52 protein-coding genes and 1 tRNA gene (2 of these 53 cut by a window edge) are annotated in these 57671 nt (G+C 61.3%); 19 read left to right on the forward strand and 34 right to left on the reverse strand.

Annotated elements, in window-relative coordinates:
- A protein-coding gene (locus ACR30Z_RS08200; protein ID WP_434372030.1) for an isocitrate lyase/PEP mutase family protein crosses the window boundary here: on the forward strand, positions 1-518 show its 3' portion. It extends 358 nt beyond the left edge of the window; 518 of the gene's 876 nt are visible here — the last part of the coding sequence; its start codon lies beyond the left edge, outside the window; it ends in the stop codon at positions 516-518.
- A 53-nt stretch (positions 519-571) separates the two neighbouring features.
- Here ACR30Z_RS08200 and ACR30Z_RS08205 read toward each other — a convergent pair whose 3' ends face one another.
- From ACR30Z_RS08205 to ACR30Z_RS08260, 12 genes are all read right to left on the reverse strand, one after another.
- Entirely contained in the window at positions 572-1387 is an 816-nt protein-coding gene (locus tag ACR30Z_RS08205) for an enoyl-CoA hydratase/isomerase family protein (protein ID WP_434372032.1), read from the reverse strand.
- A gap of 296 nt (positions 1388-1683) precedes the next feature.
- A complete protein-coding gene (locus ACR30Z_RS08210; protein WP_434372033.1) occupies positions 1684-3306 on the reverse strand; it encodes an FAD-dependent monooxygenase in 1623 nt (540 codons plus the stop codon).
- The gene (locus ACR30Z_RS08215; protein WP_434372034.1) at positions 3303-4223 is read right to left on the reverse strand and encodes an SDR family NAD(P)-dependent oxidoreductase; all 921 of its coding nucleotides are present in this window, start codon (positions 4221-4223) and stop codon (positions 3303-3305) included. The genes ACR30Z_RS08210 and ACR30Z_RS08215 overlap by 4 nt, the downstream gene beginning before the upstream one ends.
- Positions 4216-4836: a nuclear transport factor 2 family protein gene (locus ACR30Z_RS08220; protein ID WP_434372035.1), complete on the reverse strand. Its 621-nt coding sequence runs from the start codon at positions 4834-4836 to the stop codon at positions 4216-4218. Before ACR30Z_RS08220 ends, ACR30Z_RS08215 begins: the two co-directional genes overlap by 8 nt.
- Positions 4837-4848: 12 nt before the next feature.
- The gene (locus ACR30Z_RS08225; RefSeq protein ID WP_434372036.1) at positions 4849-6039 is read right to left on the reverse strand and encodes an acetyl-CoA C-acetyltransferase; all 1191 of its coding nucleotides are present in this window, start codon (positions 6037-6039) and stop codon (positions 4849-4851) included.
- 41 nt (positions 6040-6080) lie between these two features.
- Positions 6081-6824 (reverse strand): NADPH-dependent F420 reductase, encoded by a 744-nt coding sequence (locus tag ACR30Z_RS08230; protein ID WP_434372037.1) that lies wholly within the window; start codon positions 6822-6824, stop codon positions 6081-6083.
- Between the two features lie 68 nt (positions 6825-6892).
- Entirely contained in the window at positions 6893-7816 is a 924-nt protein-coding gene (locus ACR30Z_RS08235; protein ID WP_434372039.1) for an SDR family NAD(P)-dependent oxidoreductase, read from the reverse strand.
- 66 nt (positions 7817-7882) lie between these two features.
- Positions 7883-8659, reverse strand: a complete 777-nt coding sequence (locus tag ACR30Z_RS08240; RefSeq protein WP_434372041.1) for an SDR family NAD(P)-dependent oxidoreductase — start codon at positions 8657-8659, stop codon at positions 7883-7885.
- A complete protein-coding gene (locus ACR30Z_RS08245; RefSeq protein WP_364304690.1) occupies positions 8659-9609 on the reverse strand; it encodes an isocitrate lyase/PEP mutase family protein in 951 nt (316 codons plus the stop codon). The genes ACR30Z_RS08240 and ACR30Z_RS08245 overlap by 1 nt, the downstream gene beginning before the upstream one ends.
- The gene (locus tag ACR30Z_RS08250; protein WP_364304688.1) at positions 9606-10130 is read right to left on the reverse strand and encodes a cupin domain-containing protein; all 525 of its coding nucleotides are present in this window, start codon (positions 10128-10130) and stop codon (positions 9606-9608) included. The genes ACR30Z_RS08245 and ACR30Z_RS08250 overlap by 4 nt, the downstream gene beginning before the upstream one ends.
- Before the next feature lie 32 nt (positions 10131-10162).
- Complete coding sequence (locus ACR30Z_RS08255; protein WP_434372042.1) at positions 10163-11365, reverse strand: LLM class flavin-dependent oxidoreductase; 1203 nt, start codon at positions 11363-11365, stop codon at positions 10163-10165.
- 61 nt (positions 11366-11426) lie between these two features.
- Positions 11427-11957, reverse strand: a complete 531-nt coding sequence (locus tag ACR30Z_RS08260) for a flavin reductase family protein (RefSeq protein ID WP_434372044.1) — start codon at positions 11955-11957, stop codon at positions 11427-11429.
- 266 nt (positions 11958-12223) lie between these two features.
- On the opposite strand from ACR30Z_RS08260, the gene ACR30Z_RS08265 reads away from it, so the two are divergent.
- On the forward strand, positions 12224-13270 hold the full coding sequence (locus ACR30Z_RS08265) for a helix-turn-helix domain-containing protein (RefSeq protein WP_434372045.1): 1047 nt from the start codon (positions 12224-12226) through the stop codon (positions 13268-13270).
- On the opposite strand, the gene ACR30Z_RS08270 is transcribed toward ACR30Z_RS08265, so the two are convergent.
- Positions 13267-15060, reverse strand: coding sequence for a glycoside hydrolase family 15 protein (locus ACR30Z_RS08270; RefSeq protein WP_434372046.1), 1794 nt, complete (start codon positions 15058-15060; stop codon positions 13267-13269). The two genes, ACR30Z_RS08265 and ACR30Z_RS08270, sit on opposite strands and share 4 nt — an antisense overlap.
- Positions 15061-15602: 542 nt before the next feature.
- On the opposite strand from ACR30Z_RS08270, the gene ACR30Z_RS08275 reads away from it, so the two are divergent.
- From ACR30Z_RS08275 to ACR30Z_RS08310, 8 genes are all read left to right on the forward strand, one after another.
- Complete coding sequence (locus ACR30Z_RS08275; RefSeq protein ID WP_434372047.1) at positions 15603-16649, forward strand: helix-turn-helix domain-containing protein; 1047 nt, start codon at positions 15603-15605, stop codon at positions 16647-16649.
- Positions 16650-16931: 282 nt separating this feature from the next.
- Positions 16932-18383 (forward strand): MFS transporter, encoded by a 1452-nt coding sequence (locus tag ACR30Z_RS08280; protein ID WP_434372048.1) that lies wholly within the window; start codon positions 16932-16934, stop codon positions 18381-18383.
- 252 nt (positions 18384-18635) lie between these two features.
- Positions 18636-18782, forward strand: a complete 147-nt coding sequence (locus ACR30Z_RS08285) for a hypothetical protein (protein ID WP_434372049.1) — start codon at positions 18636-18638, stop codon at positions 18780-18782.
- A 350-nt stretch (positions 18783-19132) separates the two neighbouring features.
- On the forward strand, positions 19133-20218 hold the full coding sequence (locus tag ACR30Z_RS08290; protein WP_434372050.1) for a sugar ABC transporter substrate-binding protein: 1086 nt from the start codon (positions 19133-19135) through the stop codon (positions 20216-20218).
- A gap of 121 nt (positions 20219-20339) precedes the next feature.
- Positions 20340-21437 (forward strand): sugar ABC transporter substrate-binding protein, encoded by a 1098-nt coding sequence (locus ACR30Z_RS08295; protein ID WP_434372052.1) that lies wholly within the window; start codon positions 20340-20342, stop codon positions 21435-21437.
- Between the two features lie 78 nt (positions 21438-21515).
- Positions 21516-23084: a sugar ABC transporter ATP-binding protein gene (locus ACR30Z_RS08300; RefSeq protein ID WP_434372054.1), complete on the forward strand. Its 1569-nt coding sequence runs from the start codon at positions 21516-21518 to the stop codon at positions 23082-23084.
- Positions 23081-24085, forward strand: a complete 1005-nt coding sequence (locus ACR30Z_RS08305) for an ABC transporter permease (RefSeq protein WP_434372056.1) — start codon at positions 23081-23083, stop codon at positions 24083-24085. Before ACR30Z_RS08300 ends, ACR30Z_RS08305 begins: the two co-directional genes overlap by 4 nt.
- Before the next feature lie 57 nt (positions 24086-24142).
- Positions 24143-24904: an SDR family NAD(P)-dependent oxidoreductase gene (locus ACR30Z_RS08310; protein ID WP_434372058.1), complete on the forward strand. Its 762-nt coding sequence runs from the start codon at positions 24143-24145 to the stop codon at positions 24902-24904.
- A 150-nt stretch (positions 24905-25054) separates the two neighbouring features.
- On the opposite strand, the gene ACR30Z_RS08315 is transcribed toward ACR30Z_RS08310, so the two are convergent.
- Together ACR30Z_RS08315 and ACR30Z_RS08320 are read right to left on the reverse strand one after the other, a co-directional pair.
- Positions 25055-25384 carry a Dabb family protein gene (locus tag ACR30Z_RS08315; RefSeq protein ID WP_434372059.1) on the reverse strand — a complete coding sequence of 110 codons (330 nt, stop codon included), beginning with the start codon at positions 25382-25384 and terminating at the stop codon, positions 25055-25057.
- A gap of 134 nt (positions 25385-25518) precedes the next feature.
- On the reverse strand, positions 25519-26253 hold the full coding sequence (locus ACR30Z_RS08320; protein WP_434372060.1) for an NADPH-dependent F420 reductase: 735 nt from the start codon (positions 26251-26253) through the stop codon (positions 25519-25521).
- Between the two features lie 140 nt (positions 26254-26393).
- Here ACR30Z_RS08320 and ACR30Z_RS08325 point away from each other — a divergent pair, with 140 nt between their 5' ends.
- Positions 26394-26762 (forward strand): ArsR/SmtB family transcription factor, encoded by a 369-nt coding sequence (locus ACR30Z_RS08325; protein WP_434372062.1) that lies wholly within the window; start codon positions 26394-26396, stop codon positions 26760-26762.
- Positions 26763-26814: 52 nt separating this feature from the next.
- Here ACR30Z_RS08325 and ACR30Z_RS08330 read toward each other — a convergent pair whose 3' ends face one another.
- Positions 26815-27477, reverse strand: coding sequence for a TetR/AcrR family transcriptional regulator (locus ACR30Z_RS08330; protein WP_434372064.1), 663 nt, complete (start codon positions 27475-27477; stop codon positions 26815-26817).
- 323 nt (positions 27478-27800) lie between these two features.
- Between ACR30Z_RS08330 and ACR30Z_RS08335 the strand changes: the two genes are divergently transcribed.
- Both ACR30Z_RS08335 and ACR30Z_RS08340 read left to right on the forward strand, forming a co-directional pair.
- Positions 27801-29198 carry a DHA2 family efflux MFS transporter permease subunit gene (locus ACR30Z_RS08335; protein ID WP_434372066.1) on the forward strand — a complete coding sequence of 466 codons (1398 nt, stop codon included), beginning with the start codon at positions 27801-27803 and terminating at the stop codon, positions 29196-29198.
- 114 nt (positions 29199-29312) lie between these two features.
- A complete protein-coding gene (locus tag ACR30Z_RS08340) occupies positions 29313-30635 on the forward strand; it encodes an NtaA/DmoA family FMN-dependent monooxygenase (RefSeq protein WP_434372068.1) in 1323 nt (440 codons plus the stop codon).
- A gap of 107 nt (positions 30636-30742) precedes the next feature.
- On the opposite strand, the gene ACR30Z_RS08345 is transcribed toward ACR30Z_RS08340, so the two are convergent.
- Positions 30743-31444: a GntR family transcriptional regulator gene (locus ACR30Z_RS08345; RefSeq protein WP_434372070.1), complete on the reverse strand. Its 702-nt coding sequence runs from the start codon at positions 31442-31444 to the stop codon at positions 30743-30745.
- Between the two features lie 222 nt (positions 31445-31666).
- Here ACR30Z_RS08345 and ACR30Z_RS08350 point away from each other — a divergent pair, with 222 nt between their 5' ends.
- The 4 genes from ACR30Z_RS08350 to ACR30Z_RS08365 all read left to right on the forward strand — a co-directional run bounded on the left by ACR30Z_RS08350 (position 31667) and on the right by ACR30Z_RS08365 (position 36472).
- On the forward strand, positions 31667-32833 hold the full coding sequence (locus tag ACR30Z_RS08350; RefSeq protein ID WP_434372072.1) for a mandelate racemase/muconate lactonizing enzyme family protein: 1167 nt from the start codon (positions 31667-31669) through the stop codon (positions 32831-32833).
- An 89-nt stretch (positions 32834-32922) separates the two neighbouring features.
- Positions 32923-34296 (forward strand): cation:dicarboxylate symporter family transporter, encoded by a 1374-nt coding sequence (locus ACR30Z_RS08355; RefSeq protein ID WP_434372073.1) that lies wholly within the window; start codon positions 32923-32925, stop codon positions 34294-34296.
- A gap of 113 nt (positions 34297-34409) precedes the next feature.
- Positions 34410-35393, forward strand: coding sequence for a phosphoglycerate dehydrogenase (locus tag ACR30Z_RS08360; RefSeq protein ID WP_434372075.1), 984 nt, complete (start codon positions 34410-34412; stop codon positions 35391-35393).
- The gene (locus tag ACR30Z_RS08365; protein WP_434372077.1) at positions 35393-36472 is read left to right on the forward strand and encodes a tartrate dehydrogenase; all 1080 of its coding nucleotides are present in this window, start codon (positions 35393-35395) and stop codon (positions 36470-36472) included. Before ACR30Z_RS08360 ends, ACR30Z_RS08365 begins: the two co-directional genes overlap by 1 nt.
- A 1107-nt stretch (positions 36473-37579) precedes the next feature.
- Here the strand turns inward: ACR30Z_RS08365 and ACR30Z_RS08370 are convergent.
- Positions 37580-37661, reverse strand: a tRNA-Leu gene (locus ACR30Z_RS08370).
- 196 nt (positions 37662-37857) lie between these two features.
- On the opposite strand from ACR30Z_RS08370, the gene ACR30Z_RS08375 reads away from it, so the two are divergent.
- Entirely contained in the window at positions 37858-38463 is a 606-nt protein-coding gene (locus ACR30Z_RS08375) for an ANTAR domain-containing response regulator (RefSeq protein WP_011774540.1), read from the forward strand.
- Positions 38464-38586: 123 nt separating this feature from the next.
- On the opposite strand, the gene pyk is transcribed toward ACR30Z_RS08375, so the two are convergent.
- From pyk to hisI, 11 genes are all read right to left on the reverse strand, one after another.
- Complete coding sequence (gene pyk / locus ACR30Z_RS08380; protein WP_144652384.1) at positions 38587-40077, reverse strand: pyruvate kinase; 1491 nt, start codon at positions 40075-40077, stop codon at positions 38587-38589.
- 55 nt (positions 40078-40132) lie between these two features.
- Entirely contained in the window at positions 40133-41590 is a 1458-nt protein-coding gene (locus ACR30Z_RS08385) for a glutamate synthase subunit beta (protein ID WP_144652385.1), read from the reverse strand.
- A complete protein-coding gene (gene gltB, locus ACR30Z_RS08390) occupies positions 41583-46196 on the reverse strand; it encodes a glutamate synthase large subunit (protein WP_144652386.1) in 4614 nt (1537 codons plus the stop codon). Before gltB ends, ACR30Z_RS08385 begins: the two co-directional genes overlap by 8 nt.
- A gap of 259 nt (positions 46197-46455) precedes the next feature.
- On the reverse strand, positions 46456-47610 hold the full coding sequence (gene lgt / locus ACR30Z_RS08395; protein WP_434372081.1) for a prolipoprotein diacylglyceryl transferase: 1155 nt from the start codon (positions 47608-47610) through the stop codon (positions 46456-46458).
- 21 nt (positions 47611-47631) lie between these two features.
- Positions 47632-48444: a tryptophan synthase subunit alpha gene (trpA, locus tag ACR30Z_RS08400; RefSeq protein ID WP_144652388.1), complete on the reverse strand. Its 813-nt coding sequence runs from the start codon at positions 48442-48444 to the stop codon at positions 47632-47634.
- On the reverse strand, positions 48444-49820 hold the full coding sequence (gene trpB / locus ACR30Z_RS08405; protein ID WP_434372083.1) for a tryptophan synthase subunit beta: 1377 nt from the start codon (positions 49818-49820) through the stop codon (positions 48444-48446). Before trpB ends, trpA begins: the two co-directional genes overlap by 1 nt.
- 114 nt (positions 49821-49934) lie before the next feature.
- Positions 49935-50753, reverse strand: a complete 819-nt coding sequence (gene trpC, locus ACR30Z_RS08410; protein ID WP_144652390.1) for an indole-3-glycerol phosphate synthase TrpC — start codon at positions 50751-50753, stop codon at positions 49935-49937.
- 2 nt (positions 50754-50755) lie between these two features.
- Positions 50756-51028 (reverse strand): HGxxPAAW family protein, encoded by a 273-nt coding sequence (locus ACR30Z_RS08415; RefSeq protein WP_090825336.1) that lies wholly within the window; start codon positions 51026-51028, stop codon positions 50756-50758.
- Positions 51029-51160: 132 nt separating this feature from the next.
- Complete coding sequence (locus tag ACR30Z_RS08420) at positions 51161-51760, reverse strand: Trp biosynthesis-associated membrane protein (protein WP_434372086.1); 600 nt, start codon at positions 51758-51760, stop codon at positions 51161-51163.
- Positions 51757-53340, reverse strand: coding sequence for an anthranilate synthase component I (locus tag ACR30Z_RS08425; RefSeq protein WP_434372088.1), 1584 nt, complete (start codon positions 53338-53340; stop codon positions 51757-51759). Before ACR30Z_RS08425 ends, ACR30Z_RS08420 begins: the two co-directional genes overlap by 4 nt.
- Before the next feature lie 58 nt (positions 53341-53398).
- Positions 53399-53815 (reverse strand): phosphoribosyl-AMP cyclohydrolase, encoded by a 417-nt coding sequence (gene hisI / locus ACR30Z_RS08430; protein ID WP_434372090.1) that lies wholly within the window; start codon positions 53813-53815, stop codon positions 53399-53401.
- 89 nt (positions 53816-53904) lie between these two features.
- Here hisI and ACR30Z_RS08435 point away from each other — a divergent pair, with 89 nt between their 5' ends.
- Positions 53905-54549 (forward strand): TIGR03085 family metal-binding protein, encoded by a 645-nt coding sequence (locus tag ACR30Z_RS08435; RefSeq protein WP_144652464.1) that lies wholly within the window; start codon positions 53905-53907, stop codon positions 54547-54549.
- A 71-nt stretch (positions 54550-54620) separates the two neighbouring features.
- Here ACR30Z_RS08435 and hisF read toward each other — a convergent pair whose 3' ends face one another.
- The 5 genes from hisF to ribA all read right to left on the reverse strand — a co-directional run.
- Positions 54621-55397, reverse strand: coding sequence for an imidazole glycerol phosphate synthase subunit HisF (gene hisF / locus ACR30Z_RS08440; RefSeq protein ID WP_434372091.1), 777 nt, complete (start codon positions 55395-55397; stop codon positions 54621-54623).
- A gap of 47 nt (positions 55398-55444) precedes the next feature.
- Positions 55445-56305: an ATP phosphoribosyltransferase gene (gene hisG, locus ACR30Z_RS08445; protein WP_144652395.1), complete on the reverse strand. Its 861-nt coding sequence runs from the start codon at positions 56303-56305 to the stop codon at positions 55445-55447.
- A gap of 84 nt (positions 56306-56389) precedes the next feature.
- Positions 56390-56653 carry a phosphoribosyl-ATP diphosphatase gene (locus tag ACR30Z_RS08450; protein WP_144652396.1) on the reverse strand — a complete coding sequence of 88 codons (264 nt, stop codon included), beginning with the start codon at positions 56651-56653 and terminating at the stop codon, positions 56390-56392.
- Positions 56654-56769: 116 nt separating this feature from the next.
- Positions 56770-57255: a 6,7-dimethyl-8-ribityllumazine synthase gene (gene ribH / locus ACR30Z_RS08455; RefSeq protein WP_144652397.1), complete on the reverse strand. Its 486-nt coding sequence runs from the start codon at positions 57253-57255 to the stop codon at positions 56770-56772.
- 18 nt (positions 57256-57273) lie between these two features.
- On the reverse strand, positions 57274-57671 hold the 3' portion of the coding sequence (ribA, locus tag ACR30Z_RS08460) for a GTP cyclohydrolase II (protein ID WP_144652398.1). Its footprint extends 307 nt past the window's final position; only the last 398 of its 705 coding nucleotides appear in the window; its start codon lies off the right edge, out of view; it ends in the stop codon at positions 57274-57276.

The following is a 57671-nucleotide window of genomic DNA, read 5'->3' on the forward strand; positions in this document are numbered from 1 at the left end:
TTTGGACGCCCAAAGACGGCGGGGAGCGCTGGAAGCCACAACTCAAACTCCGCAGCGTGGAGGAAATGAGCGACATCATCCGCGCTTGCGTCGAAGCCCGCACCAACCCGGACACCGTGATCGTTGCCCGCTCCGACTCCAGCCGCTTCGGCTTCGACAATCTCGCCGAACGCATGGCTGCCTATTCCGCTGCCGGCGCAGACATGCTCTACCCCTGCGGCTACCCCCTCCTCGACCTGCCCAAGCTCTCCGCAGTGGTCCCGGGCAAATACGTTATGGTGACCGTGAAGAACCCCACCCTGGAGGAGCGCAAGGAACTCGAAGAAGCCGGCGTGAAGATGCTGCTGGTGATCAATACTGTGAATGGGGCAGTGGCAGGCTTCCGTGAAAACCTCTCGCTCCTGACGCGAGGAGAACTCCTTGAGGGCGAGGCACAAGGTGGCGCCTACGTCCCCATCATGGAAGCGATCGATGCCGCTGAATGGGCCCGCCGCGCCCGTCACTTCGGCTATTCCTAACAGGAACAGAAAGCGCCGACGACCCCTCAGGTCGTCGGCGCTTTCCCGTTGCATCAGACAGGCGTCTTGACACCAGCGGCCAATTCCGGGCCGGTAAGCGGACTCGGATTCCAGCCTTCACCCATGGCCACGAGACCCTCGGTCATCATGCCGTGACTGACTGCATCATTCATGGTCTTCTTGAGTTCGTTAACCATCAGCATCCGCGTTGAGCGAAGCGTCAGCGTGGGCTTCGCGGCAAGCATCCGCGCGAGCTCGTACGCCCGAGTGACAACCTGGTCCTTAGGCACCACTTCATTCACGGCGCCCCACTCGTACGCCTGCTGCGCGGTGATTTCCTGGCCCGTGAGGTGGAAGTACCGGCCACGGTTCAACCCGATGACCAGCGGCCAGATGATCTGCATCCCGTCACCGGGAATGTTCCCCTGGGAGAAGTGCGCGTGATCGGCGAATACGGCGTCCTCGGAAGCGATGACGATGTCGCACAGCAGCGCCTGCTCATTGTGGTATCTTGCCGGCCCGTTAACTGCAGCAATCATCGGAACCTCGATATCGAGATGGCCGAGCACCAGGCGCTTGGCATCATGATGGAGACCAAGCCAGATCTCGGGGGTTACCCAGTTCTTGTTTTCAATCGGGGCTTCCTTATCAATGAAGGTGTCGCCTGCGCCGGTGATGATAACAACACGGTTTCCGCGGTCCCTGCTGATGTCATCCCAAAGGGAGGAAACGTTGTCATGTACGCCTACCCCCCAGACGACGTCGCTGCCATCCGTATGGAACGTGACCAGCAGGATGCCATCTTCATCACGCTCCAGCTTGATGTGCTGGTACTTGTCCTTGTAATCCTCAAACGTTATCCACGCCATCGTGAATCTCCTTATTTCTGTGATTGATCTCTGAGTTGGGCTACAGAATGCTCAGGCGCTGCCGCAGTAGCAACTCTCGTAATATGAATCTTATACGCGCATTGTGCTAGTTCCAATAGATTCTCGCGGAAATCCGCATCGGTGGCAATACCCCGGCGGGGCGATGCTTTATCGGTCGCTTGGAGGCGGCAGATCGAGGTCTTGATGGGACAATACGCATCCCCCCTTTCAGTTGCCGGATTGCACCGTGTAGGCAGTCATGTTCAGGACAGTTGCTGTGCTTGGAGGCCTGCGCTTCAGAGAGACAAAGAGCGTCCAATGTAGGCCAGCAGCGCCCGGTCGAGGGCACCCGAGTCGCTGCCGTCCAACCGTGTAAGCACGTGGCCGTCAGGGCGCACGAGGATGGCCTCATCACCATGAACGTTGTACGCAGCCGCCCATTCCGCCTCTGACTCGACAAAGTCGCCCGAAGGCCCGAACGTTACTGCCCTGTGTGGAATGCCATGGATTTCAGCGCGCTGTACCGCCTCCTTTGCTGGCTCCGAACCGGAGCGCGAAAGGATGACCAGTTCATGCCCGAACAGGTCCAGCGTCGAGACTGCGCCCTCGCCATCGAGCCATAAGTGAGGGGCTCGCTCGCCCACAGCTGCAGTCGGAGTGAAGGCTCCTACCGGCCAGCCGGCGTCGGGAGTTGTGGTCCCGGCAACGGCACCCCGGTCGTAGCGGAATCCGATGTCCAGTCCGGGGTGCACAAAATTCTCCGGCCGGAAGGATCGTGGGCCTTCATCAACGTTTCCGACGATCGATCGGAAGTTGCGGACGGCTTCAGCCATGTTGAACACAGCGACAGGTCGCCGCTCAACTTCGTAGGTCTCTAGCAGGCCGGGATCCGCCCATCCGTTGATGACGGCTGCCAACTTCCACGCAATGTTATGAACATCCTGGATACCGGTGTTCTGATTGAACCCTCCGTAAGGCGGCATCACATGGACAGCATCGCCTGCCAGGAAGATACGCCCGGACTGGTACCTATCAGCTACCCAGGCACCCACCGTCCACGTTCTGGCGTCCATCAGTTCCACTGACTCATGGGGATCGCCGATAGCGTCCAGGATCTGCGTCGTCCAGTCAATGTCCTCAAAAGGAACCCGATCCATGACAAGCGGGCGGCCAAGCATCGCCACCCGATCAGTTGCGTCCACTGGAGCGATCACCACGGCTCCAATGGTGTCCGGGTTATCAAGGTAAATGAAGCTCGACGGATCGCCCGTGCGCCGCTGGATTACGGGTGAACGGAACAACACGCTCACCGCCGTCTGCAGGTCCTGTTCACCAGTCGTCCCGATCCCAAGCGCAGTGCGCACCTGGCTGGCAGCACCGTCGGCCGCGATCACGTACTTCGCCGCTATCTCCTCCAGGCCTGTGTCACTGAGTATGGACACCAGGACTTCTTTCCCGGTGTCGTTGACAGTCGATACCGTCTTGCCGAACTCCACCGCAACGGATTCCTGAGCCTGGGCCGCGTCAACGAGGATCGGCTCGAGCACGTCTTGGGAACACAGCACAACATCCAGAGTCTCAGGACCCAAACTGGTGTCCGCCGAATCGTTCGTATATGCATTGCTGGTGACAACGGAGCGCCACGGCGAAACGACGTCACTTCCCAGAAGGCGCCGTGGTCCGCCGGGAAGCGCGGCTGCCCGGACTTCTTCAGCGAGCCCAAGTTCGCGAAACACCTCCATGGTGCGGCAACTGACCGCCCTTGACCTGGGGTGCCGTGATCGCTCTGTTCGTCGTTCAACTACGAGGGTATCGACGCCGAACCGTCCCAAGAGGATCGCCGCCGAAAGCCCCACCGGGCCGGCTCCGATAATCACGACGTCGACACTTTGCTTCGCGGTCTCGTTCCGCTCGTTCACTGGCTGGCTCCTGCAAACTCCGTCAGTTCCGGATCAATGCTGCGGGAGTCAACGTACGTCAACTGGCCGCACGGCTGCATCCTGTCGCGCAACACATCATCGAACGCAGCACTGACATCAAGGGGCGTCCATGTCTCACGGGTAAGTGCGGAGTCCACGATGGCGGGATGTGAAAGCACCATCAGGTCATGCCCGTTCGCAAAACGGACTACCTGACCGTTTACTCCCTTACTGAGGTCAGACAGGAGGTAGAGCACCACAGGAGCATTAGTGGAGGGTGGGGGTGCTACGGGGTTGCCGCCGAAGAACTTTGTGTACGCCTCCGTCCCTGTAGTCATCATCGGGGTGTCAGCGTGGGGCGCCATGGCATTAACCCGAATGTTCCCGCCAGCGGCGCCGAACTCAGTGGCCCAAGCGAACGTCAACGAAGCGATCGCCGCCTTTGCCGCCGCGTAAGCACTCATCATCCGGAGACCAGCCACAGCCCCCGAGGTCACATTGACGATTGATCCGCTGCCCTCCATTGCCGCGAGACCATGAACTGACATGAAGTAAGTACCGCAGACGTTGATGTCGACATGGCGGCGAATGTGCTCCGCCGTTTCCTGGCCCGCAGTCACCGTCTCCAGATAGCCAGCGTTGTTGACAAGTCCGTCCAGCTTCCCGAAGCGTTCTACCGCGAGCGCGACAAGTCTTTGGCAGCTGTCCCAGTCAGTCACATCTGCCGCGATGGCCAGGGCTTCCCCGCCGTCCCGATTGATTGACTCGGCGACTGCTTCGGCGCTTTCGGCGTTAATGTCGGAAACGACCACCCGGGCGCCTTCTGCGGCTGCTGCGCGGGCGTATGCTTCGCCGAGGCCGCGTCCGGCGCCGGTGATGAGAATGTGCTTTCCAGCGAGAATTTGATCGCTAGTCATGATGATGCTCCTTTGCATTCATGGTTTTGACTGGGGGTGCTGTTCCCCAGTCAGGGGTGTAGATCGGGTCATGGGGATATCGGTCGCCGAAGTTGGAGGTGGGTGGTATGCCGAACAGTTCAGCTACGTCTGCTTCCGCAGCGAGTCTTTGCGCTCCGTCCCAGACGCATGTCCTCGCGAGCACCTTCCATTCCCCTTGGCGTCGCTCGCATAGATCCCGATACCGACCAAATAGCAGGTCTGTTGGGCCGTTGTCGGTTGGAACGGTCCGGTAGATAAACGCCGTTTCGCGCTTGGCTTGGTTGCCATTGAAGTCAATGAGGATATTGGTCACGTAGTGGCTTGCCTTGTGCGAAGACCCCCGGCGCAGGGAATAGGCCCAGTCGCAGAAGTCGTGGGACAGACCGACATACATGCCATGATCTTCAGTCGCGTCCGGCCAGTAGGTGGACTTCATGAGTTCAAGGTCCTTGCGGTCCATGCCCCGGCAGTAGCGGATCATGTTCTCGTTTAGTTCCTGCTTGGCGATGAGGACTCGCAGGTGCTCGTGTTCGGCCGGGCAGTCCGCCACGGTGCCGTCCTTCTGCGTAGCCTCCTTGTTGTGTTCAAACACTCCAGTCCTCCATTAACCGAGGGACAGGAGCAGTGCTTCTCCCTGCCCGCCACCACCACAGAGGGCCACAGCGGCCCGGCCGCTTCCGCGGCGCTGAAGTTCGTATGCAGCCGAGACGACGACGCGTGCCCCGGAGGCACCGATGGGATGTCCAAGGGCGATGGCACCGCCGTTGACATTGACCTTGTCCATTCCTATTCCCAGCTGCGCCGCGGAATGAAGTGCCACTGAAGCGAACGCCTCATTGATTTCGACAAAGTCCAACTGGTCCACCCGCCATCCTGCGATGCTGAGCGCCTTGCTGATGGCCCGGGCAGGTTTGTCCGGCAGCGAGGTGTCGGGGCCTGCCGTCTGTCCATGAGCCGCAAGTGCGGCGAGGATCTTCAGGCCGCGCTCCTCCGCGTAGCTGCGGGTGGTGAGGACGACGGCGGCAGCGCCGTCAGTGAGCGGGGAGGCGTTGCCGGCGGTGACGGTTCCCGTCGGTGAGAAGGCTGGCCGAAGCTTACCCAACGATTCTTGGCTGGCATCTGGGCGGATGCCCTCGTCCCTTTTTACCAATTCGGCCGGTCCCCTACGATGTGGCACCTTGACCGGAGCGATTTCGGTTTCAAAATTTCCTGCATCCTGGGCAGCTGCCGCCCGGCGATGAGATTCTGCAGCGGCTGCATCCTGCTGCACCCGCGCCACGCCCAAGACAGCATTGGCACGATCAGTGTTGATGCCCATTGACTCGTGGTCGAAGGCATCGGTGAGCCCGTCGTGGGCCAGCGAGTCTGTCAGTACGGTGTCCCCATACAGGTGCCCTGCGCGTGAACCAGCAAGCAGATGTGGTGCGTTGCTCATTGATTCTTGTCCGCCCGCGATGACCACTTCCGCTTCTCCGAGTTGGAGCAGCCGGCTGGCTTCGATGATCGCGCTCAGCCCGGACAGGCAGACCTTATTGACGGTGACAGCGTGCGCCCCGAGCGGTATCCCCCCGGCTACAGCGGCCTGTCGTGCAGGGTTCTGGCCGGCCCCGGCTTGGATTACCTGACCCATGACAACAGCGTCGACAGATTCAGGGTATACGCCCGCCCTATCCAAGGCAGCTTCGATTGCGGCGCCGCCCAGCTCGACGGCAGATACCGTGGCGAGCTGGCCCATTAACCTGCCTTGGGGAGTCCTGGCAGCCCCCACGATGACGATATCTTCCTTGCGGTTCACTTCTGCTCCTTGACCTGCGGCAACTGCGGGTTGTCGCAGCCTTAGCTGTAGATGGCTCTGTTGAGCCGGACAAGGTAGTGGAGATTGACGTCCGTGTAGCTCGGGAAGCGCTCGGTAAGGGCCGTAACCACGATGTCGCGTCGCTGCGGGAGTCGATCCTTCTCAGCCTCAGCAAGGGCCTCGCGTAGTTTCCGGCCTGAGAGATCGGTGCAATAGCTGGGTGCTCCGGGTTGCTGGCGCCAAGAGTCCGCCAAGGAGCCGGCATCGAGGGCGTCGAAACCGGTCTCTTCCACAAGAGCCATTGCTACTGATTTGTCGTGGTCACGATCCGCGGCCACAGGGATGGCGATCCTGTCCGGATGGCCACCTTCTCTTCCATAGGCTTCGAAGGACCCGGCCGTGATGGCATTCCAGGCTTTGGCAACGGGGCGCCCAAGCTGTTCGGTGATCCAGACGCTTTCCACCTTCCCGCTTTCCAAGGCTTCCACCCGCCCGTCACGCAGGGGATAGTAGTTGGACGTATCGACGATGACGGCGTTCGCTGGGAGGTCGGCGATGAGATCTCTGACCTCGGGCATCCTGCTCAGCGGTATGGACGTGATCAGGACGTCGACGTCGGTGGCCACGTTCTTTGCTTCTACCGGCCGGGCTCCCGCTGCCACAATATGTGGACCGATGGTTTCAGGGCCGCGTGAGTTAGCTACCCTTACATCGTGGCCGGTCCCGCTCAGTTTGCGGGCGAGTGTGGCCCCTATTGATCCTGCTCCTAGAATGCCGATCTTCATGAGAATCCTTAGTAGGTTGTGAGGTTGGCGTGGTTGATCTTGTTGCTGTATGGACTTTGATGCGATGGTTACCTCGACACGTCCGCTGCGTCGGCGGGAAGCACGGCGTCCAGTTCGGGTGCCAAATAGACCATTTGGTCTCGGAACGACTCGCTAGCGTTGCGGAATGCCCGCAGCTCGCCGTCCTTCATGAGCGTCTCACCACTGTCGGCCCAGCTCTCGGGCGTTGGCACCTCGACTTTCATGCGCGGCATGCCGGCGATCGCCACCCGCCCGGCCGCCACACCGGCGATCTCAAAGGTTTCGCCGAAAACTGTCGTGTCCTGGTGTGCGAGCCACGTGACGAAAGCTGACACCGAGCTCGCCGGAACAGCAGTGCGCATGGCGTCCTTGATAACGGGATTGGGGAACGCGTCCTCGGTCATGGGAGTCAAGGCAACGGGCATCAGGGTGGTGACCTGAACTCCCACCTCGCGAGCCTCGGCCGCGAGGGTGATACCGAGACCCCAGATCGCGGCCTTGGCCGCGTTGTAGGCAGAGTCAGTCGGAACACCCATGACCCCATTTGAGGAGATATTGATCAGACGGCCGCTGCCGGAGTCGATGAGGTGCGGCATGGCTGCACGCGAGACACCAACGACGCCCTTGACGGCCACGTCGAAGATGCGCCACCATGTGTCGGCTTCCATCTCCCAGAAACGACCGAAGGCGTTGATTCCGGCGTTGTTCACAACGATGTCCAGCTGCCCATAGGAATCCAGGGCTGTTTGGACGATGTCCGATGAAGCAGAGACGACGTTGTGGCTGTCAGCCACGGCGGTGCCGCCTGCCTCGGTTATCTCAGCTACGGCCTGGGCCGCGTTCTCCGCATTGACGTCGTTGACCACCACGCGTGCCCCTCGGGAAGCGAGCATTTTCGCGTGTTCGCGGCCCATTCCCTGCCCTGCGCCGGTGATTATTGCCACGCGGCCAATGAAATCAAGATTGTTCATTTCGATCACTCCATGTCTCCGACAATCAGGAAGGTCCTGCCTATAACTTTCCGGTTTCGTAGCGGCTTACTTTCCCGCCAGCCAGCCGCCATCCACGGCCAGAGATATTCCGCTGACCATGCGGGCTTGATCGGAGCAGAGCCACACCACCGCATCTGCCTGATCCTCGGGTTCGGCCAACGCGCGCAATGGAATCGCCGCCAGAATGCTCTCCCGGAATTCCGGAGGGTTCTGTTCGAAGGCGTTCTTCATCATTGGACTTGTCGTTGACCCTGGCGTGAGGGCGTTAATGCGGATGCCCAAGGGACCGTAGTCCATGGCCGCGTTCCTCGTCATGCCGACCACGCCGAATTTCGAGGCGGTGTAGGGTGCGTTGTTCGCGATTCCGATCAGGCCGGCGGCCGAGGCTGTATTGACGATCGCACCGCCTCCGGTCTTCAGCATCGAGTTTATTTCGTGCTTCAGGCAGTAGAAGGTGCTATACAAGTTCACCTTCATGACCCGATCCCAGACCGCGCTGTCAGTCTCGCCTATGGGTGCGAAGACGCCGTTCATTCCGGCGTTGTTGAAAGCAAAGTCCAGCTTGCCAAAGCTTGATACGGTCGCGTCGACGAGGCCTTTGACGTGTTCCTCTTCGCTGACGTCGCATTTGAAGAAGGCAGCTTCACCACCGGATTCCGTGATGAGCTCGACCGTTTCACGTCCCGCGTTCTCATCAATATCGGACACCATGACGCGCGCGCCATTCTTTGCGAACGCCAGAGCACTCGCCCGGCCAATGCCGGAGCCCGCTCCTGTGAGGAGTCCAGCTTTGTCCTCCAACATCAGTCTCTCCTTGTTCATCAGTAGCTCTCCCCTACGTGGACGTTGTTGTCGTAGTCCCTCCGCGATTCCTGAGGAATAAATCTGTCCTCGGTTTCACGGACGTAGTCGGTCGAGGGACGTCCGAGCATGGCTCCCCAACCGATGCTGTCCGGGTCTTCATTCAAGCGGTCGATGTAGTCGCCAATTGCGGTGGCCTCACCTGATTCCTTGACCTGCATAAGCAGGCGCCACACTTCTTTGACACCGGGAAGCACGAAGGCCACCGGCTGGATGGCCTGGCCGATCACAGTCATCTCGGCCACCGTCTTGCGTCCAATCAGTGGTACCCCGACGGCGTAGGCTGGTCCGGGTGTCTCCTTCAGCGCGAGTTCGGCTTGCTCCCAGGTGTGGAATCCCTCGTAGAAGATGACGTCCGCACCGGTCTCGGCCTTGTAGAGCTGTGCACGACGAATCGCCTCCTCCACGCCGCCACCCGCGGCACCGTAGCCGTCGGTGCGCGCAACGATAACGAAGTCTTTGTCAAACTTGTCGCGGGCATCGACGGCGGCGTTGAGCCGCCCAATGGCCTCAGCGTCGGACACCAATTCGATTCCGGCTACACCGCCCGATTTCTTGGGCTCCCGCTGATCCTCGATGTGGATCCCGGCAACTCCCGCATCAATGAACTCTGACACAGTTCGCTGCACGTTGATCGGTGCGCCGAAGCCGGTATCTGCGTCGCAATAGATGGGAATGTCGGCGGCGCGGGCAGTCCGCTTAGCATGTTCTACCACTTCTGTCAGGGTGAGCCATCCCGTGTCCGAGACACCCTGCCACCAGGCAGACATGCCGCCGGAGAGCTGGAATGCGTCGAAACCTGCGTGTTGAGCCATCTGCGCGTGGAGCGGCAGTGCGCCGAAAGGCACCAGCGCCGTTTCGGGACTGTCGAAGACTGCCCGTAGCGCCTTGCCCGGTGAGGTTAGGCTCATGATGAGACCTCATGAGTGTTGAAACCGACAGTGACGACGACGTAAACGCAGTCCTCGTCGTACGGATTTTTCCAAGCGTGGGGTACGCCTGCCATGACCAGAAGGTCTCCAGGAGCGAGCGTGCGCTTCTTCCCGCCGGGCAGCACGAGGTCCACCTTGCCCGAGATGACCACTTCGTAGTCGATGGTGTCGCTCGCGTGCATCCCGGCGTCGCCGTCGTTATCGGTGGCGCTCATGCTCTCATCGAGCGTCTCCGCGTCCACTTCTCCTGACGAGTGCGCCGGGAAGCTGCTGATGCCGAACGTGGATCCGTTGGGCCCTGCAAGGGCGACCTTGCTGGGCGGGGCACCAATGTTGGTTTTGCTGTGGCCCCCGTCCACTGCCCAGTAAAAGGCACCGGCTGCCACGCCGGGGAACTCGAACTCGGCGGCCGGGCCGACGTCGAGGAAGTCGGCTTCGCCGGACTCGTTCGGCCCTGCGACGATAAGCTGGAATTTCTTGGGATCAGGAAAAGTCGTCACTGTTCACTCCTTGATGGATGAATGCTTCGTGGTCAGGCGCGCATGCCGGCTTCGCGCATCAGCGGGAAGATCTGCTCGTTGAGCCGATCGAGTCCCTCGTCATAGTCAACGAGGCCGGTGCAGATGCCCGTGATGCCCGAGGCCTGCAACTTCTGCAATTCCTCAACCACCATTTCCGGCGTTCCGGTGATCGGCATGAGGGCCGCGCGGCCGAATGCCCGCACCGACTCGTCCCGCTTGTAATCCTCGGACTGCTTGTACTCATCCCAGTTGAAGCTCTGAGTGCCGTTGCGGATGATCTCGCGATAGCGAAGCGCGCTCTCCCAGTCAGTGCTCTCCGTCACATAGTCCGCGTAAGCACGCGCTTCCTTCTCGGTGTCCTTGACGATGATGTGTGCGCCGGCCCACAGGCCCAGGTCCTCACGACCGGCCGCATCGGCCTTCTGCCGCAGCTTCGGCGTGAGCTCGCCGCTGTGCTCGACGGTCGCAACCGACGCAAACAGGACGTTTGCGTGCTTGAATGCGAACTCTTGTCCTGCGGGACTCGAACCGGCACTCATCACCATCGGACGCGGCGACTGCACCGGCTTAGGATGCGCCTGCGCGCCCTTGAGGTTGAAGAACTGGCCGTCGAAGTCGAACTCCTGCTCCTCGTTCGCCCACAGCCGCTCCGCGATCTCGACCCATTCGTCGGCGAGTTCGTAACGAACGTCGTGCTCGGGAAGCTCAACACCGAAGATGTCGTACTCGGGCTTGAAGTAGCCTGCTGTGACATTTAGTCCCATGCGGCCACCGCTGATGTGGTCAATGGTGGTCACCATCTTGGCGCCAAGTACCGGGTTGATGAACTGCACGTTGCACGTGGCGATGATCTGAATGTTCTGCGTTACAGCGGCGATTCCCGCCGCCCAGGTAAACGTCTCGAACTGACGCCCCCAGGGACGGTCGGGACCAGCGAGCCCCTGCCAGCGTGCGATGGGGATGAAGCCGTCTACGCCGTACCGGTCGGCCTTTTGCGCGAGATGCTGCACTTCGCCCCAGTTGCCAAGCTTGATGGAGTTCTCGGCGAAGTTCAGGCCGCCTTGCCCGGTGGACACGTTCGCCCCAAAAATGGCCACCTTGAAGGCGTTGTCACCCCCGACCATGGGGCCCTTGTCGCGCTCTACCGTGTAGTCCGCAACGAAGTCGCGATCGAAGGTGTTTTCGGTGGCAGATTCATTCGTAACGATGCTCATGATTGCCGTCCTTTCAGGAAGTTATAAGGATGTGGAAAGAAGTGGTCTCGATAGGGGCTGTTTAGATCAGCGAGGCTTCGCCGAGTGCATGCCAGGCGCGATTGTGATAAACGAGAGGCGTTCCCGGCTCGGCATCGCCAGAGAGCGCCGGCGACGCCTCGAGGGCCTCAATCGCCACGATGGTTGATCCGCCGGCGTTCATTGAGTTGATGATCCTGCCCCGGATCCAGGACCCCGCCTGGACGAAGTATGGTTCCCCGGTCTCGAGACGGGACCAGAGTGAGGTATCCGCAAAACGGTCGATTCCACTGGTCGCACAGAGTTTCGCAATGCCCACCTGCTCAGCGCTGAGAAAATGCACCACGACACTATCCGCGCTGAGGATGGTCGGGGTGCTGGACGAAAATTCCGAGACTGAGAACGCCAGAATCGCTGGTTCGGCACTGGCCGAAATTACGGACGTTGCTGTCAAGCCAACCGGCCCGTTGCCGGCGTCTGCAGTGATGACGGCGACGCCGCCAGGATGGTTGCGGAATGCCGCCTTGAATTCGTCTGCAGTGATTGCAGCTTCCAAGCTTTCAGTGATGGACATACTCACCGGATCTCCTTTGATATCAGTGAACCGGCTTCACTGCCGGCCCTTGCTCAGAGCTTCAACGTTAGGTGTCTCCATGAGGCATGCGACATGGAAAGAGATGCCAAACAGATGGGAAACCGCGTCAGGCGCGGGCCCTTGTGAAGACATGGCGTGGGATGCAAAGCTGGTGACGTGCTTCACATGCTGGGCCGCTTCAACCCGTTGCCCTGGACCCTGATACCCGGAAGCGCCTCTTCGTCAACGGTGAAAGGGGGGCAGCAGTGAAACTTAGCTCTTACCAGAATCTGCGACTACCCAACTTCAGCGTTCACGGACTCTGTGCCGTGTTGAAGGACGCGGATCTAGATTGGCAGACTGCGCTGACAAACGCGGAAATAGATCCTGACGCCATCGACCGTCCTGGAGGTACTATTCCCGCAAAGAAGGAACTGGCCTTCCAGCTCCAGTTTGTGGCTCTCACGAAGGATCGTGTCGAACTCTGGGTCAAGGCAGCGCAGGCTTACACGCTGGGGTCCTTCGGGATTCGCGGATTGGCCCTCGCGACCGCGCCGACCATTGCTGCGTGGGTGGAGGCCGGCAGTTCAACAGACAATGCACCCGGCCTTATGGAAATCTCGCCTCTCCGGACCTCGGACGGCTCCATAACCGGCATGGAGTTCACCTATCCCGACACCCCCGAGGAGCTGGTCCCGTTCAGCGTCTACCGGGATTTCTGCGTAATTGCCCGAACTTTCACGTGGATGTATGGCAGCCCCTTTCCGTTTACCCACGTCGAGTTCCCGCTCGCGGAAGCTTCCCCCGAAGCTGGCGCCTTGGTCCCGTGCGTCATCGACTGCGGATCTGATGCACTACGGCTTTGGTGGACCCCAGCAACCTCGGCACACGAGCTCCCCTTCGGTAACGCCTTCCAACACGAAGCATGGCTCAAAGCGGATCACCAGATTCTTGACGATCTCAGGGCAACCGGCGACTGGCCCGACACCGTCATGAAGATCATCAGGACCGCGCCCGGACTCAACCGCAAACTCGCAAATGTGGCCGCAACACTGCGGGTCTCCCCCCGCACCTTGCAACGCAAGCTTGAACTGACCGGCGATGACTTTGCTCAGCTCCGGGACAAAGCGCTCCGCGACCTCGCCGCCGATCTTCTCTCCAAAACAGATCACTCGGTAGCGCGGATATCCCGCACTCTTGGATACACGGACCCAACGAGCTTCACCATCGCGTTCAAGCGGTGGAATGGGATACCACCAACGGCCTACAGGGAAGCGTCCCGCTATGCGAACAAGGAAAAAACCGAGGCCTAGATGCCCTGACTGTGCATCGCCTCAGCGGCACGTATCAGGGCAAGGTGGGAGAAGGCTTGTGGAAAGTTTCCTGCCATACGTTTCTCGTCCATGGAATATTCCTCGCTCAGCAGGCCGAGGTCATTGCAAAGACCTACCAGGGCATTCATAAGATTCTCGGCGTCGGCCCGCCGGCGGGAACGCGCGTACTGTTCCACCAGCCAAAAGGAGCAGGCGAGGAATGGATGTTCACCAGGAGCCAACCCGTCGACGCCGGTCTCAGTGCGGTATCGCATCAGCAGCCCCTCAGAGGTGAGCAGCTCCTTTTCCAACCGAGCGACCGTCCCCAGCATCCGTCTATCGTCATAGGCGAGAAAGCCGACCTGCGGCAAGACCAGCAAGGCAGCGTCCGTCTGCTCCCCGCCGTACGTTTGAGTGAAGCAATTCAAATCCGGGTTGAATCCCCGTTCCATGATTTCTGCGGCCAGTCGGTCCCGGCGCCGTTCCCAATGCCCGAGCGGCCCAGTCAGTCCGTGGTCTCGGACGGCTCGTACCCCGCTGTCATAGGCTGCCCACATCATCACCCGGGAGTGCGTGAAGTACTGGGGAGCGCCTCGCATTTCCCACAATCCCAAGTCTTTCTCCTCGAAGTGTTTGTCCACTGATCCAAGGAGTGCACGCTGCAGAGCCCAAGAGAAATGATCTTCCTTGCCTCCGGCGAGGCGAAGCCTCTCCAGTACCACCATCACCTCCCCCACAACATCGGCCTGATGCTGGAAGACTGCTGCGTTGCCGATTCGAACGGGTCGGGCGTCCTGATAACCGGGGAGGTGCAGGAGTTCCCTTTCCGTCAGGTCGCGTTCGCCCCCTACGCCGTACATTATTTGCAAATCTTCCGGATCACCCGCCAGCGCACGCAGCAGCCAGTTGCGCCATTTTAGGGCTTCGGATTCGTAGCCGTGCGTCAACATCGCTTCGAGTGTCAAGGATGCATCGCGCAGCCAACAGTAGCGGTAGTCCCAGTTTCGTGGTCCGCCAAACTCTTCTGGCAGGGAAGTGGTAGGGGCGGCGACAATGCCTCCGGTCTCATAGTGGGTCAAAGCACGTAAGACTAGGAGTGAACGCTTGACTGCTCTCTGATAGGGGCCGTCATAGCGGCAATTGGCGGCCCACGTGGTCCAGTAGAGAATGGTGTCGTCCAGGGATCCATCTATGTCGATGGCTGGCGGCACGTCCTGGTAGGAGTGGAACCATGTTAGGTGGAAGTCGACATTCTGCCCCTGTTGAACGGTGAACTCCCCCGCATGGCGGTGGTCTTCGGCTTGCGGAAGGCAGGTGCCCCGCAAAGATAGAGCATCCGGACCGGACATCGCGAGAAGTACTTGTGCGGAGGCGTCAGTGCTGTCGCGGATCCTGCTTAGCCAAGGGAGAACGGTGGCATACTGGGGCCGGATTCGTATCTCTTGATGCATAGAGACTGTTCCGCTGAGCCCGGTTACTCGCCTGACGAGTGATGGATGGACGCCACCTACCGGCATAAAGTCCGTCACCAGGACCTTTCCGGAATTGGTCTGCCACTTTGTCTCGAGTACGAACGTCGAGTCCACATAGTGACGATCCACGACGACGGCCTCCGCCGGGCTAGGTGCTAACAGCCACCGGCCATGGTCTTCTTGGCCGAGCAGGGATGCAAAGACCGAGGGCGAGTCGAAACGCGGGAAACAGAGCCAGTCGACACTGCCGTGGCGGGAAATAAGGGGTCCGGTGTGGAGATCCGAAAGCAGAGCATAATCCTCAATCGGGGCAGCCATGCTTCACTCAATCACAAGATGAACGATTCCCATAGACCTTGCAGCTCTAGCTCCCAAGCGCCGTCAGTTACCGCGCTTGGGAGCTTCGCTGGCCTGGTTTGCAAACAAAGAATTGAGGCTGTGCGACGGGTGCAAATGGAACGATCAGCCACTGGTTGCCGTAGAGCTCCACGTAACTGTCAGCAGGGCAGAGTTTGAAGGCTTCTTCGCGTGTCATCGCGTTCCTCTCCATTGTTGGATTGTTCGGCTCCACTGCGGAGCTCGGTTGGTTTCAACGTTAAGAGCCTGCGGCGTTGGGCCGGCATGACAGGCGACGCCAAGTAGATGGGAAACTGCGCCAAACGTGGCAGCTTGTCTATTGACTGCCGCTGGAGGTGCAAAGCTACTGACGTGACTTCACGAGGCTTCTGGTACTCGGATTATCCGAAACGCATTCAAGCAGGAGCCCGTCCCTCCACAAAGACGAGGAGAACGATGCATCTCGGAACCGCTCCTGAACGCACGGTAACGCCCCAGCCTGCCCGCGGCAGGAGGTGGGAACGGTGAAAGGAGGAACATATCAAACCCTGCGGGTACCCAACTTCAGCGTTCACATACTGCGTGGACTGCTTGAGGACGAAAACCTGGATTGGCAATCCGCCTTGGCGAATGCAGAAATAGACCCTGACGCTGTGAACCGCCCGGGAGGCACCATTCCAGCGAGGAAGGAGTTGGCTTTTCAGCTTCAGTTTGTTGGTCTCACACGAGATCGTACTGATCTCTGGGTGCGGGCGGCGAACGCCTACTCGCTAGGCTCCTTTGGGGTTAGGGGCTTGGCCCTCGCCACTGCACCAACCATAGAAGCCTGGGTGGAAGTTGCAAGTACCACTGACTACGGCCCTGCCCTGTTCGAGCTCGCGTCGCTGAGGACAGCGGAAGGGACCGTTACGGGAATGGAGTTTACCTACCCCGACGCCCCGGAAGAGTTGATCCCTTTCAGCGTTTACCGCGACCTCTGTTTCATCGCGCGCAATTTCAGCTGGCTATACGGCAGCCCTTTTCCCTTCACCCGGATTGACTTCCCCCTGGCCGAGGCTTCACCGGAACTAACGGCAAATGTCCCCTGCAATATCGACTGCGACGCTGAAACCCTGCGGCTGTGGTGGAACCCCATAACCTCAACACAGGAACTCCCCTTCGGCAACGCGTTTCAGCATGCGTCATGGATTAAAGCGGATACCCAGATTGTCGACACTCTCAGGGCAACCGGGGACTGGCCCGACACCGTCGCGAAGGCAATAAGGACCGCTCCGGACCTCAACCGCAAGCTGGCAAATGTCGCCGCAACGCTGCGGGTCTCCCCCCGGACCTTGCAGCGCAAGCTCGAGCTGACCGGGGACGACTTCGCCCAACTCCGGGACAACACCCTGAGTGACCTTGCTGCCGATTGGCTCTCGAATACAGATCTTTCGGTGGCGCTGATTTCGCGCAGGCTTGGCTACACGGAACCTGCCAGCTTCACCATCGCCTTTAAGCGGTGGAAGGGGATGCCACCGACGGCTTACCGGGAAGCTTCCCACTATAAGAACAACGTCAGCTCCAAGGCGTAGCCAGGCCTGCACCACCATCAGAAAGCGCGACGCACCTTGGCGCACATTCCCAGGGATACGGCGTTGATTGCCGTGTCGGCCTGAAGCCGCCCCCACTTAACGTTGAAGCCTGCGCAAGCCCGGCAAAGAAGCCGGAGTCTTTCCGCGGGACGTACCGTATGGCGTGGGCGCCGGCGCCCCATCGAAGCAAAGATGGGCCCCGGATCCTCCGGTCCATGCGCTACTCCCCACGGTCAGGAACGCCCCAGCCGCTGCTGGGTATTAGACAAAGGGTGGTCAAAGATGACACAAACAACATTGGTGCAGTCTCGCACCGGCCAAAGCACACCGATCATTGCTTTACTCCTGCTGAGCGGGATAACGCTCGATATCCAGTACGGGATCCTCGCTCCTCTCATCGGGGTGATTGCTACCGAATCAGGACTGACGGGCTCGGAAATCGGCTGGGTCCTCAACGCGCTGATGATGGGCAGTGTAATCTCCGTCAGCCTGACCGCCCGCATGGGCGACATCTTCGGGCATCGCAAAGTTCTCATCACGCTGATAGCCCTGGCACTGGTCGGATGCGCACTGGGGGCAACTGCCAACGGTTTCTGGCCCTTGGTCACGGGCCGATTCCTCATGGGCCTCGCGGTCACGATTCCACTCAGCTGGGGGCTCCTGCGTCCGCGGGCTACCGCCCGGCAAATCCGGCTGGTCTCGCTGGTGCTCTCGACAGTTATGGCCATCTTCACACCGCTAGCACTTATTGCCGGCGGCCTCATCGTTGGAATGGGCCTGCCGTGGGAAACCGTCTTCTGGGTGACTTTCGCTCTATACGGGGTGATGCTGTTCCTCGCCCTGAAGTCACCCGAGACGCCCGTCACCGCCCGCGCCATAGTCCAGTTGGACTGGTTCGGTGCGCTCGGGCTGGGCCTGTGGGTCACAGCACTCCTGATCGGTATTGCTGAAGGACCGGCCCAAGGCTGGACTTCACCTCTAGTACTCGGCGCATTCATGGTGAGCGCAGTGACACTGGCTGCTTGGATCATTCAGCAGCGCCGCACGCAGGAACCCTTGGTGTCATTTCGGAACATGGATGTCCGTCAGACCCTCATCGGCTATTCGGGAATTCTCCTGATCAGCCTGGTTGGACAGGGCATATTTCTCGTGCTGCCGGCATGGCTCCAGACCCCGGTCTCGTCCGGGTATGGGCAGGGCCTGTCCGCACTGGACTCCTCGTACGTACTGCTTGCGATGATTCCAGGAGCGGGCCTGGGATACCTCTGGACCCGGTGGGGCCTCCGGCAGTTGGGGCCGAGGACCGTCCTAGTCATTTCCGGATCCGCTGCGGTCCTGGTCTTCCTCGGACTTGCCTTGGCTCACGGCCACGTGTGGCTGTCATGGTTGTGGGTGTTCCTGTACGCGCTCACAATCCTTAGCTGCCTGACCACCGGATACACCCTCGTTGCGGCCGCAGGTCGCCCCGACAATATGGCTGTAACTGTTGGCATGCAAAACATCATCCAGTTCGTCGGAGCGATGATTGCCGTCGCGATTATCTTGAACGTCTTGGTTCCCGGCGCGGACGGGTTCATTCCGGAGGCCACGTTTGCCGGCATCTACATCGCATCGGCCGTCATCATCGCTGTCTTCGTGATCGTCTGGGCACTGCTGGCACCCAGGCGCATCACTGATCTGCATGCAGTCGATACGGAGACCGATGCAACCAAGGTCCATGTTCCAAGCCACTAACCGGATCGGCAGCTGATCCGGCTGGCTTTGCCTTCAGGAGGCGAACCACGTCGTCGGGCCGGTGAGCAGTTCCGCGCTCAAACCGCGGGCTCCTCACCGGCCGCATACACGTGGACCTCGGGCAAATCCCCAATCAAGGGCCGAACAGGCATCACTGAACGGACACGACAAATGACTTACCACAAGCAAGATGATTGGCTCCCCCTCGTCGGGGAAACAGTACAAATACGGCTCAATGGACGGTTAGTCCGGATGGGAATCGTTGACGCCGTGACGATCGACGACGAGATCCTGTGGCTTGCGTCCGATGGCGTAAACCAGCGACGGCTCATCAGCAAAGCCGATGGTTTTGAGGTCTGGATGACTTACAAATGGGAAACCGCCGGAGCGTGGGGCTGACTTCAAGGATTAAAGGGCGCTCACCCAATCCCACGCCCTAATCAGGATTTGCACCCGCTAACCGCATCAGGGCGCGTTGCTTCGTCCTGCCGTCCCTCAATTGACGGCACGTTCAGCCTGCTGTCGTCGAGAACCGTAAACACTCGCAGCGTGATAGTAACAACCAGATTATGCAAGTTTTCTCTTGACGTGTGACCTCAAACACAAGTAGCGTCGGCATAGCACCCACCGAGATCGCCAAGCAAAGAAGCTGGCGGTGAGTCACCCATCCGGCCGACAACGGCGTCGGCCGGATGCATGGGAGACCGGGTACGCACGCTACCCACGTGCCAACGAACGCAAGGAGAAAAATGCGCACAATGAAGTCGCGAATGATGTTCACCGCCGTATCGACGGCGGCGCTCCTGGCCCTTGCTGCTTGCGCCGAAAGCGCAAGCGGCCAAGGCCCCGCCGACACTGCCGCGATCGACGTCGGCCATGACATGAAGATCAACCTGAAGACCAGCCCCAACCTCAAGGTCGCGGTTTTCCTCCCTGGTGTTGCCAACGCCTACGGGCAGGCCCAGGAGCTCGCCGCGAAAGAGACGGCCAAGGAGCTCGGCATGGACATGACATTATTCGACGGAGGCTACAACCCAAGTCAACAGCTTAACCAAATGCAGACAGCCCTGGCGTCCGGGGGCTACGACGCAGCGGTGGTGCAAGCGCTGGACGGAACTGTTGTTTGCAAAACGATCACCGAGGACTACCCGAAGGCCAACATTCTGGTGGTGAACAATGTCACGCCCTTGTGTGAGTACGGCATAAATCAGACCGGCAAGGCAATCGACGAAGTCTGGGCACCGGGCACCATGAACTTTGTCGGTAGCAACAACACCCGCGCATACATCGATGGCTGGTTCTCCGCAGCAGCAAAAGCCAACCCGGGCAAGCAGAATGTGGTCGCCGTTCTCGGACCTGCAGTCGCCGCCCAAACACGGGTGATAGAAGTTGCCCTGGCGAAGTTCGCGAAGGACAACCCCGATTACACCATCAACACCATCAACACCGACTACACGACCACTGGCACGTACAACCAGTTACAGACCTACCTACAGGGCCACGCGGACACCACCCTGATCCTGTCCATGTACACGCCAGACATCTCACAAGGCGTCGTCAAGGCCGTAGAAGACGCAGGCCTTCTCGGAAAGGTCAACATTGTGGATCAGGGCTTCGGCGAGTTCTCAATCGAGCAGATAGAGGCGGGAAATATCCAGTTCTCGACGCTCTTCTTCCCATACAACGGGATAAAGGTCTCCCTGGAGACCATTGCCGCAGCCCAACGCGGGGAAGCCGGCCCTCGTTTCGTAGATGACTCGGTGATTGGCGATGCAAAAAGTCCTTTCACCATCACCAAGGAAACGATTTCCGAACTTCCGGACGAACTTCGGTAACCCGTAAGACAGGGCAACACTACTCAACACACCAATTCGCAAAGCAATGAAGCTCCGCGACGCATCACATACATGCCGGCCGCCCACGGCGCCGGGACGAGGCAACCCAAAGGAAATTACTATGCGTACAACCAAGTCGCGGGCCATGCTGGCCGCGGGATCCACGGCAGTTCTGATCGCTTTGACCGGCTGCGCTGGTACCAGCAGCGATAACCCGGACAATCAAGGTCCGGCAGGCACGGTCGCAGTGGATGTCGGCAACGACATGACAGTGAACCTGAAGACCGGCCCAGGCCTCAAGGTCGCAGTTTTTATTCCAGGTGTGGCCAATGAGTTCGGTATTGAGCAAGAACGGGCAGCCAAGGAGACTGCCACCGAACTCGGTATGGACATGACCTTGTTTGACGCGGGCTATGACCCTAACAAGCAACTAAACCAGATGCAGACAGCCATGACATCCGGGAACTTCGACGCGGCAGTGGTAATGGCCCTGGACGGCGTGATGTCCTGCAAACTCCTGACCAATGATTTCGCTAAGGCCAACATCCTGACGTCGATTTCAGGCTCGCCCCTGTGCGACGACGGCGCAAATAAAAACGGGAAGACCGTTGATGAAGTCTGGGCCCCAGGTACCTTGAACTTCGTGGGCAGCAACACCACCCGCGACTACGTCGACGGCTGGCTGGCGGCCACGGCAAAGGCGAACCCGGGTAAGCAGAAGGTAGTTGCGGTTCTAGGGCCTGCGGTCAATACCCAGACGCGTGTCACAGAAGCCGCAATGGCGAAGCTCGCGGCGGACAACACCGGGTATTCAATTGACACGATCTACACCGATTGGACCACCACCGACGCATACAACAAAACGCAGACCTACCTGCAGGGTCACCCGGACACCACCCTCATCTTGTCCGCCTCGGCGCCCGACCTCACCCAAGGCGTCATCCAGGCTGAAAAAGACGCCGGTCTTTCGGAGAAGATCCACATCGCGGACGTCGGCTTCGGCAAATTCCAGACCCAACAATTGGAAGCCGGCACCGTCCAGCTCTCCACAATGCTCTTTCCCTATAACCAAATGAAGGCAAACCTCAACTCGATTGCCGCTGCGCAACGAGGGGACACCGGCACGCGGTTCGTGGACGATTCCGTCATTGGGACCGCAAAGAACCCCTTCGTGGTCACCAAGGAAACCATCCCGGAACTGCCAGCCGAACTGCGCTAGCGCATCAGTCCCCCAGCGTTGGCTGGGGTGATGTTCTCCCGAACGCCACCCCAGCCCGAAGTAGAAAGAAGACCGGCAATGGAGTCCACAAAATCGGACCCGGTGATCGCCGTCGCGCTCAAAGCGGTATCGAAGACCTACGGGGCCACCCGCGCATTGATGGATGTGGACGTAGCAATCCACGAAGGAACAGTCCACGCACTGATCGGCGAAAACGGAGCAGGCAAGTCCACAGCACTGGGCACGATCGCCGGACGAGTCGACTTTGACGGTGGTGTGGTCGAAGTCTTCGGTGAACAGCTTGAACCAGGAAACCTGCGCGCTGCCCGCCGAAGCGGCATCTCGGCCATCTACCAGGAACTCACCATAATCCCGCATCTGGATGCTGCAGCAAACGTATTTCTCGGATCTGTCCTGTCCCGATTCGGCGTCCTCTCCGCCAGTGAAATGCGCCGAAGATACGTACAACTGTGCGCTCAGCTGGAGGTCGGGGTGGTTCCGGCAGGCGTGCCTGCGGGCACCCTTTCGGTAGCCGAGCAGCAGTTGCTTGAGATCATGCGCTCGCTCGTGGTCGATCCCCGTGTCATCCTTTTCGATGAGCCAAGCGCGTCGCTGGCCGTCGAAGAACGCGAGGCGCTCTACAAGGCAATCGAAGGACTACGCAAGCGCGGCGTCACCATCGTGATCGTGAGCCACAACTTTGATGAAATCGAACGGCTCGCCGACCGGGTCACAGTTTTCCGAAATGGCAGGGCCATCGTCACAAGCGCGCGGGGGGAACACTCCCGGGCCGAGCTCGTGCGCGCGATGCTCGGTGAGCAGCGAGGCGACCAGACACTCGGCCGCGTGCTCATGGATAAGCCCGTGGAAATTCACTCGAGACCCGTCGACTCGGATGCCTCGCCGATTCTTGAAGTGGTTGGGCTCAGCGTTCCAGGTGTCATAGAGAACATCGATCTGGAAGTGAAACCCGGGGAAATCCTCGGCATTGCCGGTCTTGTAGGTTCGGGCCGATCAACATTATTGCGTGCAATCGCTGGCGCCGAACCCACAGCCCGCGGAACCATCCGCCTCTCGGGCGTCGAGCAGGCGTGGCCGCGAACAGTGCGGGCGGCACGCAAGCTGGGAATCGGGTTGATCCCCGAGGACCGCAAGGGAGAAGGGCTCGTCCTGCTCCGCAGCGCGGCGGACAACATCGCACTCTCCAATCTACGCGCAGCCTCATCCGGCGGCGTGATTCGGCGAAGCAAACTCCGGGGGATGGTCGCCGAAGCTTCTTCAAAGCTGAACTTTCCCACCGCCCGGCTCGGAGAACGCAGCGACAGGTTCTCAGGTGGCAACCAACAAAAGCTGCTGATGGCACGCTGGCTCTACGACCGTCCACGGGTACTCCTCGCCGATGAACCGACGCGCGGCATCGATATCGGTGCGAAAGGCGAGCTTCTCGAAAGTCTTCGCAAAATGGCGGACGACGGGGTCGGCGTCGTCGTCGTCTCTTCGGAACTCGAGGAAGTACTGGCGGTTTCCGATCGCGTACTGGTCGTCGCCAAAGGCCAAAGCATGGGCCTCATTGAGCGAACCGGAGATCAACAGCTCGCTATGGAAGACGTATTGAACGCTGCATTTGGATTGAAGGAGATCGCATGAGCGCCACCATGGACAGGGACATCACCGTTGCTCCAAACGTAACGGTAAAGAAGGGAATCAATCTCAGGGAGAGAGCAGCGAGCCTGGGAATGGTCTGGGTGCTCATCATCCTTGTCATCACTGCGGTCATTCTTAATCCCCGATTCCTCAACCCTGGAAACCTGATCAACATCCTGACCCAGAACGCTCCGGTTGGCATCATCGCCGTAGGGATGACGTTCATTATCATTGCTGGAGGCTTCGATCTTTCAGTGGCCGCCGTACTGGCGATTGGTGGAGTCTCCTATGCAACCCTGTCCCACACGATGCCCGCGGGGCTGGCGATGCTCGTCACTTTGGCGATCGGTTTCCTGCTAGGCCTGATCAACGCCCTCCTCATCACAAAAGCGAAGGTCAATGCGTTCATCGCAACCTTGGCGACCGCCTCGTTGTTCAGCGGCCTGACCTTGCTGTTCACCAATTCCAAACCAGTCCCCATGGCCGCAGGCGGCTACGATTTCCTCTCGGACCAGGACTTCCTCGGGGCCCCGCTATCCGTCTGGCTGCTCGCAATCCTCGTCGCGGCAGGATGGTTCGCACTTTCCAAGACCGTGTATGGCCGCGGAATCTACGCGATCGGCGGCAACAACGAAGCCGCACGACTGGCCGGGTTGCCCGTGATCTCACTTCGGGCAAGTACCTACGTACTGACGGCTATGCTGGCAGCCCTTGCGGGAATCGTCCTGGGCTCGGTCATCGGCGTCGGCCAGCCAGGCGTGGCTGTCGGAGTCACACTCAACTCGATCGCGATCGTCATCATCGGCGGGACTTCATTGCTCGGCGGAGAAGGTGCCATGTGGCGGACGCTCGTCGGCATCCTGATCTTTGGAACCATCAACAACGTCTTCGACATCCTTGCCTTTCCACAGGCGACTCAAGAGGTGGCCCTTGGCGTGATCGTGCTCGCCGCCGTATCACTGGATGCCTACACACGGTCACGGAAGCGTTCAGGAGAAGCCTGACCCGGCTCCACGACGGCAGCTGCTGAAGAATACAAACACAAAAGAAGGAAGATCAATATGTCTCGATTGGCCGGCAAGGTCGCCATCATCACGGGGGCAGCCAGCGGAATGGGGCTATCCGCCCTCAAGCTCTTCGTGGCCGAAGGGGCACGGGTAGTGGCCACGGACATATCCGCTGAGGCCCTGCGACAGGTGGTCGAAGAAGTCACCGGGAACGGCGGCGCGGCCATTGCCCGCACGCACGATGTTTCCTCTGCCGAAGACTGGAAACGTGTTGTTGACGACGTCCTCGCCGAATGGGGCACGATTGACATCCTCATCAACAATGCGGGCATTGCCATGGCAAAGGGCGTCCTGGAAGCCGAGCTTGAGGATTGGAACAAGGTGATGGCCATCAATGTCACCGGGCCTTGGCTCGGAATGAAGAGTGTCATTCCGGTGATGCAGGCGGCCGGCCGCGGTTCCATCGTAAATGTGTCATCCATCGCCGGGATCGTCGGCGGCGCATCGGACGGCGGTAGCGCTGCCTACTCCGCGTCGAAGGGCGCCGTTCGCTCCCTGACAAAACACGCTGCTCAGTGGTTTGCCAAAGACAACATCCGGGTTAACTCAGTGCATCCCGGTCCCATCGACACCGGGATGACCCGTGGCTACGGGCTCACGAGGGAATCACTGGCCAACCCTGATACTGTCCCATTGCCACCCCACGCCGGGGAGGCCTCCGACATCGCGTATGGCCTGCTGTACTTTGCGTCGGACGAGGCAAAGTTCATCACCGGAACCGAGCTCGTCATCGACGGCGGATTCATTTCGCACTGATGATGTGCATCAGCATCGTCGAATGAGACGTGCTGGGCAAAGTGCTCATTCATGGGCTGCCGGTGGGCAGTGTCCGTATGAGGCCTGTCTACCCTCGCATCGATTGACGGGGCTCCCGAACCCTTGGTTCAGGAGCCCCGCCCGTTTGCCTCAAAATTCGAGATCGAGGATTGCGATGTCGGTACTCTTGCGAAATTCGAGGATAAACATAGCCACGTCCATGTGAGTGGCTTCTGTCGAGAACGCCTCGAGGGCGGCGCGGTCTTCGAGTTCGGCGACGAGGCCGAAATCAAAGTTGCCCTGGATGCCAATGTCGACGCCTGCTTTGAGCGAACGCAGGCCTGGGATGACGCCGACGAGTGCTTCAAGGCGATCAACCGCTTCCTGCAGGCGCTCCGTCGGCGTGCCTTCAATAACGCGGAATAATACGATGTGTCGGATCAAAGTGTCTCCTTTGTAGGCGGCGGGAAATCCGATCATGGTGTTGGTGTGGGTGCACGTAACGAGCGAGGACCTTGGCCTCATTCGCGTTCATCCCCCTGGCCCCCATATGACGCCGGCTATGGGCCAGCTGGACAGTAGGCCCAAGTTGTTCGCCCCCCTTTTGCTGGAGGCTAGTGGTGTGCTGCGCGGTTGATAGCGACAGTTTCGTCCAGCGACGGCATCTTCTCAAAGGAACCGAAGTGCTCAATGAGGCGGTCACGGGTGACCGGCGCCTTGTCTTTCTCGGCTTCGGAAAGAGCCTTGCCGAGGTCCTCCAGGCCGAGCTCGGTGCAGTATGCCGGGGTGCCAGGCTGCTGGCGCCACGAGTCCGCAATCACGCCGGCGTCGAACGGGTCAAAGCCCGTGTCGTCAACGAGCTGCATCACTGTTGCGCGAGCCTCGGCGGAGTCCGCAGCAACAGGAATCGCGATTCGACTCGGAGATCCTGCAGGAAGCCCCTTGTTCTGTTGGGTACCGGCGAGGGCCGCATTCCATGCCTTCACAACGGGACGGCCGAGCTGCTCCTGGCTCCACTCACTTTCGACCTGCCCCTGATCTACCGCTTCAACCGGGCCCATCATGTAGGGGTAATAGTTCGACGTGTCGACAACTATCGTGTCTTCAGAGGCGCCAGCCAAGAGATCGGCCAGACCCGGCTGTACCGAGAACGGGATCGCCAGCACTATCACGTCGCGGTCCGCAACCGCCCCGTTCACCTCAGCGGCACGCGCGCCAGCGGCCAGGACTTCTTCAGACACGATTTCGGGCCCGCGGGCGTCGGCGACAAGAACGTCGTGACCTTTTTCGCTGAGACGACGCGCGAGGTTGCCGCCGATGGCTCCAGCGCCGATAACGGTGATCTTCATAGGTATTTCCTTTGTTCGTTGGTCCCACCCGACAAGTGCAGACGGGATGTACACTTATTCGTGTACAAGAAGCCTACATGATGTACACCCAAATGCGTACATCATGTTTCGAGTGGAACAACGATGGAAAGAGCAATCTAATGGCCAGCCGCTTGTCGAATCCGCTGACAATTCCCGCCGAGGAGGACTTCAACCTGTTCGCCGTCATGTTCGCCCTGAACGATCCCACTCGGCGCGCAATTGTCGAGTTCATAGCGGCAGAGCCGGGGACGGGGTGCAGCAACTCCGACTTCGGCGTCACGAAGTCGGCCCTGACCCGGCATTGGCGCGTCCTCCGCGAGTCCGGAATCATTAGACAGGAAGCGCAGGGCAACCGGCACAGGAACTGGCTCCGCCGGGACGAGCTCGACCGGCGCTTCCCCGGCCTGCTGGACCTTGTTCTGGAAGCGCAAGCCGAGGCATCCTCCAGCCCTTCGGACCTGGTGAAGAGCACCGACAAAGAGGCCTAAAGCGCGACCAGGCGGCAGGCAGGATTTCGCGTTCAACTGCCGTTGAGGCCGCCTATCCCGCTGATTCCTGATTTCTGGATTCTGCCTCGGCACTACCATTGTCGGCGGCGCCCGACGGGCCATCTACGCCAGCGGGCAACTCCCACCCGCTCCTGGTGAGGGCAGCCAAGGCCGCGGCAGATTCGTCGTCAGCCAAAGCCGCTCCCCTCACCCAACTGGTAGCCAACGTAGCTAGAAAAAGGTCCCGCCCCCTCACTTCGCCGCGAGCACTTCCTTCACCCTGGGCCGCCCGGAGGAACTCCTCGGTCGTCGTAATAAATCCTTGGCATGTCACAGTCAGAGGAGACGGGCTGTCCGTCGTTGCGGCTCGCAGCGGCTCGGGCAAACCATCGAATGCTCCAGCCCATTCAGTGAGCGCATTGAGCCAGCCATGGAGAGCGTCGGCGGCGTTCGCCGATCGAATCCGAAGTTCATCACGGCGGGACACCAGGGCTTCGTCGCGCGCAGTGAGCAACTCGGCTAGCAAGGCTTCCCGGTTAGGGAAGTGTCTATAGAGGGTGCCCGCGCCTATGCCGGCTTGTTTTGCGATTGCATCGAGCGAACCGCCAACGCCGTGCTTCGAGAAATACTGCTCGGCAGTATCGAGGATGTGACCACGATTTCGTCGGGCATCGGCCCGAGGCGCACGAGCCTTGTTCGTCTCGGTCTTTCGCACTGCAGTTACCTCACTTTGCTAAACGGGGAGTGTCTCCGTATAGTCTTTCCATAAGAGGAGACCATCTCCACTTCAGTCTACGTGCGTCTCCGGCAGATCGATGAATTTGCCGGTGAGATCGTCCCGGTACATAACGAGTGCGGGCTCCCCCGCCACGATTACGCCGGAACCGCCCTACGCGACCATTACTTTTTCCAACGGTTCTCTTGGAGGACACTGCTATGACACACTCGGACGTACTGGATCCGACCGACCTTTCTTCGCGGAAGGGGAGCCGAATCGAGCGGCTAGCCCCGGGGAGCACGTTGGTCATTGGCCTACTAATGGGCTCGACCTTCCTCGTTCTTCTGAACGAGATGCTGCTGGGAGTCGCGCTGCCTACCCTGATCTCCGACTTGGACATCACCCCTTCCTCCGGCCAGTGGCTGACCACCGGCTATCTGCTGACCTTGGCAGTTCTAATACCGGCGACGGGATTCGTGATGCGCCGATTCAATCTACGCACAATCTTTCTCAGTGCGCTGTCGCTGTTCATCATCGGGACCGTGGTCGCGGCTGCAGCACCGGGATTCGAGGTACTGCTCACCGGCCGCATCATCCAGGCCACCGGAACTGCCGTGTTCGTCCCGCTGTTGATCACCACTGCCATGCGCCTTGTGCCTGAAGCCCGTCGCGGCAACATCATGGCGCTGGTAACAGCTGTGCCAGCGATTGCACCGGCATTCGGCCCCGCACTATCCGGGCTCGTGCTGACGTTCCTACCGTGGCGGTGGCTGTTCATCCTCGTCCTCCCCATCTCGGTAGCAGCGCTCTTGCTGGGTGCCTTCAAGCTGAAGAACATCACCACCCCGGAACACGCGACTCTGGACCTGTTGTCGCTCGCCCTCTCCACGATCGGTTTCGGCGCCTTAGTATTCGGGCTGTCCTCGATTGGCGAGTCGGCCTCTGGACATGCCCTCCTGTCGCCGATCATCCCAATCATCGTAGGAGTTACCGGAATTGTCGCGTTCGTCTTCCGACAGTTGGCCCTCCGTCGCAACGGTGGCGACCCATTCATCGATATGCGCATTTTTCGTGCGAAATCGTTCGTTGTACCGCTGGCTATCATGACACTGGTGGCTTTGAACGCATTCGGGACCACCCTCGTGCTTCCCTTCATCCTGTCCGGCGCCCTAGGCCTGAGCACGTTGGCAATCGGGTTGTTTCTCGTCCCGTCTGGTGCCGTCATCGCGCTCGTCTCGGCCCTCGGGGGTCGTATTTACGACCGCTTCGGACCTCGACCGCTGATCATTCCGGGCGCTTTCATTTGGACCGCGAGCATCTGGTTCCTCAGCACGCTCGACGATACCCGCGGCGTTTGGGTCTACCTCGCAGGCTTCCTCATCATGTCCGCTGCGCAAGCAATGATGTGGGCCCCGCTGACGACCTTGGCCCTGTCGTCCCTTCGAGCAGACCTTTATCCGTACGGCAGCGCAACGTTCACGACGGCGCAGCAGCTCGCCGGTGCCGCCGGCGGCGCCGTCCTCATCTCCGCTTACACAATCGGCGCGAACGCAGCACAGGCTGGCACACTGACCGTCGATCAAGCAGTCTCCGCAGGGCAAGCAGCCTTCATCACCGCAGGGATCATCGCCATTGGCGCCGTCATCGGCACCCTCTTCATTGGAAAGCGCCGTCAGCCGACCCCACTACGCGACCAAGCAACGACGGCATCGGCGTAGCGGCACCACTCATCAACTCCCCAACCGTCCCACTAGTCGCGACGGAGAAAATCTCCGCACGACGCGAAGTCAAAAGTACGAACAGCTCCTATCAGAGAACGGACAGAGGACACTATGCCCAAACAAATGCTCATCGGCATGCATCTAGGCAACGGGTACGGCAACCTGCCGGGTGCCTGGCGTGCCCCAGCGGTCGACCCCACGAGCTATTCGAGTTTCGATGCGAAGGTTCGGCATGCCCAAGCGGCCGAGCGTGGAAAGCTCCAGTTCCTGTTCCTCCCGGATGGCCCTAGCCACGTGGGGGACATTGAGAATGAGCCGCCCAACTTCAATCTCGACGTCATGGTTACCTTGGCCGCTCTTGCCCGCGAAACGAACCGGATTGGCCTCGTCGCCACTGGCTCAACCACCTTCAATGAGCCGTTCAACCTCGCGCGGCAGTTCAAGGCGCTCGACGTCTTGAGTCATGGACGGACGGGCTGGAACGCCGTCACATCAAGCGGCGAGGACGTCGCTGCGAACTATGGCCAACGACTACCGTCCAGCAGCGAACGCTACGGCAGGGCACATGAGACGGTCCAGCTGGTGCAGTCTCTATGGGGCAGCTGGGGGGAGGCTGCATGGGTGCACGATAAGACCACAGGCCGCTTCGCGAACGCCGGGCAGATCGCTCCCATCAATATGGGCGGCAACTTCGTCGCCTCGCGCGGGCCGCTGTACATTCCTCCTTCCGAGCAGGGGCAACCCGTCATCTTCCACGCCGGAGGCAGTCCGAACGCCCTCGCTCTCGCCGGCCGCTTCGCCAATGGCGTCATCGGCGCGGCCTTCACGATCGACGATGCCCGCGCGCAACGTGCCGCGTTTCGTGAGGCCGCCGAACGAGCCGGCCGAGACCCGGCCGAGCTCAAATTTTTTGCTGGACTCATGACGACGATTACTAGCAATAAGCGAGAAGGCCTCGATCGCCGGACCACGCTGAGCGGACGGATATTTCCTCAGCGCGCGTCCTATCTCGGACAGATGCTCGGGCTGCATCTCGATCCAGCACGGCTCGACGAACCACTATCGTCGGAGCAACTTTCCAGGGCGCGAGCATCAACTGGAGACCCACGCTCGGTCCGTGCACTCGAGATCGCGCGTGAAGGCTGGACGGTCCGCGACATACTCGCTCACGGAGTGATTGATTACCATCCCGTCATCGTGGGACCAGCCATCGAAGCCGCGGACCACATGCAGGAATGGTTTGAGGCAGACGCTGTGGACGGTTTCTGGGTGTCGCCGGACATCTATGAAGATGGAATCGACGCCTTCGTCGATGGTGTGGTGCCAATCCTCCAGGATCGAGGGCTGTTCCACCGGGAATACGACGGAGATACCCTGCGCGATCATCTTGGCGCTCCGGCTCAGTACGGAGTCGATCCACGCGTCACGGGCTGACTTTGACCAGAGATGACCGAATGCCCTCTGGGGACGACGGTGAGTGACACCCCTCGCATGGACCCGCGTTTCTGCAGCACTTCAGAATCGCAGGCGGCCAGCAGATGTTAGGCAGTGTGTTCCAGGTCTGCGGGCTGGACGTTCTCGCGCTCTTCCAAGGCCCCGGTTACTGAGGCTGTAAGGCTGTTGGCGATGTGGGTCCGTGCCAGTTTGGCCGCCGCTGGACCATCACCGGAGGCTACGAGTTCCAGAATCTGGTGGTGCTGGTTCAAGTCAATGGTCCGGGGCTCATCACCGGAAGGTAGTTCCAGGCCGAGGCGACGGTAGCGGTCGGACTTGTCCCATAGGTCATCCAGGAGCTTGATCATGCTGGGATTGTGGGATGCGGCGTAGACGGCCCGGTGGAAATCGCGGTGTGCCGTGATGGCCTCCTCACCCCAGACCCGGGTCACCGGCAGCAGCTTCTCCGCCGCAGTCCGCATGGCGACGATGTCAGCTTCGGTCCGGCGATAGGAAGCCAACTCCGTCGCTGACGGTTCAAGTGCGAGGCGGACTTCGAGCAATTCGCGTGCTTCTGAAGCGCTCACGTCTGCCACACGTGAGTCCCGGTGGGTGTCCATGATGATCAGCCCCTCGCTTGAGAGTCGACGGATCGCTTCCCGCAAGGGAGTGATGCTCATCTGCATGTTGTCTGCCAGTTCGTACTGGGACACGCGTGAGCCCGGGGCGAGGTTGCCAGAGAGGATCAGTTGGCGGAGTTCGCTGTACGCCAGACTGCCCTTGCTGGAAAAAACGTTCGTGGTGCTCATCTGACGCTCCGAATCTCTCTTCGACGTGGGGCCACACTTGCTCCCGTGAACATCTTATAAGAAATCCCACGGGAACACTTGTGCCCCCCGTCACGCCCAGCTAACCTTGACCTCAGGTCTTATAAGATATTCGCACGAAGGACTTTCTTGCCCCTCGTAGTTCGGGTTGACTTCAAGACCAAGTCTTATAAGAAATAAGTTCTACTCAGGAGAGTTTCAAAGATGAAAATCGTTTCCGCCCACGTTGGCACCATCCCCATCAGTTCCTCGATCCGGAACGCCTTCATTGACTTCACCAAGATGGACTGCACGATCATCGCGCTCGTCAGTGACGTCTTTGTCGACGGCAAGCCGCTGGTGGGCTACGGGTTCAACTCCAACGGCCGCTACAACGCGACCGGTATCCTGGAAGACCGCATCCTTCCGCGCCTGCTGGATGCCCCGTCCGAGGACCTGCTTGACGAGGACGGCCAGCTCTCGCCGGAGAAGGCCTGGGACATCATGATGTCCAACGAAAAGCCCGGCGGTCACGGCGAACGGTCCGTCGCTGTCGGTGTCGCCGACATGGCCCTTCACGACCTCGCCGCGAAAATCGCAGGTGTCCCGCTCTACCGCTGGATCTCGGACCACTACGGCGACGGCGACCCCGACAAGGACGTCTTCGTTTACGCCGCAGGTGGCTACTACGCCCCCGGCAAGACCCTCGAAGACCTGCAGAACGAAATGCGTGGATTCCTGGCGCAGGGCTACGACATCGTCAAGATGAAGATCGGCGGCGCCGACCTGGCCGAAGACCTCCGCCGCATCGAAGCTGTGATCGAGGTCCTCGACGGCGACGCTTCCCGCCTCATGGTCGACGTGAACGGCAAGTTCGACCTCCAGACCGCACTGGAATACGGCAAGGCCATCGATAAGTACGGACTGTTCTGGTACGAGGAAGTCGGCGACCCGCTGGACTACGCCCTCAACGCCGCACTCTCCGAGCACTACAAGAACCCGATCGCCACCGGCGAGAACCTGTTCTCCCTCCAGGATGCCCGCAACCTCATCCGCTATGGTGGCATGCGCCCTGACCGCGACTTCATTCAGGTCGACCCGGCCCTAAGCTATGGCCTGACCGAATACCGGCGCATCCAAGACATGTTGGCCCAGCACGGCTGGTCCTCACGCCGCTGCATCCCCCACGGCGGACACCAGTTCTCCCTGCACATCGCTGCCGCTCTGAAGCTTGGCGGCAACGAGTCCTACCCGGGTGAGTTCCAGCCGACCGGCGGTTTCACAGACGATGCTGTCATCGTCAACAGTCGTGTCGCCCCCGGCGACCTTCCCGGCATCGGTCTCGAAGGTAAGGCCGAGTTCTACAAGGTTCTGCGCGAACTTCACAGCTAAGAGCTGATCGTGCCCGGTCCCGGGCAGCACCACTGCCCGGGCCGCACCTCTCTTCCTTCCCCAGTCTGATGTGCAAAGGAGCACCCAAGATGTCGTCCCACTCCCTTAAAAACACCCAGCATTCGTCCCCTCCCAAGCAGCGTTCCCGGTTCGGCCGGTTGATGCGTGAACTGTGGTTCCAAGTCGTCCTGGGAGCTGTTCTGGGCATTGCCGTCGGCCTGCTGCTCCCCTCCGTCGGCAAGCAGCTCACACCGCTCAGCGACTGGTTCATCGCCCTGGTGAAGATGATCGTTATCCCGGTCGTGTTCTGCGTCGTTTCCCTGGGCATTGCATCGATGGACAGCCTGCGTAAAGCTGGCCGCATCGGCGTCAAGGCACTGGGTTACTTCCTCGCCCTATCGCTGGTGTCGATGCTGATCGGACTGGTCGTGGCCAATGTCTTCCGTCCTGGCGACGGCATGAATATCGACCCGGACAAGCTGGACGCCAGCAAGGTACCGGCAACTGCCTCCCAGGGCTTCGACGGCCTTGAATTCGTCAACAACATCATTCCCGAATCACTGTTCGGTGCCCTGACCGGCCATACCATCATCGCTGCCCTGATGGTCTCTATCATCTTCGGTGCCGCCATGAACGTGTCCGGCGAATCCGGTGCGTTCCTCACCAAGGGCATCCAGGCCCTTTCCGTGGTGATCTTCAAGATCGTCAACTGGGTCATGCGCTTGGCCCCCATCGGCACCTTCGGTGCACTGGCCGCCGTCGTAGCCAACTACGGCACCCAAAGCCTCCAGCAACTGGGCTACCTCGTCCTGCTCTTCACCGCCACCTGCATCATCTACGTCCTGGTGGTACTCGGCACCATCGCCCGTGCCTGCGGACTGAACATCTTCACGGTGATGCGCTACTTCAAGGCAGAACTGTTGATCGCATTGAGCACCTGCTCGTCCGAGGCCGTGCTGCCGCAGCTGATCAAGAAGCTCGAAAACATGGGCGTCGGCAAGTCCACCGTGGGCATCGTGATCCCTTCCGGGTTCTCCTTCAACCTGGACGGTTCGGCCGTCTACCTGACCATGGCTTCGGTGTTCCTGGCCCAAGCTGTCGGCATGGATCTCTCCTGGGAGCAGCAGCTGGTCATGGTCGCCGTCATGATGCTCACCAGCAAGGGAACCGCCGGAATCGCAGGCGGCGCATTCATCGTCCTGGCCAGCACCCTGAGCTCCGTGGGCGGCATACCCCTGGCCGCCCTCGCCCTCATCGTCGGCATCGACCGCCTCCTGAACGAAGGCCGGGTGTTCATCAACGTCCTCGGCAACGTCATGGCAGCCGTCGTCGTCGGCAAATGGGAAAAGGACTACGACCCGGAACAGGCCCGCAAAGCCCTCCACACCTCAGGCCAGAAAAAGAACGAACTCGAATCAAGGACACCGGCCACCGTGGAAGCCGACAAGGTCGACGCCCACTAACACCGCACCAGGCAGGGCCGCCGCTCACCGCGGCGGCCCTGACCCGCATGAACCCCAAACCGACACCGCTTCGGCAGCACATCCCGCCATCACATGAGGAAGAAACCCGAACCATGGCCGCCCGCATCCTGATCACCACCGACTACCTCCACCCCGGAGACTCCGTTGACAAGCTCCTGCACGAACACGGCCTGGAACCGGTCTACTCGCCATCCCGTGGGCCGCGGACCCTGGAGGAACGCCGCTCGCTGTTCGAGGGCATCTCAGGAGCCATCATCGCCAGCGAGCCCGTCACCTCAGACATGCTCGCCGAAGCGGACGCCTTGCAAGTCATAGCCCGCAGCGGTGTGGGGTATGACTCCATCGACGTCAAGGCCGCCTCCGCCCACGGAATCAGGGTCTGCAACGCACCCGGAACAAACCACCATTCAGTCGCTGAACTGACCATCGGAATGATCATCACCGCCGCCCGGCGTCTGCTGGAAGTCACCAGCGCAGTCCGTGCAGGCCACTGGCCCCGCGATGCCGGCCGCGAGCTGCACGGGGCCACCCTGGGCATCATCGGCTACGGACCCAGCGGCCGCGCCACCGCCAACCTGGGAGTCGCCCTCGGCATGACCGTCCTGGTCAGCACCGCCCACCCGGACCCCAGCAACACGGCCATCCAGTTCGCCGAGCTCGACACCGTCATCCGCGACGCTGACTACCTCTCCCTGCACACCCGCGCAGGCCAAGGCACCGGTCCCCTTATCGACAGACACCGGCTGAGCACGATGAAACCAACCGCCTTCCTCATCAACACCGCCCGCGGCTCACTCGTTGATGAAGAAGCCTTGTCCAAGGCACTCTCGGACGGCACCATCGCCGGCGCCGTCCTGGACGTGATCAAGAGCGAACCCCTGCCCAGCGATAGCCCCCTCCGGGGCCTGGACAATCTGCTCATCACCTCCCACCTCGCCGGACAAACGATCCAGGCACGCGCCCGGGCCGGGCTCGCGGCCGCGCACGCCGTCATCGACGTCCTCGAAAACCGTCAACCGGCTCATCCGGTCGACCGCCAATCCCGAACACCCAACACAGACGAAGAAGGATCCTGATGTCGAAACCCCACCGCATCGCAGTCATTCCCGGCGACGGAATCGGCACCGAAGTCGTGCCCGAAGGACTACGCGTCCTGGACGCCGCCGCCTCAGCCTTCGACCTCAACCTCAGATACGAGCACTTTGACTACGCCTCGGCCGACTACTACACCCGGCACGGGAAAATGCTGCCCAACGGCTGGTTCGAGGAACTGAACCAGTTCGATTCCATCTTCTTCGGCGCCGTCGGCTGGCCAGAGATCGTCCCCGACCACGTTTCGCTCTGGGGCAGCCTCCTGCAGTTCCGCCGTCACTTCGACCAGTACGTCAGCCTCCGCCCGGTCAAACTCCTTCCCGGTGTGCCGAGCCCCCTGACCGGCCGGGCGCCTGGCGATGTCGACTTCTACGTCGTGCGCGAAAACACCGAAGGCGAATACTCCAGCATCGGAGGGAAAATCTTCGAAGGCACGGACCGCGAGACCGTCATGCAGGAAACCGTCATGACCCGCACCGGCGTGGACCGGATTCTCAAATACGCTTTCGATCTGGCGCAAAGTCGGCCCAAAAAGCACCTGACCTCCGCCACGAAGAGCAACGGCATTTCCATCACCATGCCTTACTGGGACGAGCGGGTGCAGGCCATGGCCGCCGCCTACCCGGGGATCAACGTGGACAAATTCCACATCGACATCCTTGCCGCGAACTTTGTCATGCACCCCGATTGGTTCGACGTCGTCGTCGCCAGCAACCTCTTCGGCGACATCCTCTCCGACCTCGGCCCTGCCTGCACCGGCACCATCGGCATCGCCCCCAGCGGGAACATCAACCCCGAACGCAAATTCCCCAGCCTCTTCGAACCCGTCCATGGCTCCGCCCCGGACATCGCCGGCAAGGGCATCGCTAACCCCATCGGACAGATCTGGTGCGCCGCCATGATGCTCGACCACCTCGGAGAACCAGACGCCGCAACCGCCATCACCACCGCCATGGAAACCGTCCTCGCCAGCGGAACAGCCGCTCTCACCCCGGACATGGGCGGCAACGCAACCACAGAAGAACTCGGCCGGGCGGTTGCGTCTTCACTGCTTGCACCTTGACGCCGTAACCTGGCCAGGCAACCTTCATGCGCTGCCTTATGAAAGCGATGATGCTCCGACAAGACACCTGGTGGTGCCCGCTGGTAGGAACGACCGTTCAGATCCGCAACAACGGCGGCACCCCTCCGGACCCATGCCACGGTGCTAATGATTCTGCACGAAGCGGCTCACCGGATCGAGGAGGTGCGAAATAAGCCCTAAGGACCGCCGGCAAAGCTACTAGCGCTCTAAGGGTCTCAGCTTCCGACGTTTCGCAGCCGGAACAATTTCCTGTGGTCCGCGATGCCCTCGCTCCCCGGCTATGTCTCCCTCATCGAAGACGGTGCCCGGATGTCGCCCCCGGAGATGTAGCACCACGAAGACAGCACCCGAGCCACGCCGCATCCGCACAGTTTCAGAGCACGACGCGTGGGCGCTTATCGTCAGACTGGTCCGCGTCGACGTGCTCGGCCAACGTCCGCGTGAGCTGCGGTGTTCGGAAGGCACCACCGGGAGCGGTCATCTGCGTCGGGCGCGCGTCCCGCTTGATTTCGCAGTGCGCTTCGATCACACGGCCAAGACCCATTTTGACAGCACTCGGCCGACCGTGGCCGCGAACCCTCACCTCGTAATGACCCTGCACATGCAGAGTGCTTCCAGATCCGCGTCATGTCGGCATGGCCACTCACACGCATGAGTAGATGTAGGCCCAAGGAGGCAGATTCTAATGGCCGCAAGCAGGGGCAATAAAGACGATTTAAGTGTGGACAATGTCCACACCCATTTTGGCCTGACAAAGCCGACACCATCCACGTCTCCTCGCTCCTGGAACGAACCGAAGTCAGGATTTCTTAGTGCAAGTTCCCGAAGTCATGTCGGGCTCAGCATCCCTACCCATGAAGAGGTGTAGGCCAACCACGACCTACCCGACGAACCAAGGAAGGACCGCATAGCCCCAGTCGAAAGCAAGCGGAGGGACCACCAGCCACGACCCTGAACCCGCTCCCCCACAACCAAACAGGCGACCCGCGGCGCTAGGCACTGCCCGCGGCCAGTGTCAGAGGGACCTGACCAACCTGAATGTACACACGTTAAAGCAAAAACCCCCTCTGACGAGGGGGTATGCCGTGCCCGAGGTGGGACTCGAACCCACACACCTTTCGATACTGCATTTTGAGTGCAGCGCGTCTGCCAATTCCGCCACTCGGGCGCGGATTACCGGGAAGTTAAATCTCGCTGACTGCTCACTTCTGTGAGCAACGCGATCCTTTCCCAGCACGCGAAATTACTATACATGCAGATAGGCTGATTCAAAGAACCGGGCGCGCTGATGCAACAAAAACCTGCCATCAAAGAGTCCACACTAAGATGGACATGAACCCGCCGAACCTTTTCAAGGAGATCTCGTGACCGAACAGACGGAGTCCACGTCCACAGCCCAGCCGGCCCGACGCGTTGTCGTAGCCGAGGATGAAACCCTCATCCGCTTGGACATTATCGAGATCCTGAAGGGCGAAGGGTACGACGTCGTCGGCGAGGCAGACAACGGCGAGAAGGCCGTGCAGCTGGCTGAGGAACTCAAGCCTGACCTCGTCCTCATGGACGTCAAGATGCCCGTCATGGATGGCATCTCGGCAGCTGAGAAGATCGTTAAGGCCCGGATCGCTCCGGTGGTCCTGCTGACCGCGTTCAGCCAGAAGGAACTGGTGGAGCGGGCACGCGACGCCGGTGCCATGGCGTATGTCGTCAAGCCCTTCTCCCCTGCAGACCTTATCCCGGCCATCGAGATCGCCCTCTCCCGCCACGAGGAGATCAAGGCGCTCGAAAACGAGGTGTCCGACCTTCAGGAGCAGTTCGCCACGCGCAAGCTCGTAGAGCGCGCCAAGAGCCTCCTGACCACCAAGATGGGGCTGACGGAGCCGGAAGCTTTCCGCTGGATCCAGAAGACCTCCATGGACCGCCGCCTCAGCATGCGTGAGGTTGCCGAAACCATCATCAACCAGGTCAACTAACAAACAGCAACTCACGACGGCGGCCGCGTACCCCACATGGGGTGCGCGGCCGCCGTCGTACTCGCACAAGAATAAAAAAGCGGACCCCGCCATACGGCGGGGTCCGCTATCACAACCGGAAGACTAGGCCTTGGTCTTGGACTTCTTTTCAGGCCACGGGCCAACGGGCTCCTTGCGCGACGAGTCCACGGCGGAGGTGTCGGCGAGGTCGCCCACCTTGTGGACCTTCAGCGAGTTCGTGGAACCGGCTTGTCCTGGAGGGGAACCGGCAGCGATGACAACCAGGTCGCCTTCGTCCACGATCTTCATGTCCAGGAGGCTGCGGTCAACCTGTGCGGTCATCTCGTCGGTGTGCCCCACGGTGGGGACCAGTACCGGCTGGATGCCCCAGGTGAGGGCCAGCTGGTTCCAGACGTGTTCCACCGGAGTGAAAGCGAAGACCGGCTTGACCGGGCGCAGGCGCGAGAGGCGTCGTGCGGAGTCACCGGACTGCGTGAAGGTACAGATGAACTTGGCGTCCAGCTGGTCTGCGATTTCGACGGCGGCACGGGTGATGGCGCCACCGCGCGTCTTGGGCTTGGTACCCAGCGGGGGGACGCGCTCAAGACCGTGTACCTCGGTGGATTCGATGATCCGTGCCATGACCTTGACGGTTTCGATCGGGTACTGGCCCACGGAGGTTTCGCCGGACAGCATGACTGCGTCGGCACCGTCGAGAACTGCGTTGGCGCAGTCGGAAGCCTCGGCGCGCGTCGGACGCGGGTTGTCGATCATCGATTCGAGGACCTGGGTGGCCACGATGACCGGCTTGGCCCAGCGGCGTGCCAGTTCGATGGCGCGCTTCTGGACGATCGGCACCTCTTCGAGCGGCAGTTCAACGCCGAGGTCGCCACGGGCAACCATGATGGCGTCGAACGCGTCGATGATTTCGTGGAGCTGCTCCACGGCCTGCGGCTTTTCGATCTTGGCGATCACCGGAACGCGGCGGCCTTCTTCATCCATGATCTCGTGGACGCGCTTGATGTCCGAGGCATCACGCACGAACGAGAGGGCGATGAGGTCAGCACCGCGCTTGAGGGCCCAACGGAGGTCGTCCTCGTCCTTTTCGCTCAGCGCGGGGACGTTGACGGCAACACCGGGCAGGTTGATGCCCTTGTTGTTGGACACCTTGCCGCCAACCGTAACGGTGGCAACAACTTTGACGTCGTCAACTTCGATGGCGCGCAGCGCCACCTTGCCGTCGTCGATCAACAGTGCGTCGCCGACGTTGACGTCCTCGGTGAGGCTCTTAAGCGTCGTGGAGCAGATGTCCTTGGTGCCGGGGACATCTTCGGTGGTGATGGTGAACGTGTCGCCGACCGCCAGCTCGTGGGGGCCGTCAACGAAGCGACCCAAACGGATCTTGGGTCCCTGCAGGTCGGCCATGATGGCCACAGGCTTGCCGAGTTGGGCGGCAGCCTTGCGGACATTCTCGTAGGTGTTGTCGTGCACGGAGTAGTCGCCGTGGCTCATGTTCATGCGAGCAACGTCGACGCCGGCCTCCAGCACCGCGAGGGTGTTGTCGAAGCTGGAGATAGCCGGGCCGAAAGTTGCCACAATTTTCGCGCGTCTCATATACCTACCCTAAGTAGTGTCATGCTGATTGAGTTAAAGATTGTTCCTGCCGGCGCTATAAGACCGCTATCGCCCGGTCGGTGGGGGCGACCGGTGCCGGGAGAATGGTGCTTCCCATCAGGAACTTGTCCACTGCGGCCGCGCAGGCGCGGCCTTCCGCAATGGCCCACACAATCAGTGACTGGCCACGCCCGGCATCGCCGGCAACAAACACGCCCTCGGTGTTCGTCATGTAGTAGCCGTCGCGGGCAACGTTGCCCCGACCGTCGAATTCTGCGCTGACCTGCTCGGTGATTCCAGCCGGCTCGGGGCCGGTGAAGCCGAGGCTCAAGAACACCAGGTCAGCAGGAATAATCCGCTCCGTACCGGCCTTGGGCAGGCGCTTGCCGTCCACGAACTCGGTTTCAGCAACCTTGACTCCGGTGAGCTTGCCGTTTTCACCAACGAACTCAACGGTGGACGCAAGGTATGTACGCTCGCCGCCTTCTTCGTGGGCGCTGGCCATCTCGAAGAGGGTGGGGAAGGTGGGCCACGGCTGATGCGCTGCACGCTCGGCTGGCGGCTGCTTGCCGATCGCGAGCGTGGTCACCGAAGCAGCCTGGTGACGGTGTGCGGTGCCAATGCAGTCAGCACCGGTATCGCCACCACCGAGGATGACAACGTGCTTGCCGCGGGCATCGATGTGGTTCTCGGGGGTCTCCCCCGCCACGACGCGGTTCGCAGGAACCAGGTAGTCCATGGCGAAGTGCACGCCGTCGAGGTCACGGCCGGGGATGGGCAGGTCGCGCGGGACGGTAGCCCCGGTGGCGACCACCACGGCGTCGTAACGCCGACGCAACTGTTCCCAGGTCACGTCCGTACCGACGGCTACTCCGGTGCGGAACCGCGTACCTTCGGCCTTCATCTGCTCCAGGCGGCGGTCAACCTGTTCCTTCTCCATCTTGAAGTCGGGGATGCCGTAGCGGAGCAGGCCGCCGATCTTGTCGTCACGCTCGTACACGGCAACGGTGTGGCCAACACGCGTCAGCTGCTGCGCAACGGCCAGGCCGGCGGGGCCGGAACCGACGACGGCGACCGTCTTGCCGGTGAGGCGCGTCGGCGGAAGGGGCTGGACCCAGTCGTTGTCGAAGGCCTGGTCGATGATGGAGACCTCAACCTGCTTGATGGTCACGGCAGGCTGGTTGATGCCCAGCACGCAGGACGCTTCGCAGGGTGCGGGACACAACCGACCCGTGAATTCCGGGAAGTTGTTCGTTGCGTGAAGACGCTCGATCGCTTCTTCACCCTTGTCCCGCCATACGAGGTCGTTCCACTCGGGAATCAGGTTGCCCAACGGGCAGCCCTGGTGGCAGAACGGAACGCCACAGTCCATGCAGCGTCCTGCCTGGCTTTTCAGGACGCCCTTTTCCTGGGCTTCGTACACTTCTTTCCAGTCCATGATACGGACGGGAACGGGACGGCGTGGCTGCGTCTCGCGCTGCCGGACTTTCAGAAATCCGCGTGGATCAGCCACCGGTTACCTCCAGGATTCGAGACCATACTTCTTCGCCATCGGGGTCAAGGCCCTCTTCGATGGCGTCGAGACGGGTTTGCAGGACTGCGGCGTAGTCGCGCGGCAGCACTTTGGTGATGCGGGCGGCAGTGTCGTCGAAGTTCTCGAGCAGACGGCCGGCCAGGACGGATTCGGTTTCCTCGACGTGCTTGGTGAGCAGGCCGTGGACAATGTCGCGGTCCTCGGCGTCGAGCTCCAGGAGTTGGAGTTCGCCGGTATCGAGGGCTGCTTTGTTGACGCGCTCAGGCTGCAGGTCCAGCACGTATGCCGTACCACCGGACATGCCGGCACCGAAGTTGCGGCCGGTGCGGCCGATGATCAGCGTCTGGCCACCGGTCATGTATTCGCAACCGTGATCGCCAATGCCTTCGACGACGGCAGTCGCCCCGGAGTTGCGGACCAGGAAGCGTTCGCCCACCTGTCCACGGAGGAACATTTCACCGCTGGTGGCACCGTAGCCTATGACGTTGCCGGCGATGACGTTGCGTTCTGCCTGGAACACGTTGGTGCGGTCCGGGCGAACGATGATGCGGCCACCCGAAAGGCCCTTGCCGACGTAGTCGTTGGAGTCCCCAAACATGCGCAGCGTGATGCCGGCGGGCAGGAAGGCACCAAGGGACTGCCCGGCAGTGCCGTTCAGCGTCACGTCAATCGTGTCTGTCGCCAACACATCGGTGCCGAACGTCTTGGTCACCACGTGGCCGAGCATCGTGCCCACGGAACGGTCCGTGTTGATGACATCCAGGGTGATCTTGACGGGCATGCGGTCGCTGAGCGCTTCCTGGGCCATGGTGATCAGTCGCTGGTCAAAGTGCTTGTCCAGCTCGTGGTTCTGGCCGGTCATGTTGCGCAGCGGCACGTCGTCGTCGAATTCCAGGCCGTGCAGGATGGGATCGAGGTCCAGGCCTTCGGCCTTCCAGTGGTCGATCGCCTCACGGGTGTCCAGGACCTCAGCGTGGCCGATGGCCTCTTCCAGGCTGCGGAAACCGAGCTCGGCGAGGATTTCGCGGACTTCTTCTGCGAGGAACTCGAAGAAGTTGACCACGAATTCGGGCTTGCCGTTGAACCGGGAACGGAGTTCGGGGTTCTGCGTGGCAACACCGACAGGGCAGGTATCCAAGTGGCAAACGCGCATCATGATGCAGCCCGAAACCACCAGCGGAGCAGTGGCGAAACCGTACTCTTCTCCACCCAGCAAGGCAGCGATGACCACGTCGCGGCCGGTCTTGAGCTGGCCATCCACCTGAACCACAACACGGTCACGGAGACCGTTCAGCATCAGGGTCTGCTGGGTCTCGGCAAGGCCGAGTTCCCACGGCACACCCGCGTGCTTCAGCGAGTTCAGAGGCGAGGCGCCGGTACCGCCGTCGTGACCTGAAACAAGTACGACGTCGGCCTTCGCCTTGGTGACGCCGGACGCCACCGTGCCGATCCCGACCTCCGAAACCAGCTTCACATGCACTCGGGCCGAAGGGTTGGCGCGTTTGGCATCATAGATGAGCTGCGCGAGGTCTTCGATCGAGTAGATGTCGTGGTGCGGGGGCGGGGAAATGAGTCCAACGCCGGGGGTTGAGTGGCGCGTCCGGGCAACCCAGGGGTAAACCTTCTGGGCCATCAGCTGGCCACCTTCGCCAGGCTTGGCGCCCTGTGCCATCTTGATCTGGATGTCGTCGGCGTTGGTCAGGTAGAGGCTGGTCACACCGAAGCGGCCGGATGCGATCTGCTTGATCGCGGAACGGCGCTCCGGATCCAGCAGGCGGTCCACGTCCTCGCCACCTTCACCGGTGTTGGACTTGGCGCCCAGGCGGTTCATGGCGATTGCGAGTGTCTCGTGCGCTTCCTTGGAGATGGAGCCATAGCTCATGGCACCCGTGGAGAAACGCTTGACGATGCTGGAAACGGGTTCCACTTCTTCGAGCGGAACAGCCGGACGGACATCGTTCTTGAACTTGAGGAGACCGCGGAGGGTCATCAGGTTCTCGGACTGGTCGTCAATGCCCTTGGTGTAGGACTTGAAGATGTCATAGCGGCGTTCGCGGGTGGCGTGCTGCAGGCGGAACACCGTCTCCGGGTTGAAGAGGTGGGGTTCGCCATCACGACGCCACTGGTACTCGCCGCCGCCGAGCAGCGGCTGGTGCGGGTGTTCGATGCCACCTTCCGGGTATGCCATCTGGTGCCGGGCTGAAACCTCGGCTGCGATGACGTCCAAGCCAACGCCGCCCAGCTGGGAATGCGTTCCGGAGAAGAATTCGTCCACGAGTTCCTGCGACAGGCCAAGTGCTTCGAACGTCTGGGCACCCGTGTACGAAGCCACAGTGGAGATACCCATCTTGGACATGATCTTCAGGACGCCCTTGCCCAGGCCCTTGATGAGGTTGTAGACGCCGTCTTCCGGAGTCACACCCACAACGTCGCCGTTGGAGATCAGCTGTTCCACCGACTCCATGGCAAGGTACGGGTTCACGGCCGAAGCGCCGTAACCGATAAGTACTGCCACGTGGTGCGTCTCGCGGACGTCGCCGGCCTCCACCACAAGTGCGGTCTTGGTGCGGTTGGCGCTGCGGAGCAAGTGGTGGTGGACTGCACTGACAAGGAGCAGCGAAGGAATCGGCGCCCACTGGGCGTTCGAGTCACGGTCGGACAACACAACGTACTGCACGCCACGGTTGATCGCACCGGAAACCTGCTCGCAGATCTCGGTCAGGCGGGCACGCAGTGCCGCTTCCCCACCTTCGGGGCGGTATAGGCCACGGACCTTCATGGCGATGCGGTCGCCGTCGGGGCTTTCGATATTCGCGATCTTGGCGAGCTGGTCGTTGTTGATCACGGGGAACGGCAGCGAGATCTGCGGCTGCCGGACCTGCTTGCCGTCCAGCAGGTTACCGTTCGGACCAATCGCGCACTTCAGCGAGGTAACCAGCTCTTCGCGGATGGCATCCAACGGCGGGTTGGTGACCTGGGCGAAGGACTGCACGAAGTAGTCAAACAACAAGCGCGGACGCTTGGAGAGCACGGCAACGGGAGTGTCTGAACCCATGGCACCCAGGGGCTCGGCACCGGTGCGGGACATCGGGCCAAGCAGGATCTTCAGCTCTTCGGTGGTGTAACCGAAAGTGCGCTGACGGATGTTCACGGAGGCAGCCGTGTGGACCACGTGCTCGCGTTCGGGGAGCTCGTTGATGTCGATCAGGTTGTCCTTGAGCCACTCAGCCCAGGGATTGGCGGCGGCGACCTCGGCCTTGACCTCGGCGTCGTCAATGATGCGGCCGGCCTCAGTGTCCACCAGGAACATCTTGCCGGGAGCTACGCGTCCCTTCTTGACCACGTTGGAAGGCTCAACCTCGATCACGCCGACTTCGGAGGCGAAGATGATCAGGCCGTCTTCGGTGATCCAGTAGCGTCCCGGGCGCAGGCCATTGCGGTCCAACGTTGCACCAACGAGGTTGCCGTCGGTGAAGGAGACAGCAGCAGGACCGTCCCACGGCTCCATGAGCAGTGAGTGGTACTCGTAGAACGCGCGGCGGGCGGGATCCATGGTGGCGTGGTTCTCCCACGCTTCCGGGATCATCATCATGATGGAGTGCGTGATGGGGCGGCCGGAGAGCCACAGGAGCTCGGCTACTTCGTCGAACGAAGCGGAGTCCGAGGCACCCGGGGTGCAGATCGGGTACAGCTCCTCGGGCACGGAACCCAGCAGAGGGCTGGCAAGCTGCGACTGGCGCGCACGCATCCAGTTGCGGTTTCCCTTGACCGTGTTGATTTCACCGTTGTGCGCGATGGTGCGGAAAGGCTGCGCCAATGGCCACGACGGGAACGTGTTGGTGGAGAAGCGCGAGTGCACAATGGCGAGTTTCGTCTTGAAGCGCTTGTCCGAAAGGTCCGGGTAGAACGGCTCAAGCTGGGCCGTGGTCAGCATGCCCTTGTACACAATGGTGCGCGAGGACAGCGACGGGAAGTACACGCCGAACTTGTTCTGGGCGCGCTTGCGGATTCGCCAGGCACGGGAATCCAGCTCATTGTGTTCGAGCTGCTCGCCGGTGGCCGAAGCAAAGAAGGGCTGCGCGAAGTACGGCATGCAAGCCCGCGCCATGGCGCCAACGAGGTCGGCCACGACGGGCACTTCACGCCAGCCGAGGACTGTGAGGCCCTCGTCGGCAGCAAGCGCCTCAATGCCGGCCTTCGCGTTGTCTGCTTCGCGGGATTCAGCAGGCAGGAAGGCAGTGCCCACAACGTACTGTCCGGGGGCAGGCAGTTCAAATTCGGTGACGGCCCTGAAGAACTCGTCCGGAACCTGCATGAGCAGGCCCGCACCGTCGCCGGTACCTTCGTCGGCGCCCACGGCGCCGCGGTGTTCGAGATTGCGGAGGGCGGTCAGTGCCGCTTCCACGATGTCGTATCCCGGTTCCCCGCGGAGCGTGGCAATAATAGCCAAGCCGCAGGCGTCCTTCTCCTTATCAGGGTTGTAAAGACCCTGGGCCTCCGGGAGCGCGGCAAAGCGCTTGAACGGAGACATGGCACCCTGAGGTTCGATATTTTCGGACCAACCGGGGTTATGAAGATGGGTCATGGGAGACGTCCTTCCTCGAGATCGTGCGTATGGAAGGGACAACGTTGGCCCCACCTTGCCTGCCCTGTGACGGGCACAACAAAGCGCTAGTTATTGGAATTGTAGGCCAGCCGATCCAGCGCAACGAACAGTTACGCAGACCTCTGGCCCCGGCTTGACCAGTGAACATCGGTATGCTGCGATCCGGTTTCCGGGGTGCCACGACGCTGTGGACTGGGCCCTACGAGCGGTGACTCTGTTGCCCCTGAACCGACGGCGACTACTTGGTGTCGTCTGCCTTCGGCGAGGATCCGGGGGCCTTCCTCGCGGCAGTCGCAGCAGGTGTGGAATCCGCGGCGGACGTGGTGTCCTTCGTAGAATCCCCTGCTGCATCCTGCGGCTCGTCAACGTGGCCCGGATCGCTTTGGTTATCTGGGAGATTACCACGCGAACCAGTATCTGAGACAGATGCGTCCACATCATGACTGGTGACGCTCGTCACCGCAGAGGGGTCGTTTTCGGCCTTCTCTTCTGGCTCCCGGCCCGGCAAATATGGGGTGTCGGGCACCGGCCGGCCACGTCGGCCGAGGGCGAAGAAGATCGCCAGTGCCACGATGAAGACCAAGATGCTGGTCCACACGTTGAGCCTGGTGGTGATGCCGAACAGGGTGATTTGCTCTGCGTCATCAATGCGGAGAGCCTCGATCCAAACACGGCCAAGGGTGTAGTACACGGCGTACAGCCAGAACAAGCGACCCCAACGGAAGCTGAACTTCTTGTCCAGCAGCAAGAGGATGGCGACGCCAACCAGGTTCCACACCATCTCGTAAAGGAACGTCGGGTGGAAGAGGGTGCCCGCAGCCATGTCGGCCGGGAAATTGGCATTGGCAGGATCAATCTCCAGGCCCCACGGCAAGGTGGTGGGCGCACCGAAGAGCTCTTGGTTGAACCAGTTGCCCAGGCGGCCGATGGCCTGCGCCAGCAGGAGGCCGGGCGCTGCTGCGTCCAGGAACGCCGTCAGCTTGACGCCTGCGCGCCGGCAGCCAATCCAAGCACCCACGGCGCCGAGGATCACCGCACCCCAGATGCCAAGCCCGCCACGCTGAATCTGCGGAATCAGCGAGAGGTCTCCCGTGCCGTCGAAGCCAGGACCGAAGTAGGCGTCGGGAGACGAGAACACGTGGTAAAGGCGTCCACCGATGATGCCGAACGGGATCGCCCAGATGGCAATGTCCCACAGGCTTCCTTCAGGGGCGCCCCTGCGCTTCCATCGGGCCGAGGTCAACCAAAGGCCCACGATGATGCCCGCCAGGATGCAGAGAGCGTAGGCGTGGATACGCAACGTCCCCCACGGCAGCGGAATGTCGAAACCGGACCACGACGGGCTCGGGATACTCAGGGGGACCATTGCCGCTGCGTGGAGGACGGTCTGCATTCGCTTCGCTGTTTCCTTTTCCTAGGCTTCTGCAGCTGCGCGGCCCAGGCCGGCGCTGAGGTTCTTGGTGAGTTGCCCGACGGCGTCCACGCCGCCGTCGCGGAGGGCCGCCACCAGGGCGGTGCCAACGATGACGCCGTCGGCATAGGCGGCGATTTCACGGACGTGGTCCGGGTTGGAGACACCCAAACCAACACAGACCCGCTCCGCTCCGGCTGCATGGGCGCGGGCGACGACGTCTTCCGCGCTGCTGCTGACCGAAGTGCGTGTTCCGGTGACGCCCATGATCGAGACCGCGTAGACGAATCCGCGGCTGGCCTTGACTGTCATGTCGAGGCGTTCGGGAGTCGATGAGGGTGCCACGAGGAACACCCGGTCCAGTCCGTACTTGTCCGAGGCTTCAAACCATTCTGAGGCTTCGTCCGGAATGAGGTCCGGCGTAATGAGCCCTGCTCCCCCGGCTTCGGCCAGGCGGCGGGAGAACTCGTCAACGCCCATCCGCATGACCGGGTTCCAGTACGTCATCACCAAGACCGCGGCGTCAGTTGCAGCGGTAATCCCGGCAACGACGTCGAAAACGTCCGCAACGCGGAAGCCATTGGAGATGGCTTCGGTGGTGGCGGCCTGGATGACGGGGCCGTCCATCACAGGATCCGAGTAAGGGATGCCGATTTCGATGAGGTCAGCGCCGTTGCGGGCCAGCGCAATACCGGCCTCGATGCTCTCCCGTACCGTCGGGTAACCCGCAGGCAGGTAGCCCACCAGGGCTGCGCGGCCTTCGGACTTGGCCCGGTCAATGGCGGCAGCGGATTTGCTGGCGAATTGTTCAGTCATCACTTCTGGTCCTCGTTGACGTCCGCGGTTGCTTCGGACGTACGGTCTGTGGGTCCCTTGGGCTTGCGTGTGGACAACGTGGTGCCCCTGACGTGCCCTTCCTCGTCCAACATGTTGAACCAGGCGGCAGCCGTCTCAACATCCTTATCGCCACGCCCGGACAGATTGACGATCACGGAGACGTCGGAGGGCGTTTCCTTGCCTGCTGTGAGGCGCTGGCCAATCTTGATGGCACCAGCCAAGGCGTGCGAGGACTCAATGGCAGGAATAATGCCCTCGGTCCGGCACAGGAGGCTGAACGCGTCCATGGCTTCGGTGTCGGTGACGGCCTCATAGGTGACCCGCCCGATGTCCGCAAGGTACGAGTGCTCGGGCCCAACACTGGGGTAGTCCAAACCGGCCGAGATTGAGTGGGACTCGATGGTCTGACCATCTTCATCCTGCATGAGGTACGAACGGGCGCCGTGCAGTACGCCCGGGCGGCCCAGGGAGATGGCTGCAGCATGCCGGCCGGTCTCTACGCCTTCGCCGCCGGCCTCAAAGCCATAGATCTTTACAGACGCGTCATCCAGGAACGCGTGGAACAAGCCAATGGCGTTCGAGCCGCCACCGATGCATGCACAGATAGCGTCCGGAAGCTTTCCGGTCTGCTCCAGGATCTGGCCGCGGGCTTCCTCACCAATGACTTCATGGAAGTAACGGACCATGGCGGGGAAAGGATGCGCGCCGGCGGCGGTGCCCAGCAGGTAATGCGTGTGCTCCACGTTGGAAACCCAGTCACGAAGGGCGTCGTTGATGGCGTCCTTCAACGTTTGGGAACCGTTGGTCACAGGGACCACTGTGGCCCCAAGCAGCTGCATGCGGGCCACGTTCAGCGCCTGGCGGCGGCAGTCCTCAGCGCCCATGTAGACCACGCACTCGAGGCCCAACAGGGCGGCGGCGGTAGCACTGGCCACGCCGTGCTGTCCGGCGCCCGTCTCAGCGATAACGCGGGTCTTGCCCATGCGTTTCGCCAGAAGGGCTTGGCCCAGTACGTTGTTGATCTTGTGGGAACCGGTGTGGTTGAGGTCCTCCCGCTTAAGGAAGATGCGTGCCCCACCGGCGTGCTCCGAGAAGCGCTTGGCCTCCGTGAGCAAGGACGGCCTGCCCGAGTAGTTCTTGTTGAGGTCCTTCAGCTGCGCGATAAAATCGGGATCAGCCTTGGCTTTCTCAAAGGTGTCCTGGACTTCATCGAGGGCGGCGATGAGGGATTCAGGCATCCAGCGTCCGCCATAGCTGCCAAAGTAGGGCCCGGAGGCGTTACGCAGCGAAGGGCCCCCTTGCAGGAATGCGTCGGCCGCATTCTCTTCTGAGCCGGCTGTTGGCGCGTCGACCATCAGTCTCACCGTCCTGTTCCAGATAGTTCTTTGGGTAGTTCCACGTGCCACAAGGCAGCCGCGGGCGCTTGCCCGGGCTGCCTTATGACTATTCGCCGTGATTCAGTTACTGCCTCAGTTCCTGACGGCGATGGCTGCAGCTCCAGCTGCCTTGAATTCGGTAATACGTTCGCGTGGGGTGGAGTCGCTGACCAGCGCCTCCCCCACCAGGATGGCGTTGGCACCACCCGCTGCGTAATGCGATACGTCCTCTGGACCCCTGACACCCGATTCCGCGACGATGACGGACCCAGCCGGAATCAATCCCGCCAAAGACCCGAAAACCGAGCGGTCGACGTCGAGCGTCTTAAGGTTGCGGACGTTGATGCCAACAATCTTGGCCTTCGCCGCAACGGCGCGCTCAATTTCTTCTTCGGTGTGGGTTTCCACCAGGACGTTCATGCCGAGCTCGTGACTCAGTGCGCTGAACTCGGCAAGCTCGGAGTCGGACAAGGCCGCCACGATGAGCAGGATGAGGTCGGCACCGTGGGCACGGGCTTCCCAGATCTGGTACTCGTCAACGGTGAAGTCCTTGCGCAGCAGGGGAACGTCGACGGCGGCACGAACAGCATCGAGATCGGCCAGCGACCCGCCGAAACGGCGCTGTTCTGTGAGGACGCTGATGACGGATGCTCCGCCGTCGGCGTACTGCACCGCAAGCGACGCGGGGTCGGCGATCGGCGCGAGGTCGCCCTTGGAGGGGCTGCGCCGCTTGATTTCCGCGATGACCTTGAGGTCGTTGCGCACGGAGGAGGGACCGCCCAAGGCGGCCCAGGCATCACGGGCGGGAGCGGAACCTGCGGCGCGCTCCTTCAGCTCGACGAGGGACACGAGCCGGCGGCGGGCGTCCATCTCCTCCTTGACGCCAACAATGATGTCATCAAGAACGGTCACGATTAGTGGCCGTTGTTCTGCAGCTTGCTGCCGCCAACTCCGTAGCCCGCCTTGCGCATTACCAAGCCCACGATGAGGCCGATGACCATGACAACCAGCCCGCCAACAAAGATGGGCGTGCTGGCGATGACGAAAGCGATGGAGGAAATCAGGGCGCCAACCAGCATCACAATCACGCAGGTCCAGGCAGCCGGGCTATTACCGTGGCCAATGGCGTCAGCGTGGCTGGCCATGGTGGATTCAGCTTGGTTTGCGGACACTGTGGTTTTGCTCATGTGGAATCTCCTCAGGATGAATACTGCTTACATTCTGCCATTTATTGACGCCGTCCGGGACATCGTCCGACGTCAGGACCGGCCGGGGCGCTTTTGTTGCGCCGGACCGGCCCGAAAGCCCGATTTTCGCTGCTAGGTAGGGTCTTCACCACGCGACAGTCTGTCCCAGCTGTCAATCTCGTCCACGGGTTCGTTGCCCTGTTTCCTGGCAGCAGCGTCGTACTTGGTGCGTGACTTCCAGTGGCGCCCGGCGAACGGCAACAGGACTGCGCAGACGGCCAACAGGACGCCTGCGCAGACGGCGATGATGGGGAAAGCCGTCGCAGCCACGTTCGCCTGGCCTCCGGAGATGCCAGTGGCTGCGGCAATGGAACCCTGTGCAGCACCAAGCGGATCACCCAGCACCGTAATGGCCGCCAGGATGATCCCTACGGCAGTCAGGGCGATGATGGCCGCAATGATCCACCGTGCGATCTTCCCGGCGATGGAGGCGGCCAAGCCGCCGGCCAAGGCAACCAGCGCCAGGGCGGTGACGGCAGTGGCGGCTTTGCTGCCTTGGACGTGGAGGTTGCTGTTGGAGGCACCGGTGGGGTCCAATTGCACCTCGATCCACGTCTGGGTGGTGGTTCCAAAGACCACCAGCGCAAGGACCGCCGTGGCCAGGATCAGGGTGGACTTGCGCGCCCACCGTGGCGGCTTCGTGCTGGTTGGAGCGGAAGAGGCCGTGCTCATGGGGCTGAAGTCCCGCCGTCGACAATTCCTGCATCCCGCACTGTTTCACCGGAAATGTTCTGCAGTGAACCGGCAGTGTGGACCGCCCGCAGGGGTGCCGCAGCCTTGTTCACTGTTTCCAAGGCCTCGGAAGGCTTATGCGAATCGGCTACGATTCCACCTCCGGCTTGAACGTAGGCGCGGCCCTCCCGGAGCAGGGCGGACCGGATGGCAATGGCCATGTCCATATCGCCGGCGAAGTCCAGGTAACCCACCACACCGCCGTAGATTCCGCGACGGTGTGGTTCGAGTTCGTCGAGGAGGCGCAAAGCACGCGGTTTGGGCGCTCCGGAGAGCGTGCCTGCAGGGAACGTGGCCTTCAGGACGTCGTAGGCCTTGGCCTGGGGGGCGAGCTCGCCCACCACCGTGGAAACGAGGTGCATGATGTGGCTAAACCGCTCCACCTCCATGAACTGGGTGACGTCGACGGTACCGGCCACGCACACCTTGGAGAGGTCGTTGCGGGACAGGTCAACCAGCATCAGGTGCTCGGCACGCTCCTTTTGGTCTGCCAGAAGTTCCGTGGCCAGCGCTTTGTCCGCCTCCACGGTCTTCCCACGAGGACGCGATCCGGCGATCGGGTGCGTGATGACTTCCTCGCCGGTCACCGTGACCAGGGCCTCCGGCGATGAACCCACGATCGAATACTCGCGGCCGTCCGCATCTTGCAGGCTGAAGAGGTACATGTACGGACTGGGGTTGGTGTTGCGCAGTACGCGATAGACATCCAGGGGATCCGCTGCACACTCCATTTCGAAGCGTCGGGAGATCACCACTTGGAAAACTTCACCGTCCACGATTGCTTCTTTGCCGCGGTCGATCGCTTCCAGGTATTTGGCCTCGTCCCAACGCTCCTGCACGCTGGAGGCGAAGTCCAGAGCGGCCGTCTCCAGCACGGACACCGGTTGGGCAACCGGTGTGCTGACCTGGTCCAGCAAGCCTTTCACCCGGGCCACGGCGTCGTGCCACGCATCGTCCACGCGGTCGGAACTGTCATCGAAGTTGATCGCGTTGGCAATCAGGAGGACGGTTCCATCCACATTGTCGTGGACTGCCATGTCGGTCACCAGGTTCAGCGCCATCTCGGGCAACTGCAGGTCATCCTCGGGCGGAGACGTGAGCCGCTCCCAGTGACGAACGGCTTCCCACCCAAGGAAGCCCACCAGGCCGGAAGTGAACGGCGGGAGCCCCTCGAAGCGGTCCGTCTGCAGAGCGGCAATAGTGTCGCGGACCGCTTCCACCGGGTTACCGGATACCGGCACACCGACAGGTGGTTCGCCGACCCAGTGTGCCTGGCCTTCCTTGGTTGTCAGCGTGGCGCGCGACTTGGAACCGATGAAGGAATAGCGGGACCACGCACCCCCAACCGCTGCTGATTCCAGGAGGAACGTCCCTGGCTGCCCCTTGGCCAGCTTCCGGTAGAGGCCGATGGGAGTCTCGGCGTCTGCGAGGACTTTGAGGCGCACGGGGATGACACGGCTGTGGACGGCGAGTTCGCGGAACTCTTCCAGGCCCGGGCTGATGATTCCAAGGTCCTGCATGGCTATAGTTCTCCGCCTTTGGTCTGAGGTGGTGCGTCAGTGGAAAGTGGTGGATGCCTTAGTCGCGGTGGCCCGTAACGACACTGAAGTCTCGACCATCGAAGCAGGTCCGGGTTCCGGTGTGGCAGGCTGCGCCGATCTGGTCCACGCGGATCAGGAGGGCATCGCCGTCGCAGTCCAGGGCGACAGACTTCACGAACTGTACGTGTCCGGAGGTGTCGCCCTTACGCCAGTACTTCTGGCGGGAGCGGGAGTAGAACGTGACGCGCCCGGAGGTCATGGTGCGGTGCAGCGCTTCGTCGTCCATCCAGCCGAGCATCAGGACCTCGTTGGTGTCGTGCTGCTGGACGATAGCGGCAACGAGGCCGGCGGCGTCACGCTTGAGGGCGTTTGCGATCTCCTGCGGCAAGGGACCTGCGGGGTCGCTGGAAAGCTCCGGGGCAGGAGTTGGGCTGGGGGCGGACTGCTCTGACATCGGATTAAGTCTAGTGCCTTTGGCGGGAGCCGGATTCTGCGGCGGTTCCACTGCGCAAGAGTGGCCTGATCGTGCTAGTTTCACAAGTGATGCATTTCGTCGATCCCTCCCGAGAAGTACTGGCCGAAACCCTGCTGGCGGCCGGGCCTGACTCCCCCACGCTCTGCGAAGGGTGGCAGACACGGGACCTCGCTGCGCACTTGTATCTTCGCGAACGGAAAATCGCGGTGGGCCTGGGGCTCCTGATCCCCAGCTTGGGCAAGGCGTCCGAGAAGGCAACGTCCAAGCTCGCAGCCAAGCTGAAGAACACGGACGCCTACGCCGATCTCGTGAAAACTTTCCGCGCGGGACCTCCAGCCTTATCTCCTTTGAAGATCAAAGCCCTGGATGAGACGTCCAACCTCATCGAGTATTTTGTGCACACCGAAGACATCCGCCGCGCCGGTGATCGTTGGGCGCCCCGAGCACTCGACGAAGCCTATTCGGACGCACTCTGGGACGAACTGATCAAGCGCGCGGCCTTCCTGTACCGCGGAGTGGATCTCGGCATCGTCCTGGTACGGCCTACCGGCCCCCGGCATGTCGCCAAGCGCGCTCCAGTTTCCGTGGCCATCGTTGGCGAGCCGGGCGAACTGCTCATGCATGCGCATGGCCGCACCAGTCAGGCCCTGGTCACTTTCGAAGGCCAGCCGGACGCCGTCGCACTTCTGCAGTCCGCAGACATCGGCCTCTAACCACCCACAGGACATAACAGGAATGGAGGGTCACCCTGCGGTGACCCTCCATTGCTGTTTGAACGCTCAGACTAGCGGACCTCGAAACCTGCCGCACGGATCGCTCCCTTGACCTGGGCGATCATATCGTCCGGACCGAAGTGGAACACAGAGGCTGCCAGCACGGCGTCCGCGCCGGCTTCAACAGCTGGCGGGAAATGCGCAGGCACCCCGGCACCGCCCGAGGCGATGATCGGGATGTTCACGGCTGCGCGAACCAGGCGGATCAGCTCAAGGTCGAAACCGTCCTTGGTACCGTCGGCGTCAATCGAGTTGAGCAGGATTTCTCCCACTCCCCTGTCTGCGGCTTCTTTGGCCCAGGCGACGGCATCGATTCCGGTGCCGGTGCGGCCTCCGTGGGTGGTTACTTCAAAACCGGACGACGTCGGGACGTCACCTTCGCGGGTGCGGCGGGCATCCACGGAGAGCACCAGTACCTGCGAGCCGAAGTGGCGGGTGATTTCGTCAATCACGTCCGGCCGTGCGACTGCCGCAGTATTGATGGATGCCTTGTCTGCACCGAAGCGCAGGAGCTTGTCCACCTCCGCCACACCGCGGACGCCACCGCCCACGGTCAGCGGAATAAACACTTCTTCGGCAGTGCGACGGACAACATCGAAGGTGGTTTCGCGGTTACCCGAGGACGCAGTGACGTCGAGGAACGTCAGTTCGTCCGCCCCGCCATTGTCATACCGGTGCGCGAGCTCCACCGGATCGCCGGCGTCCCGAAGGCCTTCGAAATTAACGCCTTTGACGACGCGGCCTGCGTCTACGTCCAGGCAAGGAATGACGCGTACGGCTACAGCCATGTGCTGCTCCTAGATTCTGCTGGGCTCTGCTTGATCGATGTCCGGGATCAGATGCGGCAGGCGTGGATGCTGCTGACCAGGATGGCGCGTGCTCCGAGGTCGTAGAGTTCGTCCATGATGCGGTTGGTTTCCTTCTTGGGAACCATGGACCGTACGGCAACCCACTCGGAATCCCGGAGCGGCGATACAGTGGGAGATTCAAGGCCTGGGGTCAACGCGGCGGCGTCTTCAACGAGGTCCTTACGGATGTCGTAGTCCATCAGCACGTACTGGCGCGCCACGAGGACACCCTGCAGGCGGCGAATCAGGATCTCGATTTCCTTGGCTGTTCCGTTGGCAGCACCACCGGAACCGGAGCGGCGGATCAGCACGGCCTCGGACTTCAGGATGGGATCGCCGAAGATTTCCATGCCGGCGGCCTTGAGCGTATTACCGGTCTCCACGACGTCGGCGATCGCGTCCGCGACGCCGAGACGTACAGAGGATTCCACCGCGCCATCAAGGCGGACAACCTTGGCGTTGACGCCGCGCTCTTGGAGGTAGTCGCGCAGGAGACCGTCGTAGCTGGTGGCCAGGCGCTTGCCTTCGAGCTGCTCGACGCCGGTGAAGTCGCCCACGGGGCCAGCGAACCGGAATGTCGAGGGGGCAAATCCCAGGGGAAGCAGTTCTTCGGCTTCCACCTTTGCGTCAAGGAGGAGGTCCCGGCCGGTGATGCCGACATCCAGGGTGCCCTGGCCTACGTAAACAGCAATGTCGCGGGGACGGAGGAAGAAGAACTCGATGTCGTTGTCGGGATCAACCATCACCAGCTCACGCGAATCGCGGCGCTGGCGGTAACCGGCCTCGGACAGCATTGCCGAGGCGGCTTCGGACAGGGATCCCTTGTTGGGGACTGCTACACGGAGCATTGGGGAGACTTTCTTTTTGGAATGGAGGTTTCAGGCACATCGGCCACGCGTTTGGCTTCGCCCCGGGAGGGCGAAGTGGCGTGGCTAGAGATGCTTGTAAACGTCTTCCAGGCTGAGGCCCTTGGCGAGCATGAGGACCTGCAGGTGGTACAGCAACTGGGAGATTTCCTCAGCAGCGGCCTCGTCCGATTCGTACTCCGCGGCCATCCAGACTTCGGCGGCCTCTTCGACCACCTTCTTGCCGATGCCGTGGATTCCGGAGTCCAGTTCGGTCACCGTGCGCGAACCTGCCGGGCGGGTCGCTGCTTTCTCACTCAGTTCTGCGAACAGCGTCTCGAAATTCTTCACGCCCTCCAGACTACTTGCTCCGGGGCTGGTGCCGCTTGTTGGGGCGCTGCATGACGGAAGGGATGTGAGTGAAGACACACTCACATCCCTTCCGGCACCCGCTGAGGGCAATACGCCTAGCTGAATTGCTTGAGGGTCACCGCCGTGGCAAGGGCGGCCGTTACGGCTTCGTGGCCCTTGTCTTCCTGGGAACCGGGAAGGCCGGCACGGTCAAGACCTTGCTGTTCGGTGTCGCAGGTGAGTACGCCGAAGCCAACCGGCACGCCGGTGCGGACGCTGACATCGGTGAGTCCCGACGTCGCGGCCTGGCAGACGTAGTCGAAGTGCGGCGTGCCGCCACGGATCACGACGCCGAGCGCAACCACGGCGTCAAAGTGCGGTGCCAGCCGCGCTGCCGCGACCGGGAGTTCGAAGCTTCCCGGAACACGCAGCAAGGTGGGCTCAGCGATGCCGGCTTCTTTGGCCGCGCGAAGGGCACCGTCTACCAGTCCGTCCATGATCTGGGTATGCCAACTGGCCGCCACGATGGCGAGCTTCAGCTGCGAGGTTTCCTCGGGGTTGAGTGTGGTGAGGTCGATGGTGGGCGCGCCGTGTCCGCTCATGGTGTGCTGTGAATCCGTTCAGTCTTGGTTGGTGTCAAAGGTGTGCGTTGAAGGTGTCTTACCGTTGCTGACGGGCTCGACGTCAAGTGTCAGCCGGTGGTCCATCCGGTCCTTCTTGGTCTGCAGGTAGCGCAGGTTCTGTTCGCGTGAGGGCACCTCGGTGGGCACCATTTCCACGACGGTCACGCCGGCCTTGTCCAGGCGGTGCTGCTTGTCCGGGTTGTTGCTCAGCAACCGGACCTCGTGGAGGCCCATCTCGGCGAGGATTTGTCCCGCCGCAGTGTAGGACCGGGCATCAACCGGCAAGCCAAGCTGCTCGTTGGCTTCGACGGTATCGAACCCGGCTTCCTGCAAGGCATAGGCCTTGATTTTGTTGGCCAGTCCGATGCCGCGTCCTTCCTGTCCACGCAGGTAAA

The sequence above is a fragment of the Paenarthrobacter sp. FR1 genome (assembly GCF_051106045.1).
GTDB lineage: Bacteria > Actinomycetota > Actinomycetes > Actinomycetales > Micrococcaceae > Arthrobacter > Arthrobacter nitroguajacolicus_A.

What these genes read in the sequence shown, in the direction of transcription:
- ACR30Z_RS08205 (WP_434372032.1), bottom strand. Translation starts at nt 1,387, where the DNA reads ATGGCGTGGATAACGTTTGAGGATTACAAGGACAAGTACCAGCACATC.
- ACR30Z_RS08215 (WP_434372034.1), bottom strand. Translation starts at nt 4,223, where the DNA reads ATGACTAGCGATCAAATTCTCGCTGGAAAGCACATTCTCATCACCGGC.
- ACR30Z_RS08230 (WP_434372037.1), bottom strand. Translation starts at nt 6,824, where the DNA reads ATGAAGATCGGCATTCTAGGAGCAGGATCAATAGGGGCCACACTCGCC.
- ACR30Z_RS08235 (WP_434372039.1), bottom strand. Translation starts at nt 7,816, where the DNA reads ATGAACAATCTTGATTTCATTGGCCGCGTGGCAATAATCACCGGCGCA.
- ACR30Z_RS08240 (WP_434372041.1), bottom strand. Translation starts at nt 8,659, where the DNA reads ATGAACAAGGAGAGACTGATGTTGGAGGACAAAGCTGGACTCCTCACA.
- ACR30Z_RS08245 (WP_364304690.1), bottom strand. Translation starts at nt 9,609, where the DNA reads ATGAGCCTAACCTCACCGGGCAAGGCGCTACGGGCAGTCTTCGACAGT.
- ACR30Z_RS08255 (WP_434372042.1), bottom strand. Translation starts at nt 11,365, where the DNA reads ATGAGCATCGTTACGAATGAATCTGCCACCGAAAACACCTTCGATCGC.
- ACR30Z_RS08260 (WP_434372044.1), bottom strand. Translation starts at nt 11,957, where the DNA reads ATGTCCATCACTGAAAGCTTGGAAGCTGCAATCACTGCAGACGAATTC.
- ACR30Z_RS08270 (WP_434372046.1), bottom strand. Translation starts at nt 15,060, where the DNA reads ATGGCTGCCCCGATTGAGGATTATGCTCTGCTTTCGGATCTCCACACC.
- ACR30Z_RS08280 (WP_434372048.1), top strand. Translation starts at nt 16,932, where the DNA reads ATGACACAAACAACATTGGTGCAGTCTCGCACCGGCCAAAGCACACCG.
- ACR30Z_RS08285 (WP_434372049.1), top strand. Translation starts at nt 18,636, where the DNA reads ATGGGAATCGTTGACGCCGTGACGATCGACGACGAGATCCTGTGGCTT.
- ACR30Z_RS08290 (WP_434372050.1), top strand. Translation starts at nt 19,133, where the DNA reads ATGCGCACAATGAAGTCGCGAATGATGTTCACCGCCGTATCGACGGCG.
- ACR30Z_RS08295 (WP_434372052.1), top strand. Translation starts at nt 20,340, where the DNA reads ATGCGTACAACCAAGTCGCGGGCCATGCTGGCCGCGGGATCCACGGCA.
- ACR30Z_RS08300 (WP_434372054.1), top strand. Translation starts at nt 21,516, where the DNA reads ATGGAGTCCACAAAATCGGACCCGGTGATCGCCGTCGCGCTCAAAGCG.
- ACR30Z_RS08305 (WP_434372056.1), top strand. Translation starts at nt 23,081, where the DNA reads ATGAGCGCCACCATGGACAGGGACATCACCGTTGCTCCAAACGTAACG.
- ACR30Z_RS08310 (WP_434372058.1), top strand. Translation starts at nt 24,143, where the DNA reads ATGTCTCGATTGGCCGGCAAGGTCGCCATCATCACGGGGGCAGCCAGC.
- ACR30Z_RS08315 (WP_434372059.1), bottom strand. Translation starts at nt 25,384, where the DNA reads ATGATCGGATTTCCCGCCGCCTACAAAGGAGACACTTTGATCCGACAC.
- ACR30Z_RS08320 (WP_434372060.1), bottom strand. Translation starts at nt 26,253, where the DNA reads ATGAAGATCACCGTTATCGGCGCTGGAGCCATCGGCGGCAACCTCGCG.
- ACR30Z_RS08325 (WP_434372062.1), top strand. Translation starts at nt 26,394, where the DNA reads ATGGCCAGCCGCTTGTCGAATCCGCTGACAATTCCCGCCGAGGAGGAC.
- ACR30Z_RS08335 (WP_434372066.1), top strand. Translation starts at nt 27,801, where the DNA reads ATGGGCTCGACCTTCCTCGTTCTTCTGAACGAGATGCTGCTGGGAGTC.
- ACR30Z_RS08340 (WP_434372068.1), top strand. Translation starts at nt 29,313, where the DNA reads ATGCCCAAACAAATGCTCATCGGCATGCATCTAGGCAACGGGTACGGC.
- ACR30Z_RS08345 (WP_434372070.1), bottom strand. Translation starts at nt 31,444, where the DNA reads ATGAGCACCACGAACGTTTTTTCCAGCAAGGGCAGTCTGGCGTACAGC.
- ACR30Z_RS08350 (WP_434372072.1), top strand. Translation starts at nt 31,667, where the DNA reads ATGAAAATCGTTTCCGCCCACGTTGGCACCATCCCCATCAGTTCCTCG.
- ACR30Z_RS08355 (WP_434372073.1), top strand. Translation starts at nt 32,923, where the DNA reads ATGTCGTCCCACTCCCTTAAAAACACCCAGCATTCGTCCCCTCCCAAG.
- ACR30Z_RS08360 (WP_434372075.1), top strand. Translation starts at nt 34,410, where the DNA reads ATGGCCGCCCGCATCCTGATCACCACCGACTACCTCCACCCCGGAGAC.
- ACR30Z_RS08365 (WP_434372077.1), top strand. Translation starts at nt 35,393, where the DNA reads ATGTCGAAACCCCACCGCATCGCAGTCATTCCCGGCGACGGAATCGGC.
- pyk (WP_144652384.1), bottom strand. Translation starts at nt 40,077, where the DNA reads ATGAGACGCGCGAAAATTGTGGCAACTTTCGGCCCGGCTATCTCCAGC.
- gltB (WP_144652386.1), bottom strand. Translation starts at nt 46,196, where the DNA reads ATGACCCATCTTCATAACCCCGGTTGGTCCGAAAATATCGAACCTCAG.
- lgt (WP_434372081.1), bottom strand. Translation starts at nt 47,610, where the DNA reads ATGCAGACCGTCCTCCACGCAGCGGCAATGGTCCCCCTGAGTATCCCG.
- trpA (WP_144652388.1), bottom strand. Translation starts at nt 48,444, where the DNA reads ATGACTGAACAATTCGCCAGCAAATCCGCTGCCGCCATTGACCGGGCC.
- trpB (WP_434372083.1), bottom strand. Translation starts at nt 49,820, where the DNA reads ATGGTCGACGCGCCAACAGCCGGCTCAGAAGAGAATGCGGCCGACGCA.
- ACR30Z_RS08415 (WP_090825336.1), bottom strand. Translation starts at nt 51,028, where the DNA reads ATGAGCAAAACCACAGTGTCCGCAAACCAAGCTGAATCCACCATGGCC.
- ACR30Z_RS08420 (WP_434372086.1), bottom strand. Translation starts at nt 51,760, where the DNA reads ATGAGCACGGCCTCTTCCGCTCCAACCAGCACGAAGCCGCCACGGTGG.
- ACR30Z_RS08425 (WP_434372088.1), bottom strand. Translation starts at nt 53,340, where the DNA reads ATGCAGGACCTTGGAATCATCAGCCCGGGCCTGGAAGAGTTCCGCGAA.
- hisI (WP_434372090.1), bottom strand. Translation starts at nt 53,815, where the DNA reads ATGTCAGAGCAGTCCGCCCCCAGCCCAACTCCTGCCCCGGAGCTTTCC.
- ACR30Z_RS08435 (WP_144652464.1), top strand. Translation starts at nt 53,905, where the DNA reads ATGCATTTCGTCGATCCCTCCCGAGAAGTACTGGCCGAAACCCTGCTG.
- hisF (WP_434372091.1), bottom strand. Translation starts at nt 55,397, where the DNA reads ATGGCTGTAGCCGTACGCGTCATTCCTTGCCTGGACGTAGACGCAGGC.
- hisG (WP_144652395.1), bottom strand. Translation starts at nt 56,305, where the DNA reads ATGCTCCGTGTAGCAGTCCCCAACAAGGGATCCCTGTCCGAAGCCGCC.
- ribH (WP_144652397.1), bottom strand. Translation starts at nt 57,255, where the DNA reads ATGAGCGGACACGGCGCGCCCACCATCGACCTCACCACACTCAACCCC.